The organism is Pseudomonas sp. MF06569 (assembly GCF_059862735.1).
On the sequence record NZ_JCBCUZ010000001.1, the window covers coordinates 450004 to 493194 of the forward strand.

Below are 43191 nucleotides of genomic sequence, written 5' to 3' on the forward strand. Positions count from 1 at the left end.
CCTGAGTTTTGCCCGACTGCTGCCTGAAAGGGCAATGCGCCGGGCGTGAGCTGAGCGCAAGGTACGAATGATATTGATGCGAGACGGATTGCCCTCGTTGCTGATACCGGCGCGTACGGTTTTAAAGGTGTCAGTTCCGGTCAGGTTGCGTTTGACCAGATTGGGGAGTTCAAGGTCTTCGAACATGAATTCGAGGAACTCTTCCTGGGTAATCTGGAATACGAACTCATCCATGCCTTCGCCGGAATTGCCAGCTTTTCCGGGTCCACCGCCGCCGCCCGCTCCGCCTTGAGGCCGTGGAATGTGTTCGCCGCTGGTGAACTCCTTGTTGCCTGGGTGAACTACGGTTTGCTTGCCACCGCGCCCATGGTGAAGCACCGGCTCATCGATATCGCGGCCAGGAATGCTGATTTGCTCGCCATGTTCCATATCCGTTATGGAGCGGCGGCCCACGGCCTCTTCTACGGCCTTTTTGATGTGGTCACGGTAGCGCCGCAGAAAGCGCTGACGGTTTACCGTGCTCTTGTTCTTGCCATTGAGGCGTCGGTCGATCACATAGCTCATTAGGCCCTCCGGGCAGCTTCAAGTTGTGAGCTGCAAGCTGCAAGTCCAGGCAATTGCGCGTGCCTGGTCCTTGCAACTTGAGGCTTGAGGCTTACAGCTGCCTCACTGCGACTTGCGGACCCGCAGGTACCACTCGGAGAGCAGTCGTACTTGTTTGTCGGTATAGCCGCGTTCGACCATTCGAGTGACGAAGTCGTTGTGTTTCTGTTGGTCCTCTTTGCTCGCCTTGGCGTTGAAACTGATAACCGGCAGCAGGTCCTCGGTGTTGGAGAACATTTTCTTCTCGATCACCACGCGCAACTTCTCGTAGCTGAGCCAGGTAGGGTTCTTGCCGTTGTTGTTGGCACGGGCACGCAGAACGAAATTGACGATTTCGTTGCGGAAATCTTTCGGGTTGCTGATGCCGGCCGGTTTTTCGATTTTTTCCAGTTCTTCGTTCAGTGCTACGCGGTTGAGGATCTCACCGGTTTCCGGATCGCGGTATTCCTGGTCCTGAATCCAGAAGTCGGCGTACAGCACGTAGCGATCGAAGATGTTTTGCCCGTATTCGCTGTAGGACTCCAGGTAAGCCGTCTGGATTTCCTTGCCGATAAACTCGATGTAGCGCGGCGCCAGGTATTCCTTGAGGAAGCGCAGGTAGCGCTCACGGGTTTCTGCCTGGAACTGTTCCTGCTCGATCTGCTGTTCAAGTACATAGAGCAGGTGAACGGGGTTTGCTGCAATTTCGTGGGGATCGAAGTTGAATACCTTGGACAGGATCTTGAACGCGAATCGGGTCGAAAGCCCGTTCATGCCTTCGTCGACGCCCGCGTTGTCTCGGTATTCCTGAATGGATTTGGCTTTCGGATCAGTGTCCTTGAGGTTCTCACCGTCATATACCCGCATCTTGGAGTAGATGTTGGAGTTTTCCGGCTCTTTGAGGCGCGAAAGAACAGTGAACTGGGCCAGCATTTTCAGGGTGTCGGGTGCGCAATGGGCTTTGGCCAGTGAGCTGTTGAACAGCAGTTTGTCGTAGATTTTTACTTCGTCACTGACGCGCAGGCAGTACGGCACTTTGACGATGTAGATCCGGTCGATAAACGCTTCGTTGTTCTTGTTGTTGCGGAAGGTGTGCCACTCCGATTCGTTTGAGTGGGCCAACAGGATGCCGGTAAACGGAATGGCCCCCAGACCTTCGGTACTGTTGTAGTTGCCCTCTTGAGTGGCAGTCAGCAGTGGGTGCAGCACCTTGATCGGCGCCTTGAACATCTCCACGAATTCCATCAGGCCCTGGTTGGACCGGCACAGCGCGCCCGAATAGCTGTAGGCATCGGCGTCGTTCTGCGGGAATTCTTCCAGTTTTCGAATATCAACCTTGCCGACCAGGGCTGAAATGTCCTGGTTGTTTTCATCGCCGGGTTCGGTTTTGGCGACACCGATCTGGTTGAGAATCGAGGGATAGAGTTTCACTACGCGGAACTGGCTGATGTCACCACCAAATTCGGCCAGTCGCTTGGTGGCCCACGGCGACATGATGGTGCTCAAGTAGCGTTTCGGGATGCCGAAATCTTCTTCGAGGATCGCGCCATCTTCTGTGGCGTTGAACAGCCCCAAAGGCGATTCGAAGACCGGCGAGCCCTTGATTGCATAGAAGGGCACCTTTTCGATCAGTTGCTTTAGCTTTTCGGCAAGGGATGACTTGCCGCCCCCGACCGGGCCCAGCAGGTAGAGGATTTGTTTCTTCTCTTCCAGGCCCTGCGCAGCATGGCGGAAGTAGGAGACGATCTGGTCAATGCATTCTTCCATCCCATGGAAGTCTTCAAAGGCCGGATAACGACGAATCACCTTGTTGGAGAAGATTCGTGACAGACGAGAGTCGTTTGAGGTGTCCAGCAGTTCCGGTTCACCAATGGCCAGCAGTAGCCTTTCAGCAGCAGAGGCATAAGTGCTTTTGTCTTGCTTGCACAGCTCCAGATACTCCTGGAGCGTGAGCTCTTCCTGGCGTGTGGATTCAAAGCGTTGTTGGAAGTGGCTAAAAATACTCATGACGTCACCTCGCTCGATACGTGGAGTCGGCGATAGATCGGTCAGTTCGAGTGCTGGCATGCAGCAGCATTTCAGCTGCTGTGTACCCCCCAGGACACCATCAAGGTGGCTAAGCCCTTGAAGTTACTACCGATGATCCATTCGCCGGTGTACCGGCTCTCCCCAGATTTGGATGGCCTGAGGTAAAGGATAGTTGGTAATCCGGGAGGTCAAGGCGAGATGCATGAATTGTTGCGCCTGACCGTTGGTCAGGAAGGGCGCCAGCCCTCTGATCACGGGGGCTGGCGCTGAAAAAAATATTATTCGGCAGTGCTTTGGGCGGTTTCGTTCGGATAAGTTGCACGCCACAGTTCGAAGCCGCCATCAAGGCTGTAGACCTCGCTAAAACCCTGGCTCACCAAATACGCCGCGGCGCTTTGGCTGGAGTTGCCGTGGTAACAAGCAACGATCAGAGGGGCGTCGAGGTCGGCGTTGGCGATGAAGTCATGCAGTGAGTGGTTGTCCAGGTGCTTCGCGCCGCTGATATGACTGGCGGCAAAGGCCTGTGGATCACGCACATCAACTACGACGGCGCCTTGTTCGCGCAAGGCCTGGGCCTGCTCTGGCGGGATACGTTTGAATTCGGTCATGGGGAGATTCCTGTGGCCTGACAGCGGGCGCGGTTAGCTGGCGCCCAAGGGTTGGGAAGGTGGGGCGGTTTGCAGGGCGATGGAGGGCGCCGCAAGGGCCGGGTCGTCGCAATCGCAGATCAGGCGCTGACCGGTATCGACGTTGAGCAGAGTCATGGCGCCTCCCCAGACACAGCCAGTATCGAGAGCGAAGATGCCAGGCTCCTTGCAGTTGCCTTCCAGCGCTGCCCAATGCCCAAAGATGATCTTGAGCCCTTGGGTTTTGCGTTCTTTATAACTGAACCAAGGCGCATAGCCTGGCGGTGCGCTACCGATGCCTTCTTTGCTTTTGAGGTCGAGCTTGCCTTCTCGGGTACAAAAACGCATCCGGGTGAAATAGTTGGTGATAACCCGTAAACGGGTGACGCCCGTCAGCTCGTTGTCCCACTTGGCAGGGTCGTTGCCGTACATGCCGTCCAGGTAAGGCCCGATGAGGTTGTCATCACGCAACGCATGTTCAACTTCACTGGCACACTTGAGGGCTTTCTTCAGTGTCCACTGCGGCGGTATTCCTGCATGCACCAGTGCAATATTGCGCTCGGCATCGTGATGCAGAAGAGGTTGCTGGCGTAACCAGCTCAGCAGTTCATCACAATCGGGAGCCTGGAGGATTTCACGCAGGGTATCGCCTTTTTTCAGGCGCTCGGCGTTATGGCCCACGGCCAGCAGGTGCAGGTCATGGTTGCCCAGCACGCACACCAGTGATTCTCGCATGCGGTACAAAAAGCGCAGGGTTTCCAGCGATTCCGGGCCACGGTTGACTAGGTCGCCCACCAGCCAGAGCTTGTCTTTGTCAGGGGCGAAGGCTACGCGTTCGAGCAGGCGTTTAAGAGGCTTCAAGCAGCCTTGCAGATCGCCAACGGCATATACCGCCATCAGTGCAGGGCCCCGGGGACCGCAAGGCGGAAGGGCGCAATGACGGCTTTGAACTCATGACCGTCGTCGGCATGCATCAGGTAGCTGCCTTGCATGGTGCCGACTTTGGTCGTGATGACCGAACCGCTGCTGTAGGAATGCTCGCTACCGGGGGCGATTGTAGGCTGCAAGCCCACAACGCCAGCGCCACGAACTTCTTCTACATGGCCATCGCCGTCGGTGATTACCCAATGCCGGGACAGCAGTTTTGCGGGTATTGAGCCGTTGTTGCGCACCGTGATGGTATAGGCAAAGGCAAAACGCTGATGTTCAGGCTGCGATTGTTCTGGCAGGTAACGCGTGACGACACTGACGTCGACCAGGTAGCGGGGATCGTGCATGCGAGAGGCCTTACGTGAAAGCGAAGACACAGTTCGGGATAAAACTGATGCCTGAGTCTAGGCCAAACAACGTGTACTAGGCCAGACGTTGCGTCCGGCCCAGTACCCGTTTTTCTCGGCAATCAGTCGGCAGAGGGCGCTACGACAGGCTGTTCGCTGAGCTTGTCGGCCAGACGCACAAAGGCGGCAAGGTCGAGTTGCTCCGGACGTTTGCTGCCATCAACGCCAGCGGCTTCGATTTCATCGTTGCTGAGCAAGGCTTTGAGGGTGTTGCGCAGGGTTTTACGACGCTGGTTGAACGCTTCACGAACCACGCGTTCAAGCAGTCGATGGTCCTTGGCTGGATGTGGCAGCACTTCGTGCGGCACCAGTCGGACAATTGCCGAATCAACTTTTGGCGGCGGATTGAATGCACCCGGGCCTACGTTGAACAGGTGTTCGACGCGGCAGTGGTACTGGACCATGATCGAAAGACGACCCCAGTCGCCACCACCAGGACCGGCGGCCATGCGTTCAACCACTTCTTTTTGCAGCATGAAGTGCATGTCGCGGATCAGGTCGGCATTTTTCAGCAGGTGAAAAATCAGCGGTGTGGAGATGTTGTACGGCAGGTTGCCGACCACTCGCAGAGTACGGGGTGCAGCGTTGAGGCTTTTGAAGTCGAACTTCAGCGCGTCACCCTGGTGCAGGGTGAAGTTGCTCATCCCTGCGAACTGCCGATTGAGGATCGGGATCAGGTCTTTGTCGAGTTCCACGACGTCAAGTTGACCACCGCTGTTGAGAATGCCTTCGGTCAGGGCGCCCTGGCCCGGGCCGATTTCCAGCAGGCGATCGTCAGCCTTGGCGTGGATGGCGCGCAGGATACGGTCAATAACGCCTGCATCGTGCAGGAAGTTCTGGCCAAAGCGCTTGCGCGCCTTGTGTTGGTATTGCTCGTTCATATACGGGTCTCGGCCATCTGGTAGGCGGTTTCCAGGGCGACTTGCAGGCTGCCGGTGTCGATTTTGCCGCTACCTGCCAGATCCAGGGCGGTACCGTGGTCGACAGAGGTGCGGATAATCGGTAAGCCCAGGGTGATGTTGACTGCGGCACCAAACCCTTTGTACTTGAGTACGGGCAGGCCTTGGTCGTGGTACATCGCCAGCACTGCGTCGCAGTGTTCCAGATATTTGGGGGTAAACAGAGTGTCGGCAGGCAGCGGGCCACGCAGGTCCATGCCCTCGCTGCGCAGGCGCTCCAGGGTTGGTTCGATGATGTCGATTTCTTCATGGCCCAAGTGCCCGCCTTCACCGGCATGGGGGTTTAGCCCGCAGACCAGGATACGCGGTTGGGCAATGCCGAATTTTTGTTGCAGGTCGGCGTGCAGGATACGGGTAACCCGCATCAGTCGCTCGGGGGTGATTGCATCGCTGACCTGACGAAGTGGCAGGTGAGTCGTGACCAGAGCTACGCGCAGTCCGCGAGTGGCAAGCATCATTACCACTTGCTCGGTATGAGTCAGGTCAGCGAGGAATTCGGTGTGGCCAGAAAACGGAATGCCCGCTTCGTTGATCACGCCTTTGTGCACGGGGGCGGTGATCATTCCTGCAAAGTCGCCACTCAGGCAGCCTTGGGCGGCGCGGGTCAGGGTTTGCAGTACAAAGGCTGCGTTGGCCTTGTCCAGCGTGCCAGCGGTGACGGTGGCATTCAGGGGGGTATCCCACACGTACAAACTGCCTGCAGGCGCAGGTTGTTCGGGCCAGTTGCCAGGCCCTACAGGCAGCAGGCTGACAGCCACACCGAGCTGCGCGGCCCGCTCAAGGAGCAGGTCGCGGCTGGTGATGGCAATCAGGGGGTGTGGCTGTTGCTGCGAGGCGAGCAGCAGGCACAGGTCTGGACCTATGCCTGCCGGTTCACCGGGTGTCAGGGCAAAGCGCTGTGCTTTCACTGCGCGGCCTGATCTGCGCTGTCAGTTCCGGTTGCGCCTGGCAGCTTGATTTCAACGTAGGCTTCGTCGCGGATCTGACGCAGCCAGGATTGCAGCTCTTCGTCGTACTTGCGGTTACGCAAAGCGTTCATTGCCTGTTGCTCGCGTGCCTGGGTGGTGCTGTCAGTGGCGCGACGGCCAAGGACTTCCAGTACATGCCAGCCGTATTGGCTTTTGAAGGGTTTGGACAGCACGCCTTGTGGTGTGTCGGCCATTGCTTCGCGGAACTCGGGTACCAGCGAGTTGGGATCAACCCAGTTCAGATCGCCGCCGTTAAGAGCGGAACCCGGGTCTTCGGAGTAGTTTTTAGCCAATTCTGCAAAGTCTTCGCCGGCGCTGATGCGCTCGTAAAGTTTCTCAGCCAGCGCCTTGGTGGCCGCTTCGCTGCGAATTTCGCTTGGCTTGATCAGGATGTGGCGAACATGCACTTCGTCCACAACCACTGTTTCGCCGCCGCGTTTTGCATTCAGCTTGAGAATGATGAAGCCGCCAGGCGTACGCACTGGCGGTGTAACGTCACCCACAGGCATCTCGCTGAGCATGCGGTCAAAAGGAGGTGGCAGTTGAGCTGCTTTACGCCAGCCCATGTCGCCGCCTTCCAGTGCCGTGTCGCTGCCGGAGCGAGCGATAGCCATTTGCCCGAAGTCCGCGCCTTGCTTGAGCTTGTTGTAGACATCTTCGGCTTGCTTGGCGGCGTTCTGGATGGCATCTGAACTCGCGCTTTCAGGCGTTGGAATCAGGATGTTGGCCAGGTTGTACTCTTCGGACATCTGCATTTTGCCCAGATCCGAAGCCAGGAAGTTTTTCACTTCCTGATCCGTTACCTGGATGCGCTCAGCCACACGACGTTGACGCACACGGCTGATGATCATCTCGCGACGTACCTGCTCGCGGGCATCTTCATAAGACAGGCCGTCGCGGGCCAGAGCCTGACGGAACTGTTCGATGGTCATGTTATTGCGCTGGGCAATGGTGCCGATGGCCTGGTTCAGTTCCTCATCCGTGATACGGATGCCTGAACGCTCGCCGATCTGCAGTTGCAGGTTTTCGACGATCAGGCGTTCAAGCACCTGCTGGTCCAGAACGCTGGCAGGGGGAACACCCTGCCCACGCTTGGCGATGGTTTGCTGAACTTCGTGGACGCGCTGATCCAGTTGGCTCTGCATGATCACGTCGTTATCGACAATGGCCACCACTTTATCCAGGGGTTGTACCGCAGCGCTGGCTGCAGTACCCAGGAACAACGCGCCCAGCATTAGCGGGCGCAGACACTCAGAAAGCTTGATCTTCACGTTCACGATAACCTTGGATGCCTTTGTCGAGGAAGCTCTCTACTTTGGTGCCAACTACGCCACCGAGACCTTTCAGCACAACTTGGAGGAAGAGACCATGGTCGCCCTTCTCGTTTTGAGGGGCTTCTTGGGTGTACTCGTCGTTGGATACCCAATAACGGCTGATCAGACGAAGCTTCCAGCAGCAGTTGTCGTACTCGAAACCACCGAAGGCTTCCAGGGTACGGTTGCGGTTGTAGTCGTACTGCCAGCGGCTGATGGCGTTCCATTGCGGCACGATCGGCCAGATAACCGAGAAATCGTGCTGCTGGATCTTGTAGTAATCCTTGATGTAACCGGGATCACCCTTGGTGCCGAAATCGCCGCCGCCCACAGTCCACTTACCGGTGTACTGGTCGTAGCGAACCTGGTCGTTGCGATAGCGATAGCCGATGTTGACCACCTTGTTCGGGTTGTCTTCAGGCTGGTAGTGCATCATCGCACTGCCTGAACGCGGGCTGTGGCTTTCCGGATCCCAGTTGTAGTCGGCCGTAGCGCGCCAGTCGCGGTTGAAGCGATAGGCGTACTCCAGTGCATACGGTGACACATTGGAGGTTGCATCGGCACGGTCTGCATCGATGCCTGGCAACTGAACCTTGCGGTCCTTGAAGTAGTAGGCCTGGCCCACGCTGATGCGTTGACGTTCAAAGCCGTTGTCTTCGATCAGGCGGCTGGTCAGACCCAGCGACAGCTTGTTCTCGTCACCGACGCGGTCTGTACCGGTGAAGCGGTTGTCACGCCACAGCGAGGAATAGCTGAAGGTACTTTCGCTGGTGTCGAAAATCGGGATGTTGTCCTGATTGCGCTCAGGGACATACAGATAGAACGCACGCGGCTCCAGGGTCTGGCGGTAGTTGGTGCCGAACCAGTTGGTGTTGCGGTCGAAGTATAGGCCGCTGTCGACGCTTGTAATTGGCACGCTGCGGTTCTGAGAACCTTTGTAAACGCCGCCGTTGTAAGTTGTTCCATTTATCGCAGCTAAGGCTTGCGCATTAACAATGTCGCTCTTGCCGGTGCCATCCAGATCCAGATCGTACTGGGTGTACATGTACTTGAGGGACGGCGTGAGGTAGCCGTAGCTCCAGTTCAGCGGCAGGCTGACACTCGGGGCCAGGTTCATGCGCGTACCGTTGGCACGGGCCAGGCCTTGCACGTTGGTATCCAGACGTTTAGCTGTAGTGCCGTCTTCGTTGGTAAAGCTGCCGTTTTCGAGGCTGCGATCGAATCGAACCAGCTCGGTGTTGTAGGCGATGTTCAGGCCGCCCGGTTGCTGTGGCAGTGCACCATTGAGGGTCAGCTGCGGCAGCATGTTGTAAGGCGTGATCTGAGTAACAGTAGCCAGTTGATAGGCCTGTGCGTTCAGCCTGGCGGTATAGCTGTCGCCACGGTAGCTGACGGCACCTTGCTGGTTCAGGTAGTCACGGCTTTCAACGCCGATCTGATCACTTTCCAGGTCCTGGAAGTAATACGGGTCGCTGATCTTGGTGTAGTCGACTTCGGTCAGTACGCGGGAATCGAGGCCACCCTTGTGCTGCCAGTTGAGCATGTAGCGCTTGTCGGTGTAGTCGGTCTGGCGCTTGCGGTCGTCGTTATCGTCGTTGAGGTACGCGGCACCGAACTGGCCTTCGCTGGACTCGGTCAGGTAACGGAACTCGCCTTCCATCAACAAGCCGCGCTTGGTCATGTAGCGCGGGTACAACGTGGCATCGTAGTTGGGTGCCAGGTTGAAGTAGTACGGGGTCACGAGCATGAAGCCGGTGTCGGAGCTGCTGCTGAAGGACGGCGGCAGGAAACCGGACTGACGGCGATCGTCGATCGGGAAGTAGATGTACGGGGTGTAGAACACCGGAATGTCCTTGACCCGCAGCGTCACGTTGGTCGCCGTACCGAAACCGGTAGCCGGGTTCAACGTGATGTTGTTGCCCTTGAGTTGCCAGGCGTTGCTGCTGGGTTCGCACGTGGTGTACGTACCATCCTTGAGGCGGATGATCGAGTCTTCGGCACGCTTGGCGTACAGCGCACTGCCGCGAATGCGCGACTTGTGCAGCACGTATTCGGCGTTGTCGACCTTGGCCGCACCCGTGTCCAGTTGAACATCGGCGTGGTCGCCGACGATCAGGGCCCCGTTGTCGCGCAGGCGAACCTTGCCAGTGAGCTCGCCACGGCTTTCAGCCTGATACAGGCTGGCTTCGTCGGCTTCGATCTGCATGCTGCCCTGACGCATTACGACGTCACCGGCCAGGGTCGCGACCTGCTCTTCCTGCTGATAGCGGGAGGCCTTGGCGCCGATAAAGGTCGGGGAATCGCTTTTGCTGGTCGTGTCGTTCATGCCCGGACGGATGGGCTCTACGTACGAACCGGCGCAGTACGGACCGGTTTCGGCCAGTTGCGCTGCGGTCAGTTTGTCACGTGGCACCCAGTCGAGATGGCTGTAGTCGTCACTGCGCGCTTTTAGCGCACGGCCTTTGGCCTCAGTCACCAGCGGGGCCTGTTTGACCTGCTCGCTGGTTTCACCGCTGGCACCTACAGACCCGTCGGCATGGGCCGGACGCGGTGGCAGTTGCGCCACGCTGTTTTTTGGTGCGCAATCCCAGCCACCCGAAGCCGACACGGAACAGTCATACTGCTCCTCGGCAAACGCGAACGGCGTGGCTAGAGGTTGCATGGCCAGCAAACTGCCGGTTACCAGCAACGGAAATTTTTTACGAAACGCGGGGGATTTCAATGCCATCTTATTAGTCCGGGCTTCCTGCGTGCCATCAGCCCGCGGTGGGGGACCGCACGCCTATCGATGGTCTGGAAAAGATTCTGGATAATAAAGCATGACCCGCTTGACGGCTAGCACCGTCGGAGACCCTTGTAATGCCTGACCAAGATGTACGCTTGCAACACCTGAAAGTTTGGCTGGATGAGCAGTTGGCAACCTTGTTCGCGAATGAGGGGTGGGGTGCTGTGCCCCCGGCCACGCTGACTGCTGCCAGTAGCGATGCGAGTTTCAGACGCTATTTTCGCTGGGAAGGCGAGGGTCGCAGTTTTGTCGTCATGGATGCGCCGCCGCCCCAGGAAAACTGCAAACCTTTCGTCGATATTGCCGATTTGTTGCGTACTTGCCAGATAAACGTACCGAAAGTTTATGCCCAGGACCTCGATCGCGGCTTTCTTTTGCTCAACGATCTGGGCAATAAAACCTTTCTTGACGTGATTAACAGCACCAATGCCGATGAGCTGTTCAAGGATGCGATCGAAGCCTTGCTGGCGTTTCAGCAACTGCCGATGGTCGAGCCGTTGCCTAGCTATGACGTGGCCTTGTTGCGCCGCGAGCTTGAGCTGTTCCCCGAGTGGTACGTACGGGCTCACCTGGGTGTTGACTTCAATGAACAGCAGCTGGCTGCCTGGCAACGGGTCAGCACACTGCTGATCGACAGTGCGCTGGCACAGCCCAAGGTGCTGGTGCACCGCGACTTTATGCCACGCAACCTGATGCTCAGTATTCCCAATCCCGGTGTGCTGGACTTTCAGGACGCCGTGTATGGCCCGGTGACGTATGACATCACCTGCCTGTTCAAGGACGCCTTTCTGAGTTGGCCCGAAGAGCGCGTGCGTGCCTGGCTGCAGGATTACTGGAAGCTGGCATTGCCCCTGGGCATCCCGGTGCAATCGAACTTTGAAGAGTTCCTGCGCGCCAGCGACCTGATGGGTGTGCAGCGGCACTTGAAAGTGATCGGCATTTTTGCCCGCATTTGTCACCGTGATGGCAAACCGCGCTACCTGGCCGATGTGCCGCGCTTCTTCTCTTATATAGAAGGCGTGTTGGCGCGGCGTCCTGAGTTGGCCGAGTTGGGTGAGCTGTTCGCCAGCCTTGGACTCGTCAGCGAGGCCGATGCATGAAAGCGATGATTCTGGCTGCCGGCAAGGGCGAGCGCTTGCGGCCACTGACCCTGCACACACCAAAGCCATTGATTTGCGCTGGCGGTGTGCCACTTATCGAGTACCACTTGCGGGCACTGGCGGCGGCGGGGTTTACCGAGATCGTGATCAATCACGCTTGGCTGGGCCAGCAAATTGAAGATCACCTGGGGGACGGTTCGCGCTTTGGCGTCTGCATCCGTTACTCCCCTGAGGGCGAGCCACTTGAAACCGGTGGCGGGATTTTCAAGGCGTTGCCATTGTTGGGTGCTGAGCCTTTTGCGGTGGTGAACGGTGATATCTGGACCGATTACGACTTTGGCGCCTTGCGTCAACCGCTGACGGGGCTGGCCCACCTGGTATTGGTGGATAACCCGGCGCATCACCCCACCGGTGATTTCTGCCTGAACGGCAAGCAGGTTGAAGATGGTGTGCCAGGTAGCGATACGTTGACCTACAGCGGTATTGCCGTGCTCCACCCGGAGTTGTTCAGGGAATGCACGGCTGGTGCTTTCAAGCTGGCACCTCTGTTGCGCAAGGCGATGGTTGAAGGGCAAGTAACGGGTGAGCGTTTGCTCGGGCACTGGGTCGATGTGGGCACACATGAACGTCTGGCCGAGGTCGAGTCGCTGATTGAGAGCTCCCGCTAAAATGCTGTGGCCAGGGACTCTCGTTGGAGCCGGAGCGGGTTTTTTTATAGCCAGCATTCCGGGGGCCATGCTCGGGGCTTTATTGGGGCAAGCGCTGGACCGGCGCTTGCAGCTGCACAGTTGGGCGCATTTGCTTGAGCGCCTGGGTGCCCGGCCGGTGTTGCGCAACGATGAGCTGTTATTTGTGCTGCTCGGTCGACTGGCGAAAAGTGGAGGGCGAGTCGTGGACAGGCACATCGAGCAGGCGCGGCTTGAAATGCGTCAGCTCGACATGGAGCCCGCAGCCCAGAAGCGTGCCATTGCGGCGTTCAATCGCGGCAAGTCAGGTAATGATTCGTTGCGCGGCTACCTGCGGCGTCTTAAAGCTCAGCCCCATGCGGCAGAAGGTGTGTTGCGCGCCTGCTGGCGGATGATACTGGCTGATGGCCGCGTTGCCCCCCAGGAGCGTGAGTTGATCACGCGCTGGGGGAGCTGGCTGGGCTGGACACGGCAACAGGTTCTGGCATTGGGGGGCGAATATGACGCCCCTAAAAAGCCGGTGGCGACTCGCGGCGGGACTTATCAGCAATCGCTGACCTTGCTTGGGGTTACGGCTACCAGTGATCCTGCGCAGATCAAACGTGCCTATCGACGATTGCTCAGCCGTCACCATCCGGACAAGGTTGCTGGCACAGGTGCCAGTACGCTGCAGGTAAGAGAGGCCACGGAAAAAACCCGTGAGCTGCATCAGGCCTACGCCTTTATCCGTGAACAGCACGGTTTTTAACGGCGCTTACTTGTCCACAGGCTGGGGGCTGAGCCAGCCGCGAACACGACGAAACAGTTGCTCCTGTTCGCCATCCCGATTCCCCGGGATGGCGAACAATCCTACCTGCTTGAAATTCGAACCGTTGGCTCGCTTGCTTGCCTGCAATCGTTGCAAGGCGGCTTCGCGGGCAAGTGGCTGGTCCTTGTAGAAAATATCCAGCAGCGCCACGTCAAGGGCGGGTGTCAGTTGGCTCAACTCTGACTTTGCCTGGGCGGGTTTGTGCGCAGAAATCATGACCAGTTTCTGAATCTGGGCCGGGTGCTTTGCGCTGATATAGCGCGATGCCCAGTAGGCGCCTGAGCCGTGGCCGAGCAAAACAATACTGCGCATGTTTTGTTTCTGGGCAAAGGAGATGGCCGCGTCGATGCGGGCAAAGATGCGCTCGGCATCCGTTTCACTCAAAGCATCAACGGTTTCAATGCTCTCGGGCTCCGGGCTTTCGGTGCCTGCACTGGCCGCCTGCTCGATGGGTTTGGCTGTGGTGCTGGCTGCTTTGCTGCTACTGTCTGTCGCTAATGTCGTAGGAGTTTTTTCTGGTTCGACTTCCCGCGCCTGACTGGCTTCGCTTTGCATGTCCGGCAAGCTCAGGCTCAGGCTGGCCCAGTTGGCGTCCGGCAGCTTGTTGCGCAGAGGGCCGACAACCAGCGGCCAGTCGGCGGTTTCACCGGCCCCGGGAATGATGATCACCGCACCTTGAGGGGCGGTGCTGTTGGCGGGTTTCCAGAGGGCAAGAAAGCTGTCGCCCGGGGCTTGAAGCTGTTGCTGTTCGTGTTGCGGAACCTGTCGCTCAAGGGCCGCTGCGTCTTCCTGGCTGCGCTCGGGCAGCGGTTCACGCACGGCAGGTTTGGGCTGGGCCTCGGCCTCGGCTTCTGTTGCAAACACTGGCGAGGCGAGTGGCAACAGCAGCGACATGTACAAGGCCGGTAGTACCAGACGATAAGAAAACATCAGTGATTCCAGGCCAGAAGTAGTCCCGGCAGCGTAATGGGTTGATCAGTATTTGTCAGGGTGTGAGCGTTTAGATGAGACGTTTTTGCTATCTGTGGGTTATCGGCTGGTTATGGCTGCCCTTAATGGGCAATGCGGCGCCTGTGCCTGCGGCCCAATTGTCGGCGGATCAGCGCGAGTGGCTGGCCCAGCACAAGGAACTTCGGGTAGGGCTTGTCTTGCAGGCGCCCTATGCCAAGTTTGATCAACGGTTACAGCAGCTTTCGGGCGCCAACGTCGAGCTGATGAAGTGGCTGGCCCAGGCGCTGGATGTTGAGCTGATATGGCGTAACTATCAGGACCTGGCGCAACTGGAGCAAGCTGCCCGCGCCGGAGAAATCGATCTTGTGCCCGGCTTGACCCAGACCCCGGCCGGTTTGCGTTTGTGGCAGTTTTCCGATCCTTACATGCGTGTGCCGCAGTTGTTGGTGGGCACACGTAATGGCACCGGTTCGGTGGACCTGGAGCGGGTCGACAGCCAGACCCGGGTCGCGGTGCGCATGCCCAGCGCCACGGCCGATTTTTTGCGCAGCAGTTACCCCGGCCTCAACCTGCAAGGTGTGCCTCTGGAGCGTCAGGCTCTGCAACTGCTGCTCAGTCAGCAAGCGACTTATGCCGTTATCGATGAAGCCCAGCTCAGTCGTTTGTCGGTCGAGCCGGAGTTCGCGGAGCTGGCCGTGGTGGGTGATGTCGGCTTGCCCCAGCTGTTGCGGGTTGCGACGCGCCGCGACTGGCCCCAGTTGGCCGGTATCGTTGAGCGCGGGCTGCATGCGATCCCGGCACGGGACATGGAGCAACTGCACAGCCGCTGGCTGCAGCCCAAGTATCCGCACCTTGGGCCATCGCCCGGCTTTTGGCAGAACCTGAGTTTACTGATGGGTGCGTTGTTGCTGGCCAGCATGGCGATTGTGGTGTGGCAGCGTCGCCAGCAAACGGCCCTGGAGCGCGCGTTACTCAGCGCCCGCGAAGATCTTGTCGTGCGCACAGCCAGCGCCCAGGCGCTGCGCTTGAGCCAGTTCTCAATCGACCAAAGCCCGGTCGGTATCTTGTGGGTCAATTGGGACAGCCACGTGCGCTATGCCAATCGAGCGGCTGAAGACATGCTCGGCTATCAGCCGGGTGCCGTGCTGGATCGACCGTTAAGCGATTTTGAACCGGGTCTGAACATGGACCGTTGGCTGAATATGTGGCGGCGTGCGCGCAATCACAAAGAGGGTGTTCACCGCAGTGAAACCCTCTGCGTGCGAGCCGATGGCAGTGAGTTTCCCGCCGATGTGACCTTAAGTTTTCTGCGCTTTCAGACGTCGGAGTACTTGGTCGTGTACCTCAATGACATCACTGAGCGGCACCGGGTGCAGGCCGCCTTGCAAGAAAGTGATGCGCGCTTGCAGGGCATTGCTGCCAACGTACCGGGGCTGGTCTTTCGTCTGGAGCGTTCGTTGCTGACGGGTGAACTGGATTTCCCCTATATCAGTGAGGGCAGCGAAAGCCTTGCCGGTTTTTCTCCGGCAACACTGCGCCTGCGCGAGGTAGGCCTGCGCAGCCTGGTGCATCCTGATGACAGGGCTGACTACCATCGAGTGCAGGACATGGCGCTCGACAGCGACAGTGACTGGTCATGGCAGGGTCGGATATTGACCCGTCAGGGGCAGCAGCGTTGGGCCGAAATCAAGGCGATAACCCGTCGCCTGGATGATGGCACCGTAGTATGGGATGGCATTGTCTGGGATATCAGCGAAAGCAAGCGCATTGAACTTGAGCTGGACAGTTCCCGCGGTCAGTTGCGTGAATTGTCGGCGCACCTCGAAAGTGTGCGCGAAGAAGAGAAAGCGCGCATCGCCCGTGAGGTTCATGATGAGCTGGGGCAGATGTTGACGGTGCTCAAACTGGAAACCTCGATGTGCGAGCTGGCTTACGCGCAGCTTGATCCGGGGTTGAATGAGCGGCTCAACAGCATGAAAAAGCTGATTGCCCAGCTCTTTCAGTTGGTGCGCGATGTGGCCACGTCACTGCGCCCACCGATTCTGGATGCAGGTATCAGTTCGGCCATCGAGTGGCAGGCCAGGCGCTTCGAGGCGCGCACGCACATCCCGTGTCTGGTGCAGGTGCCGGAGCACTTGCCGCCGCTTGGAGCGGCCAAGGAAGTGGGCTTGTTTCGTATCTTGCAAGAAGCGCTGACCAATGTGATGCGCCATGCTCACGCGCACACGGTTGAGCTGACCTTGAGTGTGGAAGGCAAGGAGCTGTGCCTGAACATCAGCGATGATGGGCAAGGCTTTGTGCCTGATACTGGCAGGCCGACGTCCTTCGGCGTCGTGGGGATGCGTGAGCGGGTCTTGATGCTGGGCGGAACCTTGTCTCTGCACAGTGTTCCGGGGGAGGGGACGACCCTGATTGTACGCGTGCCTTTGGTTGATAAAAGTTGATGAGGAATTGCCCGTGATTCGTGTACTGGTAGCGGAAGACCACACCATTGTGCGTGAAGGGATCAAGCAATTGATCGGCCTGGCCAAAGACCTGCTGGTGGTGGGTGAGGCCAGCAATGGGGAACAGTTGCTGGAAACCTTGCGTCATGTGCCGTGCGAAGTCGTGCTGCTGGACATCTCCATGCCCGGGGTCAATGGCCTTGAGGCGATACCGCGTATTCGGGCCTTGAACAATCCACCGGCAATCCTGGTGTTGTCGATGCACGATGAAGCGCAAATGGCGGCGCGGGCGCTGAAGTTTGGGGCGGCGGGTTATGCCACCAAAGACAGCGACCCGGCGCTATTGCTGATGGCGATCCGCAAAGTGGCGGCAGGGGGGCGCTATATCGACCCGGACCTGGCTGACCGCATGGTGTTTGAAGTGGGCCTGACCGATTCGCGCCCTTTGCATGCCTTGCTGTCCGAGCGTGAATTTTCGGTGTTCAAGCGCCTGGCCCAGGGCGTTAACGTCAATGACATTGCCCAGCAGCTGGCGCTGAGCAGCAAGACCATCAGCACCCACAAGGCGCGCCTGATGCAAAAGCTCAACGTCACGTCGTTGGCCGAGCTGGTGAAATACGCGATGGAGCACAAGCTGGTCTGACGGCCAACATTCTCTTGTGGGAGCGGGCTTGCTCGCGATGGCTTCACCGCGATTTGCCTGACAGACCGTAGCGCCTGAATCGCGAGCAAGCCCGCTCCCACAACTATCGAGCATGTCTGTTTACGACCCTGATTGGCCGGCCCTGTGCCACGTTGCCGGGTTTGCCGCGCCTAACCGTTCCGTTTACGACATCTCTGTAGGGCAATCCCTACCCAAAGCCTTCCAGCCTCCTGATGTGAATCTCTCTCGCCCCCCGATTTCTGTGGGGTAGCCGCTTCTTTAGTCTTGGGCTACGGCAGTCCAAAACAAAAGGTGTGGTTATGAGTGAGGTCGGTGCAAGCGCTGGGGCGGATGAGATTCTGGTCAGCTTTCGTGGCGTGCAAAAGAGCTACGACGGTGAAAACCTGATCGTCAAAGATCTCAATCTGGAGATTCGCAAAGGCGAGTTCCTGACCTTGCTCGGGCCTTCCGGTTCGGGCAAAACCACCAGCCTGATGATGCTGGCCGGTTTCGAAACGCCAACCGCCGGTGAGATTTTGCTGGCCGGGCGTTCGATCAATAACGTGCCGCCGCACAAGCGCGACATCGGCATGGTGTTTCAAAACTATGCGCTGTTCCCGCACATGACTGTGGCCGAAAACCTCGGCTTTCCCCTGTCGGTGCGCGGGCTGAACCGAACCGATATCAGTGAGCGGGTCAAGCGGGTGCTGAGCATGGTTCAGCTCGACGCCTTCGCCCAGCGTTACCCGGCCCAGCTGTCTGGCGGCCAGCAACAGCGTGTGGCGCTGGCCCGTGCGCTGGTGTTCGAGCCACAGCTGGTGCTGATGGACGAACCTTTGGGGGCTCTGGACAAGCAACTGCGCGAACACATGCAGATGGAAATCAAACACCTGCACCAACGCCTGGGCGTGACCGTGGTCTACGTGACCCATGATCAGGGTGAAGCGCTGACCATGTCCGACCGCGTTGCCGTGTTTCACCAAGGTGAAATCCAGCAAATCGCCCCGCCGCGCATGCTCTATGAAGAGCCAAAAAACACTTTTGTTGCCAACTTTATCGGCGAGAACAACCGCCTCAATGGCCGCCTGCTCAGCCAGGACGGCGATCGCTGCGTAGTCGAGCTGAGCCGGGGCGAGAAAGTCCAGGCACTGGCGGTGAATGTCGGTCGTACAGGTGATCCGGTCACCCTGTCGATTCGCCCTGAACGTATCAGCCTCAATGGTTCCAGCGAGTCGTGCACCAATCGGTTCTCGGGTCGGGTTGAGGAGTTTATCTACCTGGGCGACCACGTCCGGGTGCGCCTGGAGGTCTGCGGCATGAACGATTTCTTTGTGAAACAGCCGATTGCCGAGCTGGACCCCACCCTGGCCGTCGGCGACGTCGTGCCGCTGGGCTGGCAGGTCGAACATGTACGTGCGCTGGACCCTCTCTTAGAGGCGAATTGATCGCCCCGGCTTCACCAACCCTGCACAGTGGAGAATAACAATGCATACATCCTTCAAGTTCACGGCCTTAAGTCTGGGCCTGATGTTTGCGGCCAATGCACTGGCCGCAACCGATCTGACCGTGGTGTCGTTTGGCGGCGCAAACAAGGCCGCCCAGGTCAAAGCGTTTTACGCCCCTTGGGAAGCCAAGGGCGACGGCAAGATCATTGCCGGGGAATACAACGGTGAAATGGCCAAGATCAAGGCCATGGTCGACACCAAAAGCATCTCCTGGGATCTGGTAGAAGTGGAATCTCCGGAGCTGTCCCGCGGTTGCGACGAGGACATGTTCGAACCCCTGGACCCGGCGCTGTTCGGCAATCCTGATCAATACGTCAAAGGCGCGATTCAGTCCTGTGGGGCAGGCTTCTTTGTGTGGTCCACCGTTCTGGCGTACAACGCCGACAAACTGAAAACCGCGCCAACCAGCTGGGCGGATTTCTGGGACACCAAGACCTTCCCGGGTAAACGCGGGCTGCGCAAAGGCGCCAAATACACCCTGGAATTCGCGTTGATGGCTGATGGCGTCGCGCCCAAGGATGTGTACACCGTGCTGGCGAGCAAGGACGGTCAGAACCGTGCCTTTAAAAAGCTCGATGAGCTCAAGCCGAGCATTCAGTGGTGGGAAGCGGGCGCACAGCCGCCTCAATACCTGGCCTCTGGTGATGTGGTGATGAGCTCGGCCTACAACGGTCGAATCGCTGCCGTGCAAAAAGAAAGCAATCTGAAAATCGTGTGGAACGGCGGCATCTACGATTTTGATGCATGGGCCATCCCTAAAGGCCTGGGCAAAGCCAAGGCGGACGCGGCGAAGAAGTTCATGGCGTTCACCCTGCTGCCACAACAGCAAAGCGTCTATTCGCAAAACATCGCTTATGGCCCGGCCAACAAGGAGGCGATGCCATTGCTGCCTAAAGAGGTTCAGGCCGACATGCCTACAGCCCCGCAAAACATCGCCAACCAGGTGCAGATCGATGTCAGCTTCTGGGCTGACAACGGCGAGCAACTGGAACAGCGCTTCAACGCCTGGGCTGCCAAGTAAGCAGCGCTGACATGCGGTGCGATCCATTGGGTCGCACCGCCATCGTTTAAAGTTTTTCGGAGTTCGCCATGGCCGTCGCCGTTCCCCTGAACGAGGTCTCCAGCCCCACCTTGAAGAAGCGCCTGGCGCATGCCGAGCGGATCAACCGCTGGAAGGCGCAGGCGCTGATTGCCCCCTTGGTGATCTTTTTGCTGCTGGTGTTTCTGGTACCGATTGCGGCATTGCTCTACAAAAGTGTCGGTAACCCGGAGGTGGTCGAAGGTTTGCCGCGCACGGTGGTTGCCGTGGAGAGCTGGGATGGCAAGGGCTTGCCCGCCGAGCCTGTGTACAAGGCCCTGAGTGAAGACTTGGCCGAAGCCCGCAAGAATCAAGTCTTGGGCGATTTGTCCAAGCGTCTGAATATGGAATTGGCCGGCTATCGTAGCCTGTTGATGAAAACCGCCAAGGCGCTGCCATTCAAGGCGGCCCCTGAGTCTTACAAAGATGCGATGGAAGTGATTGATGAACGTTGGGGCGACCCGGCGTACTGGCAGGCGATCAAGCGCAACAGCTCCAGTGTGACTGCGTTTTATCTGCTGGCGGCGGTCGATCACCGCATCGATGATCTGGGTGAAATCGCCCAGGCCACTCCCGATCAGTCGATCTACCTGGACATCTTCGCCCGTACCTTCTGGATGGGCTTTGTGATCACCTGTATTTGCCTGGTGCTGGCCTACCCGTTGGCGTATTTGCTGGCCAACCTGCCAACACGGCAAAGCAACCTGTTGATGATTTTGGTGCTGTTGCCGTTCTGGACCTCGGTGCTGGTGCGGGTCGCGTCCTGGATTGTGTTGCTGCAGTCAGGCGGTCTGATCAACAGCGCGTTGCTCAGCATGGGCCTGATCGACAAGCCGCTGGAGCTGGTGTTTAACCGCACCGGGGTTTACATCGCGATGGTGCACATTCTGTTGCCGTTCATGATCCTGCCAATCTACAGCGTGATGAAAGGCATATCGCCTACCTATATGCGTGCAGCCATCTCGCTGGGTTGCCATCCGTTTGCGAGCTTCTGGCGGGTGTACTTCCCACAGACCTACGCCGGTATAGGAGCAGGTTGCTTGCTGGTGTTCATCATTGCTATTGGCTACTACATCACCCCGGCCTTGCTCGGCAGCCCGAACGACCAGATGGTCAGTTACTTCGTGGCGTTCTACACCAACACCAGCATCAACTGGGGCATGGCGACAGCATTGGGCGGCTTGTTATTGCTGGCTACCGTCGTGCTGTACCTGATGTACAACTGGCTGGTAGGCGCCAGCCGCCTGCGTTTGAGTTAAGGAGAGCGCCATGCTGAGCCCCTACATGTCACCCGTTGAGCGGGTCTGGTTCTACAGCTTGCGCATTCTTTGCGGGCTGATTCTGTTGTTCCTGATTTTACCGGTGCTGGTGATTATTCCGTTGTCGTTCAACTCGGGCAGTTTCCTGGTGTATCCGTTGCAGGGTTTTTCGCTGCACTGGTATCAGGATTTCTTCGCCTCAGCGGAGTGGATGCGTGCCCTGAAAAACAGCGTGATCGTGGCCCCGTTGGCGACTGTACTGGCGATGGTATTCGGCACGCTGGCGGCGATCGGCCTGACTCGAAGTGACTTTCCGGGCAAGGCACTGGTGATGGCCCTGGTGATTTCGCCGATGGTGGTGCCGGTGGTGATCATTGGTGTGGCCAGTTACCTGTTTTTTGCGCCGCTGGGACTGGGTAACAGCTACATCTCGCTGATCGTGGTGCATGCGGTCTTGGGTGTGCCGTTTGTGATCATTACCGTGTCGGCGACATTGCAGGGCTTCAACCACAATCTGGTTCGGGCGGCTGCCAGCCTGGGAGCCTCACCGTTGACGGCCTTTCGCCGAGTGACATTGCCACTCATTGCCCCGGGGGTGATTTCGGGGGCGTTGTTTGCCTTTGCGACATCGTTTGATGAAGTAGTGGTCACCCTGTTTCTGGCTGGCCCTGAACAGGCGACCTTGCCACGGCAGATGTTCAGCGGCATCCGCGAAAACCTCAGCCCTACCATTGCAGCGGCTGCGACCTTGCTGATTGCGTTTTCGGTGGTGTTGTTGCTTACGCTTGAATGGCTGCGCGGGCGTAGCGAGAAGCTACGCACGGCACAGGCCTAGAACCAGCAAGCATCCCACAAGGGGTAATCACCGATCCGCGTGGTCAATTGGGCGCGGATCGGGTTTTTGATGATGTAGCGGGCTATGTTTTTTATGTCCTCTTCCTGGCGCAATGCTCGATCGTGATAGCCTTTTTGCCAAATGCGTTCGTTGGTATTGGCTCGTTTATTGATACTAACGCTGCTGCGCGACTTCACCCGGCACATCAACTCCCCAAGTGTTTTATCTTTTAGCTCGACCAACCAGTGGAAATGGTCAGGCATCACGACCCATGCCTTGGAGATCGCAATCCCTTCGTCATGCGCCTGTCTAAACTGTTCCACAACAAGTCTACCTACATGGAAGTCTTTGAAAATGGGCTGTCTTTGCTGAGTGATGGTGGTTAGAAGGTAAAGGCGCCCGCATTCTGAGTGGCGGCCGATACGCAGGCGGTAAGCGTTCTTTGTTGTAGGCAATCCATTGCCCTCCATTGCTGTGTTTTCCTAAACCTAGATCACTCCCAGACATGGCATTTACGCAATTATTGACCAAATATTATGGCACCCGTAGCAGCTGCCGAAGGCTGCGTCCGAGTGCGAAGCGCTCGTAAATCGGTCACCCAGTAATGCCTGGAAGAAAGGGGTTCCAGATTTTACGGCCTTCGGCCGGACGTCGCCTTCGGCAACTGCTACGGGAGGTTGCGTGGTATTGCCGGGCCAATCATCGCTGCTACGGTGTGCGGCACATAGCCAGCGGTATACAATGCGCGCCACCGTGTTTAGCCCACTAAAAGGTGCGTCATGCAGCCCTTCGCTATTGCCCCATCGATTCTTTCCGCCGATTTCGCCCGCCTTGGCGAAGAAGTGGACAACGTACTCGCCGCGGGTGCTGATATCGTTCACTTCGATGTCATGGACAATCATTACGTACCCAACCTGACCATCGGCCCGATGGTCTGCTCCGCCCTGCGCAAGTACGGCGTCACTGCCCCTATCGATGCGCATCTGATGGTCAGCCCGGTTGACCGGATCATCGGCGACTTTATCGAAGCCGGCGCCACTTACATCACGTTCCACCCCGAAGCGACCCAGCACATCGACCGCTCCCTGCAACTGATCCGCGAAGGCGGCTGCAAGGCAGGTCTGGTATTCAACCCGGCAACGCCGCTGGATGTACTCAAGTACGTGATGGACAAGGTCGACATGATCTTGCTGATGAGCGTCAACCCAGGCTTTGGCGGGCAAAAATTCATCCCCGGCACCCTGAACAAGCTGCGTGAAGCCCGCGCGCTGATCGATGCATCCGGCCGCGAGATTCGCCTGGAAATCGACGGCGGCGTGAACGTTGGCAATATCCGTGAAATCGCTGAAGCCGGTGCCGACACCTTTGTCGCCGGTTCCGCCATTTTCAACACGCCAAACTACGAAGAAGTCATTCAGAAAATGCGTGCCGAGCTTGCGTTGGCCCGCCCATGAGCCGCTTTGAGCAGCTACTTCAGGGCCAGCTGCCAAAATTGGTGATGTTCGATCTGGATGGCACCCTGATTGACTCGGTACCGGATTTGGCAGAGGCCGTGGAGACCATGCTGCTCAAGCTGGGTCGACCACCCGCCGGGATTGAAAACGTGCGGTTGTGGATCGGTAATGGTGCGCCGATGCTGGTGCGCCGTGCCCTGGCCGGCAATATGGACGGCAGCGGTGTTGATGACGCGCAGGCCGAGCAGGCACTGGAAATTTTCATGGAGGCCTACGACGGCGGCCATGAACACACCAAGGTCTATCCCGGTGTACGCGAAAGCCTCAAGTGGCTGCAAAAGCAGGGCGTTGAAATGGCCCTGATCACCAACAAGCCCGAGCGCTTTGTCGCGCCCTTGCTCGATGAGCTGAAGCTGGGGCGGTTTTTTCGCTGGATTATCGGTGGCGACACCCTGCCACAGAAAAAACCTGACCCGGCCGCGCTGTTGTTCGTGATGAAAATGGCTGGCGCCACCCCGGCCCAGTCGATGTTTGTCGGCGACTCACGCAATGACGTACTGGCGGCCAAGGCTGCCGGCGTTCGTTGCGTCGCGTTGAGCTACGGCTACAACCACGGTCGTCCGATTGAAGAAGAGTCACCGGATATGGTGATTGGCAACCTGCAAGAACTGATAGCCGGTTGCTTAGATTCTGCGCCTGAGATAACGTTGGGCAATTCTGTTTCCCCCTCTCGAAGAGATTCTATCGTGGTGGTCACTCGCAAACTCTGGATGAAAGTTATCAAGGCCCTGGCCCGTTGGCGTTGGCGCGCCTGACTTGAATCTGGCCGCATAGTCGGCACGTTTGCATACCTGACCGTTTTACCCTCAGACCACGAGGCACCTCATGATCCGCGAAGAATTCCTGCGTTTGGCCGCTGCCGGCTACAACCGTATCCCCCTTGCACGCGAAACCCTGGCTGATTTCGACACGCCGCTGTCGATCTACCTGAAGCTGGCCGATAAGCCCAACTCCTATTTGCTGGAGTCGGTGCAGGGCGGCGAAAAGTGGGGGCGTTATTCGATCATTGGCTTGCCATGCCGCACAGTGCTGCGGGTGCATGATCACCAGATCAGCGTGACCCATGACGGTGTCGAGATTGAAGCCTGCGAAGCGCAAGATCCGCTGACGTTCGTTGAAGAATTCAAGGCCCGTTACAACGTGCCGACCATTGCCGGTTTGCCGCGCTTCAACGGTGGCCTGGTGGGCTATTTCGGTTATGACTGCGTGCGTTATGTTGAGAAGCGTCTGGGCAAATGCCCGAACCCTGATCCACTGGGTGTGCCGGATATCCTGCTGATGGTGTCTGACGCCGTGGTGGTGTTCGATAACCTGGCCGGCAAGATGCACGCGATCGTGCTGGTCGATCCGGCGCAGCCTGACGCTTATGAAGAAGGTCAGGCCCGGCTCGAGGCCCTGCTTGAACAGCTGCGTCAGCCGATTACCCCGCGTCGTGGCCTGGACTTCACGGCACAGCAAGCGGCTGATCCGGTGTTCCGTTCCAGCTTCACCCAGAACGACTACGAGAAAGCCGTCGACACGATCAAGGACTACATCCTCGCAGGCGATTGCATGCAAGTGGTGCCGTCGCAGCGCATGTCCATCGACTTCAAGGCTGCGCCGATCGATTTGTATCGCGCGCTGCGTTGTTTCAACCCGACGCCTTACATGTACTTCTTCAACTTTGGCGACTTCCACGTCGTGGGCAGCTCGCCAGAAGTGCTGGTGCGGGTTGAAGACAACCTGATTACCGTGCGCCCGATTGCCGGAACCCGCCCCCGTGGTGCCACCGAAGAGGCCGATCTGGCGCTCGAAGAGGACCTGCTCAGTGATGACAAGGAAATCGCCGAGCACTTGATGCTGATCGACCTGGGGCGTAACGACACGGGCCGTGTCTCTGAAATCGGCTCGGTCAAGCTCACCGAAAAAATGGTGATCGAGCGTTACTCCAACGTGATGCACATTGTGTCCAACGTGACAGGCCAGCTGAAAAGCGGGCTGACGGCGATGGATGCACTGCGTGCAATTCTGCCGGCGGGCACGTTGTCCGGCGCGCCTAAAATCCGTGCGATGGAAATCATCGACGAGCTGGAACCGGTCAAGCGTGGTGTGTATGGCGGCGCGGTCGGTTATTTCGCCTGGAACGGCAATATGGACACGGCAATCGCCATCCGCACAGCTGTGATCAAGAACGGTGAACTGCACGTGCAGGCTGGCGGCGGCATTGTCGCTGACTCGGTCCCGGCCCTTGAGTGGGAAGAGACGCTGAACAAGCGTCGCGCCATGTTCCGGGCCGTGGCACTGGCCGAGCAGACTCCACGGGATTGATTGCCAACCCTACGTCGTAGCAGCTGCCGAAGGCTGCGTCCGATTGCGAAGCGATCGTAAATCCTGATAGCCCGGTTCATCTGAAAGGCCGAGTTGGCAGGCTTTACGACGGCTACGCCGCCGGACGCAGCCTGTGGCAGCTGCTACGAAGAGCTTCTGTTTATCAGAAGTTCAGGCTGACCCCGAGGTTGGCTCCCTGTTGAGCCACCCCATCACCCTTCCTCACGTTATAAGCCGCCTGCAGCATAAGGTCGGCGGTCAGCCTGTGGCTGATCCCCAGGCTGATACGGTCAAGGTTGCTTTGCGGTGTGTAGCCTTCGAGTGTGAAGCTATTGTTGGGCAGGCTGTTCAGCGCGATGCTCAGGCGCTGGGTCGCATTCTGGAACTCGTGCTCATGGACGGCTTCGCCAAACACCCGAGTCTGCGGGGTGAACTGGTAGCTGGCGAGTACGCCCGCGCCAAGTCGATTTGAAACGAGTGTCTGCTCTTCGTAGTTCAATGCGGTCGAACGCCGGCCTTTTTCTTCATAACGATTAACCTCTACTCGCGAGTAGTCGGCGCTGATAAAAGGCGACAGGTGCCACGAAGCCGAGGCCTGTGCGATGTCATAACCCAGGCGTGTGCTCAATGCCCGCAGGTGGCCGTCGGCTTGCCCTTTCTCCACCCCCTCACTCACGCCTAGCGCGAACTTTCGGTTGAGGCTGTCGTAATCGAGCCTGCCCAAGGTCAGGGCGGCGTCACCCCACCAATGATTGTGTTGGTACTGAGCAAAGACGCTGCCCAGGTAGCTATTGAGTTTGTAGTCCGATTCGTTGGTGCCCGTTTCGAGGCGTTGTCGGTAAAATCCGGATGCCACGCCCAGTCGCCAGTGTTCATCCAGCCGGTAGCTGGTGCCGATATTGACGTTATAGCCCCGGCCATCCGCACTGACTGAGGTGTGCTGCTCGTCAATATTCAAACGTTGCCCGCCACCCGCAACGAACGCTCGCCATTGCCCTGTGGCTTGCCATTGAAGGTTGTCGCTGCCCCACTGGGTGCGCAGTTGGTCCTGGTGGGCATTCAGTGTGCCTTGGGCTATCACGGGTAACAGCGTCACCTCCCACGGGGCGGCCAGCAATGAGTAGGCATAGTCGGCGATTAAGCGTTGTCCCGCTTCGGTGGGGTGGACCGAGTCGTTGAACAACAGCCTGGCTGGGTCGGGGGTCGGGCTGTTGATGCCGTATTGCGGGTTCTCTGTGCACTCGTCACCGCTGAAGCAGGTGGCCACGAGGTTGTGCCCAGTGGCCAGGCCAAAACGGGCGGGATCGGAGACCGCTTCCCGGAACAGGAGCGGGACGTTGAGGGGGATGACTTCGGCGTCTATCTGGCTGAGTTGATGGGCCAGTTCGGTGTTGAACACCGCGCTGAGGTAGCTGCTGCCAGCTTGTGCCGGTGTGTCGTAAATGGCCGGGGTCAGGCCCAGGTCAGGCAACAGCCAGACCATGATGTAACGCGCCCCGGCCTGTTGCAGGGCGAAGGCGCTGTCTGCCAGATTCTGCGCGGCTTTAGCTGCCTCGGCGGGGTTTCTTACTCTCTCATCGAGGAAGTCGTTGCCGCCGCCCGAGATGAAATACAACGCTTTGGGGTCGGCTTTGAAACCGTTTTCCACAAGGTAGCCGCGTCGGCTGCGCAATGTCGAGCCTGCTCCGAACCAGTCTCTGGGTACGGTTACTTTTGACACTTTGGTAACGGATTTGAATATCTGGTCAGTCCGATAGCCGCCAACTGCCCAGTTGTTTCCATCTGTGTCGCCGGTCATCGACGTCGACGGCGCAAGATCGCCGGAAGCGATGCCCAGCTTTGCTCCAAACAGCATCGGTGCAACAGGCGCATAGGCTTCACCCTTGAACTCCTTGTAAGTAGGCCCGGTACGGTTGGTGAAGCGGGTGCTGTCGCCGACCGCGCCACTCAAGTCGATGTACTGCCCCGAGTCACTCAAACTGTCGCCGAACACGATCATCGTGGAGTAGGGGGTTGGGGCGGCGAGTACGCGTTCGCTAACGAAGGACAGGATGCATCCCGCCAGGGGGATGAGTAGTGAAAGTCTGCGCATGAGGAAGTCTATTTTTATTGTTGGGAGCGCGGACACTATCAAAACAATTTGTATTAAGTGTTTCATGTAAAATAAAGACACAAAGTATTGTCCGTATGTTTTTCCCCGTATTTGCTGCCCCGTGTTGCGCCTTCTGCGAGGCTACGTTACTGTGCCCTGACGTAGAAATGAGACCCTTCCTGTGTTGATCATCAGCAAACTCTTTATGCGAGTTCTCAAGGCCCACGGCCGTTGGCGTTGGCGCGCCTAATATTTCTCTGCCGGCCCCGCCGGACCTGCCCCCTGCGTTTTCATGAATGGCTGCCCCCCGGTTGGTGTGTTCAATCCAGCAATCGAAACTGCGGGTAATGAATTCTGAAAACAGTTTTGAATGTCAGTGAATTCAGAGGTTTAGCAACATGCTGCTGATGATCGATAATTACGACTCTTTTACTTACAACGTTGTGCAATACCTCGGCGAGCTGGGTGCCGAGGTCAAGGTGGTGCGCAACGATGAATTGACCGTGGCCCAGATCGAAGCGCTCAAGCCCGAGCGCATTGTGGTCTCGCCCGGCCCTTGCACGCCGAACGAGGCGGGTATTTCCCTCGAAGCCATCAAGCACTTTGCCGGCAAGCTGCCGATCCTGGGCGTGTGCCTGGGCCATCAGTCCATCGGCCAGGCATTTGGCGGCGATGTGGTCCGCGCCCGGCAAGTGATGCATGGCAAGACCAGCCCGGTGTATCACCTCGATACAGGGGTATTTCAGGGCCTGAACAATCCGCTGACCGTGACCCGTTACCACTCGCTGGTGGTCAAGCGTGAAACCCTGCCGGACTGTCTGGAACTGACCGCCTGGACTCAGCTCGAAGATGGCTCGGTGGACGAGATCATGGGCCTGCGCCACAAGACGCTGAATATCGAAGGGGTGCAATTTCACCCTGAGTCGATCCTGACCGAGCAAGGTCATGAGCTGTTTGCGAATTTTCTAAAACAAACCGGCGGCACGCGCTAAGGACTTTATATGGATATCAAGACAGCCCTGAGCCGTATCGTCGGCCACCTCGACCTGACCACCGATGAGATGCGCGACGTAATGCGCGACATCATGACCGGTCAATGCACCGAAGCGCAGATTGGCGCATTCATGATGGGCATGCGCATGAAAAGCGAAAGCATCGACGAAATCGTCGGTGCCGTGACGGTCATGCGCGAACTGGCAGACAAGGTTGAGCTCAAGACGCTGGACGGCGTGGTCGATATCGTTGGCACCGGCGGCGATGGCGCGAACATTTTCAACGTGTCCACCGCTTCGGCGCTGGTGATTTCCGCGGCGGGTTGCACGGTGGCCAAGCATGGCAACCGCGCGGTGTCCGGTAAAAGCGGCAGTGCTGACCTGCTGGAAGCGGCCGGTGTGTATTTGAACCTGACCCCGGTTCAAGTCGCCCGATGCATCGACAGCGTGGGCATCGGCTTTATGTTTGCTCAGTGCCATCATGGCGCCATGAAGCATGCGGCGATTCCGCGTCGCGACCTTGGCTTGCGAACCCTGTTCAATATGCTTGGCCCGCTTACGAATCCGGCTGGTGTGTTGCATCAAGTGGTCGGTGTGTTCAACCAGGCGCTATGCCGTCCCTTGGCTGAAGTGCTGCAGCGTCTGGGCAGCAAGCATGTGCTGGTGGTGCACTCGCAAGACGGGCTCGATGAGTTCAGCCTGGCAGCGCCGACCTTTGTGGCAGAGCTGAAAAACGGTGAGATCACCGAGTATTGGGTTCAGCCTGAAGATTTTGGTATCAAGAGCCAAAGCCTGTTCGGCCTGGTAGTAGACAGCCCCGAGCAATCGTTGGAGTTGATCCGCGATGCGTTGGGTCGTCGCAAAACCGAAGCGGGCCAGAAAGCCGCCGAAATGATTGTGCTCAATGCTGGCGCAGCGCTATACGCCGCGGACCTTGCCTACACTCTCAAAGAGGGTGTGGAGTTGGCCCATGATGCGCTGCACACCGGATTGGCCCGCGAGAAGCTCGAAGAGCTGGGCGCGTTTACCGCGATTTTCAAGCAGGAGAATGAAGCATGAGTGTGCCAACCGTTCTGGAAAATATTCTGGCGCGTAAAGTTCAAGAGGTTGCCGAGCGCAGCGCGCGCGTGAGCTTGGCCGAGCTTGAACGTATGGCCGCTCAGGCGGATCCTGTTCGCGGTTTTGCCAATGCGTTGCTGGCGCAGGCCAAGAAAAAACAGCCGGCAGTGATTGCCGAAATCAAAAAGGCTTCACCGAGCAAAGGCGTGATTCGCGAGCACTTCGTGCCTGCCGACATTGCCAAGAGCTATCAGTCGGGCGGTGCGACGTGTTTATCCGTGCTGACCGATATCGATTACTTCCAGGGTGCCGACGCGTACCTGCAGCAGGCCCGTGCGGCCTGTACCTTGCCGGTGATCCGCAAGGATTTCATGATCGACCCTTATCAAATCGTCGAAGCCCGTGCCTTGGGGGCCGATTGCGTGCTGTTGATCGTGTCCGCCCTGGACGACGTGAAGATGGCAGAGCTGGCAGCCGTCGCCAAAAGCGTCGGGCTTGATGTGTTGGTTGAAGTGCATGATGGCGACGAGCTTGAGCGCGCACTTAAAACCCTTGATACGCCGTTGGTGGGCATCAACAACCGCAACCTGCACACTTTTGAAGTCAGCCTGGAAACCACGCTGGATCTGTTGCCTCGTGTACCGCGTGATCGTCTGGTGATTACCGAGAGCGGCATTCTCAACCGTGCGGATGTCGAGCTGATGGAGATCAGCGAGGTGTATTCGTTCCTCGTTGGTGAAGCCTTTATGCGCGCCGAGAACCCGGGCAATGAACTGCAGCGTCTGTTTTTCCCGGAGCGCGTTGTGCCAGTGACGGGTTCGACTCTGGATTGACTCATTCCCTTGTGGGAACGGGCTTGCTCGCGATAGCAGCCCCGCGATTTTCCTGGCAGGCTGCGGCGCCTCAAGCCCGCTCCCACAGCGATCGAACCTGTATCTGCAGCGGCTCAGTGTCTGACAAGGAATCCCATGGCACCCATCCAGCACCTCACCGTCGAAGCCGGCCTCAAGGCCGAGCAGGATTTACTGGCCTCGGTCTGTGCCGCAGAGCTGGAGGCAGGGGGGCTGTTCTGGCAGCCCACGGATCGGGCGCTGGTCATGCCGCGGCGACTGAGTCGCTTGCCGGGTTTTGAGCAGGCCAGTATTGAGTTGGCTGCCAGCGGCTGGCCGATTCTGTTGCGTGAGACGGGCGGCGAGCCTGTCCCGCAGTCCGCCTCGACGGTCAATATTGCACTGGTTTATGCGCCTTTACGCAGTGAAGGCGATCATGGGCGTATCGAAACGGCCTATCGCCGTTTGTGCGAGCCGATTTGCGATTTGCTGATGCAGTTGGGTGGCACCGCTTCTTTGGGCGAAGTTGAGGGTGCGTTCTGTGATGGACGTTTCAACGTCAATCTCAATGCCCGGAAACTGGTGGGAACCGCTCAGCGCTGGCGTCAGAGTCAAGGCGGGCAGCGGCCTGTCGGTTTGGTTCATGGTGCATTGCTGGTAGAGAACGAGCGTGAGTCGATGGTGGCGGCGGTCAATCGCTTCAATCAGTTGTGTGATCTTGAGCAACGCTGTCTTGCCGACAGTCACATCGCTTTGCACGAAGCGTTTGCGGCCCCCGACTTCTTTGAGCGCTTGAGTGCCAGTTATCAACAGATCCTGGCGCCCTTGCTCAAGTCTTAACGTGTACCGAACACCACCATGGTTTTGCCTTTGACGTTTACCAGGTTCTGTTCTTCCAGACCTTTTAGTACGCGTCCTACCATCTCTCGAGAACAACCGACGATTCTGCCGATTTCCTGACGGGTGATCTTGATTTGCATGCCGTCCGGGTGGGTCATGGCATCGGGTTGTTTGCACAGCTCAAGCAGGCAGCGCGCAACCCTTCCTGTGACATCAAAGAATGCCAAGTCACCGACCTTGCGCGTAGTGTTGCGCAGGCGTTGTGCTATTTGGCCACTTAGCGCGTAAAGAATCTCTGGCTCTTGCTGAGTGTATTCTCTGAACTTTGGATAGCTGATCTCTGCAACTTCGCACTCGGTCTTGGCTCGAACCCATGCGCTGCGTGACTGCTCTTGTCCCGCTTGTTCAAACAGGCCCAATTCGCCAATAAAGTCTCCGCTGTTGAGATAGGCAATGATCATTTCACGACCTTCCTCGTCTTCAATCAAAACCGTTACCGAGCCTTTGATAATGAAGAACAGGGTGTGTGAAGACTCACCTGCACAAATGATATTACTCTTGGCTGGATATCGTTTGCGTTGGCAAAAAGTCAAAAACTTGTCGAGGTTTTTGATCTTGGGTATGGGAGTAAGAGCAACCATGGTTGTATCCCGAGAAGCGTACACAGTAAGGATTAAATCTATTTTTATATAGAGCGCTTTCTGGCAGGCGCCAGCGATTTGGCGCCAGCTTACCAGACAGGTTCTGTACGGATTGCAGAATTTTCGGAGTGCCAGGCCAGAGAAACGCTTCAGTGTGGTGAGTTATCAGTTTCTGACCCTGTGCTAAGCTGGCGCCCCTTTTAAATCAGTGGAGTCTGGGTGATGAAGGCACGCATTCAATGGGCTGGCGAAGCCATGTTTCTGGGCGAGTCAGGCAGCGGCCACGTCGTTGTGATGGATGGCCCGCCTGAAAGCGGTGGTCGCAATCTGGGCGTACGCCCGATGGAGATGCTGTTGTTAGGTCTCGGGGGTTGCAGCAACTTTGACGTTGTCAGCATTCTCAAGAAGTCGCGTCAGGCGGTTGAGAGCTGTGAAGCGTTTCTGGAGGCAGAACGCGCCACTGAAGATCCAAAGGTTTTCACCAAAATCCATCTGCACTTTGTGGTCAAGGGCCGTGGCTTGAAAGAAGCCCAGGTCAAGCGTGCCATCGAGTTGTCGGCCGAGAAGTATTGCTCGGCATCCATCATGCTTGGCGCAGCGGGTGTTGCCATCAGCCACGATTACGAAATTATCGAGCTGGGCTGAGTCAATAAGGGTCTTGATTTAGCTAATGCCAGTCAGTAAATCGGGAAGCTGGCTCTTGTGGGAGCGGTCTTGCCCTCGATGGGAGCCGCGCGGTTTGACTCTCAGGCCGCGTCGCCTGCATCGCGAGCAAGCCCGCTCCCACAGTGACCCTTAACTGACACGCATTAGCCTATGTGCAAAGTCCCGCTAAAGCGGCGGTCTTTGCCGAAGGTGCGAAGCTGCGATCAGATACGGTACGTACTTTTTGTCATCACCTTGGCCATCAGGCTCATGCCGAATTTGACCGGGGCAGGGAAGCGGAACCCGCCAGCATCGAGCGCAGATTCTGCGTGCTGCTCTTCGTCGATACGCATTTGCTCAAGAATCGCCCGGGACTTTTCATCCTCGACCGGCAGTTGCTCAAGATGCTCGTTCAGGTGCTTGCAAACCTGATCTTCGGTGGCCGCCACAAACCCCAGGCTGACTTTGTCGCTGATCAGTCCTGCTGCTGCGCCGATCCCGAAGGACATGCCGTAAAACAGCGGGTTCAGCACGCTGGGATGGCTACCCAGTTGGCGAATGCGTTGCTCACACCAGGCCAGGTGATCGATTTCTTCTTCAGCGGCGTGTTCCATCGCTTCGCGCACGTGCGGGAGCTTGGCTGTCAGTGCCTGACCTTGATACAAGGCTTGAGCACAGACTTCACCGGTGTGGTTGATACGCATCAGACCGGCAACATGGCGTGTAGCTTGCGGGTCTAGCGGGTTTTCAGGTTTGACGATGGCCGGTGATGGCCGATGAGGCTGGCCGCTGAATGGCAGCAGAGTGCGCAGGGCGGTATCGGCTTGTAACAGAAGACGGTCAATCGGCGAGTAGTGACGTTGGTTAGTCATGCTTACCTCCGGAAAAAATCACGGCGGTCAGTTTACCCCAATCGCGGGGGTGGAGTTTGCGTTGGATCATGGATGGATGTGGGAACCGTGCGGCTCCCACGTCAGAATCGTTTAGCAATCAGCCCGGCGGCCAATTCATCTGGCGTTGACCCAGAACGTGCATATGAATGTGGTAAACCGTTTGGCCACCCTTTTCATTGCAGTTCATCACTACGCGGAAACCGTCTTCGCAGCCCAGTTCTTTGGCAAGGCGCTGTGCCGTGAAGAGGATATGGCCTGCCAGCAGCTTGTCTTCTTCGGCTAGGTCGTTAAGCGTGCGTATCGGCTTTTTCGGGATAACCAGAAAGTGGACCGGTGCTTGTGGTGCGATGTCGTGAAAAGCGAGCACTTGATCATCTTCATAGATGATCTTTGCGGGTATTTCACGGTTGATGATCTTGGTAAACAAAGTATCCAAAGCTGTGTCTCCGTGAGTGAAGTCCGGTCTGAGTGTACTCAGGGCTGTGAGTTACGCCCAGTCGTCGTTAACGAGGGCAGTAGGATTTGTTGACCGAGGCGGCTATTTTTCGGGTCATCCAGCGAGAGAGAACACGCGGGAAGCGAGAGAGCCAGCGGTTGCGACGTCCTGGAATGATGATCGCCTTGTTTTTATCGAGCGCACGCACGGTGTAAAGCGCAACTTCTTCGGGGCTCATGGCTCCGGTGCTTTGCTTGATGGCGTCGGTATTCATTTTGGCTGCATCGAAAAAACGGGTTCGGGTAATGCCGGGGCAGAGTACCGAGACTTTAATCCCGGTTTTTTTCACTTCTTCGCGCAGGCCTTCAGAAAAATGCAGGACATACGCTTTGCTGGCGAAGTAGGTGCTCAGCCAAGGCCCGGGCTTGAACGCAGCAATTGAGGACACATTGAGAATCTGCCCGCCGCCTTGCACGGCCATCATGTTGCCAATGGCATGGCACAACCGGGTGAGTGCCAGCACGTTAAGTTCAATCAGGTCTTGTTCGGCGCTCCAGTCGTGGGCCAGGAAAGGACCGCAGGTGCCGATACCCGCGCAATTGACCAACAGGTCAATCTGACGGTCGCCTTCTTCAAGCTCCAGCAAAAAGCCTGACAGGCGCAGGGGCTCACCCAGGTCGCAGGCGCGGAACAACACCTCGACGCCGAAACGCTGGGTCAACTCAAGTGCAATGGTTTCCAGCGCATCCCGCTGGCGGGCCACCAGAATCAAACTGCGCCCGCGTCGGGCAAGAGCCTCAGCCAGCGCCAGGCCAATGCCGCTGGAGGCGCCGGTGATTAAAGCGTAACGGGTCATGCTGTTCTCCATTGCAACGGTACAGTCCGGTGACAATGATGTCCCTGGCGTTAACGCGTTCATTAAGGCGGGCAGTCTACATGCTGTTGCTGTTGACTGCGTTGATCAACGCAGTCAGCAGGCCCAAAGCAAAGAGGGCAATCATTACGCAGATGCCCAGTCCAATCAAAAAGATGGTAATCGCAGCCAGAACATTGACTGCACGGCTGTTCGGCGGTGGCGGTGGCCCGTATTTATTGGGACCGGGTGTGCCGGGCATCAAGAGCATCATCAGGGACAGGATCAGATTGGCCACGGGCACCAAATGCAGTAACAGCATCCACGCGGACCAGTTGAGGTCATGCAGGCGCTGGGCGCTGATTCTCAGGCTGATGATGAAGTAGGCAAGTGTGAGCGTTGCGCCACAGGTAATGCCCAGGGTGGGGGAAACCTTGACTGCGAGCAAAACCAGAAGTGATGTCACCATGGCGATGACGGTGATTATCATGCTCCAGGCCAGCAGTCGTAAACGCCCGATCCTCCCGCTGAACCCCACAGGGTCAAGCGGCGAGTACTGTTCTTGAGGTGTTTTGTTCAGGCTAAGCTCGGGCACGGTGGCTTCCTTGTCCGGGTGGAGTTAACAAAAACCCGCCGATAATGGCGGGCTTGGCAATATCAGGGATGCGGCCAATGCTGTGCGAGTTTTGAGGTGCGGCTTAGCGCCTTGCGATATTCCTCATCAAGGCGTGCGATCAACTGGTCGATTGTGGGCAGGTCGTGGATTTCTCCTGCGCCCTGGCCGGCGGACCAGACTGTTTTCCACGCCTTGGCCTCATCGGTCAGCGGCTTGAGTTTGTTACTTGCCCCCGTGTCGTTTTTGCCTTGGAGTGCAGCCAGGTCGAAACCTGCATTTTCAAGGCTTTGGCGCATAAAACTGGCGGGCACACCCGATACAGCGGGGGTGTGAATGATATCGGCGGCGCGGGATGCCAGCAGCATCTCTTTGTAAGCGTCAGGCGCATGGCTTTCTTGGGTGGCGATAAAGCGTGTACCGAGGTAGGCAAGATCAGCGCCCAGAACCTGAGTCGCGAGGATTTCGTGGCCGTGATTCAGGCACCCTGCCAAGAGTAAGGTTTTGTCGAAAAACTGCCGTATTTCGGCGACCAATGCAAAAGGGCTCCAGGTACCTGCATGTCCACCAGCGCCGGCTGCGACTGCAATCAAACCGTCTACCCCGGCCTCTACTGCTTTCTCGGCATGACGTCGGGTGGTGACATCGTGAAATACCAGGCCACCATAGCTGTGCACGGCATCAACGACTTCTTTGACTGCCCCCAGGCTCGTGATGACGATAGGCACTTTATGTTCGATGCAAATCGCCAGATCCGCCTGCAGCCGTGGGTTGCTGTTATGCACAATCAGGTTCACGGCGTAGGGGGCAGGGTTATCCAGTCCGGCGAGTCCTGATTCTATTTCCTCAAGCCATGCCTTGAAACCGCTGCTCTCGCGCTGGTTGAGTGCAGGGAAACTGCCTACAACACCATTGCGACAGCAGGCCAGGACAAGTTGAGGGTTGGAAATCAGAAACATGGGGGCGGCGACTACCGGCAGGCGCAAGCGTTGTTCAAGCAGAGCGGGCAGTGACATGGATAACCTCGGATCGTTAAGAAGTGAGTTTAAAACGGTTTGACCACGGCCAGAATTACGATCGCCAGCAGAAACACGACCGGCACTTCGTTGAACCAGCGATAGAACACGTGGCTACGTTTGTTTTCGCCGCGGGCAAAGCGTTTTACCTGCGCCCCACACATGTGGTGATAACCGATCAACAGGAACACCAGTGTCAGCTTGACGTGCATCCAGCCCTGGCTGAAATAGCCGCTCGGGTTGAGGCTGATCAACCAGCCGCCAAAAATCAGGGTCGCAATCATTGCCGGGCCCATGATGCCGCGATACAGCTTGCGCTCCATGACGCTGAATCGCTCTTTGCTAACGGAATCTTCGCTTTGTGCGTGGTAAACAAACAGGCGAGGCAGGTAAAAGAGGCCAGCAAACCAGCAGACGATGCTGATGAGGTGGAAGGCTTTGAGCCATAGATAAAGCATTTTTAGTTATTCCCAGGTTCACGTTAGATCAAATAGTAGTAGTAGAGCGTCCGGGAGTCACCTTGGCGGTTGTCGCAGGGGCTGGGTATCCCTATTATCGAAGGCTTTCCAGTGGTTTCGTTGAGGGCAGGTTATGGTCAAGGTCGGTATTGTCGGCGGCACGGGTTACACCGGGGTCGAATTGCTGCGTTTGCTGGCACAGCACCCGCAGGCTGAAGTGGTTGTCATCACTTCTCGATCCGAGGCTGGCCTGCCAGTTGCCGATATGTATCCCAACCTGCGCGGTCATTACGACGGTTTGGCCTTCAGCGTGCCGGACACGCAAACCCTGGGAGCGTGTGATGTGGTGTTTTTTGCAACGCCCCACGGCGTAGCCCATGCGCTGGCTGGCGAACTGCTGGCTGCAGGCACCAAGGTTATCGACCTCTCGGCAGACTTCCGCTTGCAGGATGCGGATGAGTGGGCCAAGTGGTACGGCCAGCCGCACGGTGCGCCAGAGCTGCTGGATGAGGCTGTCTATGGCCTGCCGGAAGTGAACCGTGAACAGATCAAGAAGGCGCGGCTTATCGCGGTGCCGGGTTGCTATCCGACTTCTGCCCAGTTGGGTTTTCTGCCTTTGCTGGAAGCCGGCCTGGCCGAAACTTCGCAGTTGATCGCTGACTGCAAGTCCGGTGTGAGCGGCGCTGGCCGGGGTGCCAGTGTAGGAGCCCTATATGCCGAAACGTCTGAAAGCATGAAGGCGTATGCCGTGAAAGGCCATCGGCACTTGCCGGAGATCCGTCAGGGTCTGCGCCGCGCGGCAGGTAAAGAGGTGGGCCTGACCTTTGTTCCGCATCTGACGCCGATGATCCGCGGTATCCACTCCACGTTGTATGCAACCGTTGTTGATCGTTCTGTCGACTTGCAGGCTTTGTACGAAAAGCGTTACGCCAACGAGCCTTTCGTCGATGTCATGCCTGCCGGCAGCCATCCAGAAACCCGTAGCGTGCGCGGTGCCAACGTGTGCCGGATTGCGGTACATCGTCCACAGGATGGTGACCTTGTCGTGGTGTTGTCGGTGATCGACAATCTGGTCAAGGGCGCCTCTGGCCAGGCGGTGCAGAACATGAACATCATGTTCGGCCTGGATGAGCGTCTGGGCTTGTCCCACGCCGGGATGTTGCCTTAAAGCATCTGCAGGTACCCAGCTACAAGCTGCAAGTGAAGAGCTCTTCACTTGCAGCTGCTACTTATGAATAGTTGACCGCTTTTCTAGGAGAAGCGGATAATGCGCGTCATCACGCATTATGGCGGCATAACGCCGGGAGATAGTCAGCATGAGCGTCGAATCCTTCACCCCCATGGCTTTGCAATTCACCGAAGGTGCTGCGCACAAGGTGAAGAGCCTGGTCGATGAAGAGGGTAATGATCGTTTGAAGTTGCGCGTTTTTGTTACGGGCGGCGGTTGTTCCGGTTTTCAGTACGGTTTCACCTTCGATGAAGAAGTGGCCGATGACGACACCTTGGTGGAGCGCGAAGGCGTGAGCCTGGTGGTCGATCCAATGAGCTTCCAGTACCTGGCGGGTGCCGAGGTGGATTATCAGGAAGGTCTGGAAGGGTCGCGTTTTGTGATCAAGAACCCCAATGCCACCACCACGTGTGGTTGCGGATCATCGTTCTCGATCTAAGCGTGTCGTACAGGCTTCAAACTCAACGCCGCGTAGATTCGCGGCGTTTTGCTGTCTGTACTTTGAGGTAGGCGGTCAGGCGGGGTAGATGGCGCCCAATATGCGCAAGCCGCGTGCGCCAGTGACGCTGGGGCGGTTGGTTGGGATGCTTTCCAGGCAGCAGTGCGCGAGCCATGCAAAGGCCATTGCTTCGACCCAGTCAGGGTCTACACCTTTGGCCTGTGTGCTGTTCACTTGGGCGGGAGCCAGCAAGTCTGCCAGTCGGGCCATCAATGCGGCATTGTGGGCTCCGCCACCGCATACCAGTAGCTCGTCCGTGTGTTGCTGGGCTGCCTTCAGGGATTGCACGATGGTCTGTGCTGTAAGCTCCAGCAGGGTTGCCTGGACGTCTTCGGCAGGGAAAGTGGGCAGGTTGAACAGATGCTGCTTCAACCATGCGAGGTTGAATACCTCACGACCGGTACTCTTTGGGCCCTTGGTCCGGAAGAAAGGGTCGCTGAGCAGGGCGTTGAGCAGCAGCGGCTCAACCTTGCCGCTTGCAGCCCAGTCACCGTTGCGGTCATAGAGCTCACCGCGCTGCTCTTGTATCCAGGCATCCAGCAGGACATTACCCGGGCCGCAGTCGAATCCTGCAACGGGAGCGGTAGAAGTTATCAGGCTAAGGTTGCTGAATCCGCCTACGTTAAGGACTGCCCTGTTACCGACTTGATCCGTAAACAATGCTTCGTGGAAGGCAGGAACCAAAGGTGCTCCCTGACCTCCGGCAGCCACGTCGCGACGGCGAAAGTCACCTACGACGCAGATGTTGGTCAATTCGGCTAAGAGTGCCGGATTACCAATCTGTACGGTAAAACCGCGGGCGGGTTCGTGTCGTATGGTCTGGCCATGACTGCCGATTGCGTGGATATCTGCCGGGGACAGATGCTGTTGCTCAAGGAGTGCGTTGACGCCCTGTGCGGCCAGTTCGACCCAGTGATTCTCGGCAATTGCGCAGCGGGCCACTTCATCCGGGCCGCTGGCGCACAAGCCAAGTAGCTCGCTGCGCAAGGTATTCGGCATGGGAGTGTAATGGGTGGCCAGAAGCCTGATGTCGGCCCCCAGCTCTATAAGGGCGATGTCCATACCGTCCAGGCTGGTTCCGGACATCACACCTATATAGAGGGCCATGGCTTAGCGCTTGCTCGAGGCCAGGAGGGTGGCCTTTTCCTGATTCATGCGAGCCATCAATGGCTGGCTTTGTTGCAGGAAGCGAGTGCGTTCAGCTTTGGCAATCGGGTCGGCCATCGGTAGTTTCTGTCCTAGTGGATCAACGTGTACGCCATTGACCTGGAACTCGTAGTGCAGATGCGGGCCGGTCGAAAGGCCAGTTGTCCCGATGTAGCCAATCACTTGGCCCTGCTTGACCGAACCGCCGGTTTTGACGCCTTTGGCGAAGCCCTGCATGTGCCCGTAAAGCGTGCGGTAAGTATTACCGTGCTGAATGATCACGGTGTTGCCGTAGCCGCCACGACGACCGGCTAGCAGTACTTTGCCATCGCCGGTTGCTTTGATTGGGGTCCCGCGTGGTGCTGCGTAATCAACGCCTTTGTGGGCACGGATCTTGTTCAGGATCGGATGCTTGCGACCTGACGAGAAACGCGAGCTGATGCGGGCAAAATCTACCGGGGTGCGGATGAATGCTTTGCGCATGCTGTTGCCGTCGGCGGTGTAGTAATTGCTGTTGCCTTGCTTGTTGGTATAACGAACGGCGGTAAAGGTTTTACCGCGGTTGGTAAAGCGCGCAGAGAGAATGTTGCCAGTGCCGACGGTTTTACCGTTGATCACTTTCTGCTCATAGATCACTTCAAACTGATCGCCTGGGCGGATGTCTTGAGCGAAGTCGATGTCGTAACCAAACACCTTGGCCATATCCATCGTTGTGCTGTGCGGCAAGCCTGCGCGCTGGCCCGATACGGAAAGCGAGCTGCTGATCACGCCGTGGGCGTACGCCGTGCGCATGGCAGGCAGGGTCGTGACACGGCGAAAGGTATAACCCTTGGCGCTTTTGTTGAGGGTTATGGTCTCAAGATCGCTGACCTGACTATGCAGTTTGTTCAGTTGCAGGCCGTCAGGGCTCATTTCAAATTCGAGCTTCTGGCCGTGTTTGAGCTGGCTAAATTGCTTGGCTTGCTTGTCGCTGGCCAGTACTTCATGCACGGAGGTAGCTGGCAGGCCGACCTTCTGGAACAAGGTTGATAGCGTGTCACCCTTACTCACGATCACTTCGCGGTGGGTGGGGGCGGGTGGCGCTGCTGGTTCGACTTTGGCAGTCGCAACCGGTGCGTTGTCCTGCTGTTCAATCTGGGCAAATGGCGATGGATTCGCTTCATTTGTGGCTTGAACGAGCTCGGCAGCGTCTTGATCTTGTGTCAGTTGTTCAGCAGGTGTTTCCAGCTCCAGATTAAGCGTTGTTCTTTTGGCTTCTACTTCGCTGGAGGGAAATACCAGCAAGGCCAAGCTTAAGAGAGCGGCGATACCACTTGCGGCAAGCAGGTGGGTCTTCGGATAAAGCGGCGGCGCTTTAGGCGGTTGACTGGTCATAGATGATTTTGACTTTGAGATAAAGGATGAATTGGAAAAGATGACTGGCACAATGAATATGAAATAACTGTATAAAATATAACCAAATCGCCCTTGAAGCAAGTCCGCGAGCCATTCGCGCGCGGATAGACCGCCGTATGCCTGCCGGAACTTGTAATTAGTCCCTGATCTTGTATCGTTGGTTCCCTTTGAATTTGAGCCTTACGGGTCTGATATGAAGTCGGTTGAAGAGCAGCTAGCGCTAATAAAGCGGGGTGCCGAAGAGGTACTGGTCGAGTCTGAATTGGTCGAGAAACTCAAGCGCGGTCAGCCGTTGCGTATCAAGGCCGGATTCGACCCGACCGCACCTGATCTGCACTTGGGTCATACCGTACTCATTAACAAGCTGCGCCAGTTCCAGGAACTGGGCCATCAGGTGATCTTCCTTATAGGTGATTTCACCGGGATGATCGGTGATCCGAGCGGCAAGAGTGCTACGCGTCCACCGCTGACGCGCGAGCAGGTACTTGAAAACGCCGAGACGTATAAAACTCAGGTTTTCAAGATTCTAGATCCGGCTAAAACCGAGGTGGCATTCAACTCCACCTGGATGGATCAGATGGGGCCTGCCGACTTCATTCGCCTGACTTCCCAGTACACCGTTGCTCGCATGCTTGAGCGCGATGACTTCGACAAGCGCTACACCACCAATCAGCCTATCGCGATCCATGAGTTCCTTTACCCGTTAGTGCAAGGGTATGACTCGGTTGCATTGAAGGCGGACATTGAGCTGGGCGGTACAGATCAAAAATTCAATTTGCTGATGGGGCGTGAGCTGCAGCGCGGCTACGGTCAGGAAGCGCAGTGCATTGTGACAATGCCTTTGCTTGAAGGTCTGGACGGCGTCAAGAAGATGTCCAAGTCCTTGGGTAACTATGTTGGTATCCAGGAAGCGCCGGGTGTGATGTACAGCAAGCTGGTGTCCATACCTGATGCGTTGATGTGGCGCTACTTCGAACTGCTGAGCTTTCGCTCGATGGATGAAATCGATGCGTTCAAGGCTGACGTGGAGGCGGGGGCTAACCCGCGTGATATCAAGATCAAGCTCGCCGAAGAGATCGTGGCTCGATTCCATGGTGAAGAGGCTGCGGCCAATGCGCATCGTGGCGCCGGCAATCGGATGAAGGATGGCGAGTTGCCAGATGATCTGCCCGAGGTGGAATTGACTGCTACTGAGGATATGCCGATTGCGGCTGTTCTTAATAAAGCTGGGTTGGTTAAGAACTCAGCGGTGGCCAGAGACCTGCTGGGTTCGGGTGGTGTGCGTATAGATGGTGAGGTGGTTGATCGCTCCTATATATATGCACTGGGTTCTACCCACGTTTGTCAGGCTGGGAAGAAGGCTTTTGCGCGAATTACGCTAAAAGCTGAATAAGTAGAAAATTAGTGCTGGACGGCGCATTTTATTAGCCTATAATGCGCCCACTTCCGGCGCAGTCGAAACGGAAAACTTCTTGAGTTTCAATGAGTTGGATTGGTTTTCGGCAGTGTCAGCTTCAAGTCATCGAAGCAGGAAATGAGGTGTTGACAGCAGCGTGTAACGCTGTAGAATTCGCCTCCCGCTAACGAGAGATCGAAAGCGCAAGTGGTTGATGTTACAGAGGAAACTTTGAAAACATCTTAAAATAACCGCTTGACAGCAACAGAGGCTGCTGTAGAATGCGCGCCTCGGTTCAGCGAAAGCTAAACCAACCGCTCTTTAACAACTGAATCAAGCAATTCGTGTGGGTGCTTGTGGAGTCAGACTGATAGTCAACAAGATTATCAGCATCACAAGTTACTCCGCGAGAAATCAAAGATGTAACCAAC

The 43191-nt window shown here is 57.3% G+C and carries 41 protein-coding genes (1 of these 41 only partly in view); 20 read left to right on the forward strand and 21 right to left on the reverse strand.

What is annotated here, in order from left to right; translation table 11 throughout:
• The 9 genes from AC19YQ_RS02140 to AC19YQ_RS02180 form a co-directional block, all read right to left on the reverse strand.
• Positions 1-564, reverse strand: partial view of a YeaH/YhbH family protein gene (locus AC19YQ_RS02140; protein WP_133075305.1) — the start only. Its footprint begins 711 nt before the window's first position; only the first 564 of its 1275 coding nucleotides appear in the window; its start codon is at positions 562-564; its stop codon lies off the left edge, out of view.
• A gap of 102 nt (positions 565-666) precedes the next feature.
• Positions 667-2589, reverse strand: coding sequence for a PrkA family serine protein kinase (locus AC19YQ_RS02145; RefSeq protein ID WP_019823081.1), 1923 nt, complete (start codon positions 2587-2589; stop codon positions 667-669).
• 299 nt (positions 2590-2888) lie between these two features.
• Positions 2889-3218, reverse strand: coding sequence for a thiosulfate sulfurtransferase GlpE (glpE, locus tag AC19YQ_RS02150; RefSeq protein WP_019823082.1), 330 nt, complete (start codon positions 3216-3218; stop codon positions 2889-2891).
• A gap of 33 nt (positions 3219-3251) precedes the next feature.
• On the reverse strand, positions 3252-4133 hold the full coding sequence (locus AC19YQ_RS02155; RefSeq protein ID WP_339477994.1) for a symmetrical bis(5'-nucleosyl)-tetraphosphatase: 882 nt from the start codon (positions 4131-4133) through the stop codon (positions 3252-3254).
• Positions 4133-4513, reverse strand: a complete 381-nt coding sequence (gene apaG / locus AC19YQ_RS02160) for a Co2+/Mg2+ efflux facilitator ApaG/CorD (protein ID WP_133075307.1) — start codon at positions 4511-4513, stop codon at positions 4133-4135. Before apaG ends, AC19YQ_RS02155 begins: the two co-directional genes overlap by 1 nt.
• A gap of 122 nt (positions 4514-4635) precedes the next feature.
• On the reverse strand, positions 4636-5454 hold the full coding sequence (gene rsmA / locus AC19YQ_RS02165; RefSeq protein ID WP_219262876.1) for a 16S rRNA (adenine(1518)-N(6)/adenine(1519)-N(6))-dimethyltransferase RsmA: 819 nt from the start codon (positions 5452-5454) through the stop codon (positions 4636-4638).
• Positions 5451-6440 carry a 4-hydroxythreonine-4-phosphate dehydrogenase PdxA gene (gene pdxA / locus AC19YQ_RS02170; RefSeq protein WP_500594483.1) on the reverse strand — a complete coding sequence of 330 codons (990 nt, stop codon included), beginning with the start codon at positions 6438-6440 and terminating at the stop codon, positions 5451-5453. The genes rsmA and pdxA overlap by 4 nt, the downstream gene beginning before the upstream one ends.
• A complete protein-coding gene (gene surA / locus AC19YQ_RS02175) occupies positions 6437-7771 on the reverse strand; it encodes a peptidylprolyl isomerase SurA (RefSeq protein WP_133075310.1) in 1335 nt (444 codons plus the stop codon). Before surA ends, pdxA begins: the two co-directional genes overlap by 4 nt.
• Entirely contained in the window at positions 7752-10541 is a 2790-nt protein-coding gene (locus tag AC19YQ_RS02180) for an LPS-assembly protein LptD (RefSeq protein ID WP_500594484.1), read from the reverse strand. Before AC19YQ_RS02180 ends, surA begins: the two co-directional genes overlap by 20 nt.
• A gap of 131 nt (positions 10542-10672) precedes the next feature.
• Between AC19YQ_RS02180 and AC19YQ_RS02185 the strand changes: the two genes are divergently transcribed.
• Genes AC19YQ_RS02185 through AC19YQ_RS02195 form a run of 3 tightly spaced genes read left to right on the forward strand, consistent with a single transcriptional unit; the run spans position 10673 to position 13132 of the window.
• A complete protein-coding gene (locus tag AC19YQ_RS02185; RefSeq protein ID WP_133075312.1) occupies positions 10673-11698 on the forward strand; it encodes an aminoglycoside phosphotransferase family protein in 1026 nt (341 codons plus the stop codon).
• Positions 11695-12366 carry an N-acetylmuramate alpha-1-phosphate uridylyltransferase MurU gene (gene murU / locus AC19YQ_RS02190; protein ID WP_500594485.1) on the forward strand — a complete coding sequence of 224 codons (672 nt, stop codon included), beginning with the start codon at positions 11695-11697 and terminating at the stop codon, positions 12364-12366. The genes AC19YQ_RS02185 and murU overlap by 4 nt, the downstream gene beginning before the upstream one ends.
• 1 nt (position 12367) lies before the next feature.
• Positions 12368-13132 carry a TerB family tellurite resistance protein gene (locus tag AC19YQ_RS02195; protein WP_500594496.1) on the forward strand — a complete coding sequence of 255 codons (765 nt, stop codon included), beginning with the start codon at positions 12368-12370 and terminating at the stop codon, positions 13130-13132.
• A gap of 6 nt (positions 13133-13138) precedes the next feature.
• On the opposite strand, the gene AC19YQ_RS02200 is transcribed toward AC19YQ_RS02195, so the two are convergent.
• Positions 13139-14122: an alpha/beta hydrolase family protein gene (locus AC19YQ_RS02200; RefSeq protein ID WP_500594486.1), complete on the reverse strand. Its 984-nt coding sequence runs from the start codon at positions 14120-14122 to the stop codon at positions 13139-13141.
• Between the two features lie 74 nt (positions 14123-14196).
• Between AC19YQ_RS02200 and AC19YQ_RS02205 the strand changes: the two genes are divergently transcribed.
• From AC19YQ_RS02205 to AC19YQ_RS02230, 6 genes are all read left to right on the forward strand, one after another.
• The gene (locus AC19YQ_RS02205) at positions 14197-16587 is read left to right on the forward strand and encodes a PAS domain-containing sensor histidine kinase (protein WP_500594487.1); all 2391 of its coding nucleotides are present in this window, start codon (positions 14197-14199) and stop codon (positions 16585-16587) included.
• Between the two features lie 13 nt (positions 16588-16600).
• Positions 16601-17230, forward strand: coding sequence for a response regulator (locus AC19YQ_RS02210; protein ID WP_339478009.1), 630 nt, complete (start codon positions 16601-16603; stop codon positions 17228-17230).
• 320 nt (positions 17231-17550) lie between these two features.
• Positions 17551-18675, forward strand: a complete 1125-nt coding sequence (locus AC19YQ_RS02215) for an ABC transporter ATP-binding protein (protein ID WP_339478012.1) — start codon at positions 17551-17553, stop codon at positions 18673-18675.
• A gap of 40 nt (positions 18676-18715) precedes the next feature.
• A complete protein-coding gene (locus AC19YQ_RS02220) occupies positions 18716-19756 on the forward strand; it encodes an ABC transporter substrate-binding protein (protein ID WP_133075317.1) in 1041 nt (346 codons plus the stop codon).
• A gap of 68 nt (positions 19757-19824) precedes the next feature.
• Complete coding sequence (locus AC19YQ_RS02225) at positions 19825-21072, forward strand: ABC transporter permease (protein ID WP_133075318.1); 1248 nt, start codon at positions 19825-19827, stop codon at positions 21070-21072.
• A 10-nt stretch (positions 21073-21082) separates the two neighbouring features.
• Positions 21083-21907, forward strand: a complete 825-nt coding sequence (locus AC19YQ_RS02230; RefSeq protein WP_133075319.1) for an ABC transporter permease — start codon at positions 21083-21085, stop codon at positions 21905-21907.
• On the opposite strand, the gene AC19YQ_RS02235 is transcribed toward AC19YQ_RS02230, so the two are convergent.
• Complete coding sequence (locus AC19YQ_RS02235) at positions 21904-22362, reverse strand: REP-associated tyrosine transposase (RefSeq protein WP_500594497.1); 459 nt, start codon at positions 22360-22362, stop codon at positions 21904-21906. The two genes, AC19YQ_RS02230 and AC19YQ_RS02235, sit on opposite strands and share 4 nt — an antisense overlap.
• A gap of 324 nt (positions 22363-22686) precedes the next feature.
• On the opposite strand from AC19YQ_RS02235, the gene rpe reads away from it, so the two are divergent.
• From rpe to trpE, 3 genes are all read left to right on the forward strand, one after another.
• Positions 22687-23361 (forward strand): ribulose-phosphate 3-epimerase, encoded by a 675-nt coding sequence (gene rpe, locus AC19YQ_RS02240; protein WP_133075321.1) that lies wholly within the window; start codon positions 22687-22689, stop codon positions 23359-23361.
• The gene (locus tag AC19YQ_RS02245) at positions 23358-24176 is read left to right on the forward strand and encodes a phosphoglycolate phosphatase (protein WP_133075322.1); all 819 of its coding nucleotides are present in this window, start codon (positions 23358-23360) and stop codon (positions 24174-24176) included. The genes rpe and AC19YQ_RS02245 overlap by 4 nt, the downstream gene beginning before the upstream one ends.
• A gap of 70 nt (positions 24177-24246) precedes the next feature.
• Positions 24247-25728 (forward strand): anthranilate synthase component I, encoded by a 1482-nt coding sequence (trpE, locus tag AC19YQ_RS02250; protein ID WP_133075323.1) that lies wholly within the window; start codon positions 24247-24249, stop codon positions 25726-25728.
• A gap of 163 nt (positions 25729-25891) precedes the next feature.
• On the opposite strand, the gene estP is transcribed toward trpE, so the two are convergent.
• Positions 25892-27820 (reverse strand): esterase EstP, encoded by a 1929-nt coding sequence (estP, locus tag AC19YQ_RS02255; RefSeq protein WP_500594488.1) that lies wholly within the window; start codon positions 27818-27820, stop codon positions 25892-25894.
• A gap of 398 nt (positions 27821-28218) precedes the next feature.
• Between estP and AC19YQ_RS02260 the strand changes: the two genes are divergently transcribed.
• From AC19YQ_RS02260 to AC19YQ_RS02275, 4 genes are all read left to right on the forward strand, one after another.
• Positions 28219-28812 (forward strand): aminodeoxychorismate/anthranilate synthase component II, encoded by a 594-nt coding sequence (locus AC19YQ_RS02260; RefSeq protein WP_133075325.1) that lies wholly within the window; start codon positions 28219-28221, stop codon positions 28810-28812.
• Between the two features lie 9 nt (positions 28813-28821).
• Positions 28822-29871 (forward strand): anthranilate phosphoribosyltransferase, encoded by a 1050-nt coding sequence (trpD, locus tag AC19YQ_RS02265; protein ID WP_133075326.1) that lies wholly within the window; start codon positions 28822-28824, stop codon positions 29869-29871.
• On the forward strand, positions 29868-30704 hold the full coding sequence (gene trpC, locus AC19YQ_RS02270; RefSeq protein WP_339478022.1) for an indole-3-glycerol phosphate synthase TrpC: 837 nt from the start codon (positions 29868-29870) through the stop codon (positions 30702-30704). Before trpD ends, trpC begins: the two co-directional genes overlap by 4 nt.
• A 135-nt stretch (positions 30705-30839) precedes the next feature.
• The gene (locus AC19YQ_RS02275; RefSeq protein ID WP_500594489.1) at positions 30840-31541 is read left to right on the forward strand and encodes a lipoyl protein ligase domain-containing protein; all 702 of its coding nucleotides are present in this window, start codon (positions 30840-30842) and stop codon (positions 31539-31541) included.
• On the opposite strand, the gene crp is transcribed toward AC19YQ_RS02275, so the two are convergent.
• Positions 31538-32182, reverse strand: coding sequence for a cAMP-activated global transcriptional regulator CRP (gene crp, locus AC19YQ_RS02280; RefSeq protein WP_019823132.1), 645 nt, complete (start codon positions 32180-32182; stop codon positions 31538-31540). The genes AC19YQ_RS02275 and crp overlap by 4 nt on opposite strands.
• A 222-nt stretch (positions 32183-32404) precedes the next feature.
• Between crp and AC19YQ_RS02285 the strand changes: the two genes are divergently transcribed.
• The gene (locus AC19YQ_RS02285) at positions 32405-32827 is read left to right on the forward strand and encodes an OsmC family protein (protein ID WP_003444470.1); all 423 of its coding nucleotides are present in this window, start codon (positions 32405-32407) and stop codon (positions 32825-32827) included.
• A 224-nt stretch (positions 32828-33051) separates the two neighbouring features.
• Here the strand turns inward: AC19YQ_RS02285 and coq7 are convergent, their stop codons facing one another.
• From coq7 to hemJ, 6 genes are all read right to left on the reverse strand, one after another.
• Positions 33052-33699 (reverse strand): 2-polyprenyl-3-methyl-6-methoxy-1,4-benzoquinone monooxygenase, encoded by a 648-nt coding sequence (gene coq7, locus AC19YQ_RS02290; RefSeq protein ID WP_219262886.1) that lies wholly within the window; start codon positions 33697-33699, stop codon positions 33052-33054.
• A gap of 118 nt (positions 33700-33817) precedes the next feature.
• The gene (locus tag AC19YQ_RS02295) at positions 33818-34156 is read right to left on the reverse strand and encodes a histidine triad nucleotide-binding protein (RefSeq protein WP_133075330.1); all 339 of its coding nucleotides are present in this window, start codon (positions 34154-34156) and stop codon (positions 33818-33820) included.
• Positions 34157-34223: 67 nt separating this feature from the next.
• Positions 34224-35012 (reverse strand): SDR family NAD(P)-dependent oxidoreductase, encoded by a 789-nt coding sequence (locus AC19YQ_RS02300; protein ID WP_219262887.1) that lies wholly within the window; start codon positions 35010-35012, stop codon positions 34224-34226.
• Between the two features lie 76 nt (positions 35013-35088).
• A complete protein-coding gene (locus AC19YQ_RS02305) occupies positions 35089-35604 on the reverse strand; it encodes a DUF805 domain-containing protein (protein ID WP_500594490.1) in 516 nt (171 codons plus the stop codon).
• Between the two features lie 62 nt (positions 35605-35666).
• Positions 35667-36638 (reverse strand): NAD(P)H-dependent flavin oxidoreductase, encoded by a 972-nt coding sequence (locus tag AC19YQ_RS02310; RefSeq protein ID WP_500594491.1) that lies wholly within the window; start codon positions 36636-36638, stop codon positions 35667-35669.
• Positions 36639-36667: 29 nt separating this feature from the next.
• A complete protein-coding gene (hemJ, locus tag AC19YQ_RS02315) occupies positions 36668-37096 on the reverse strand; it encodes a protoporphyrinogen oxidase HemJ (RefSeq protein WP_339478034.1) in 429 nt (142 codons plus the stop codon).
• A gap of 133 nt (positions 37097-37229) precedes the next feature.
• On the opposite strand from hemJ, the gene argC reads away from it, so the two are divergent.
• Together argC and erpA are read left to right on the forward strand one after the other, a co-directional pair.
• The gene (gene argC / locus AC19YQ_RS02320) at positions 37230-38264 is read left to right on the forward strand and encodes an N-acetyl-gamma-glutamyl-phosphate reductase (RefSeq protein ID WP_133075335.1); all 1035 of its coding nucleotides are present in this window, start codon (positions 37230-37232) and stop codon (positions 38262-38264) included.
• A 148-nt stretch (positions 38265-38412) separates the two neighbouring features.
• Positions 38413-38763, forward strand: coding sequence for an iron-sulfur cluster insertion protein ErpA (gene erpA, locus AC19YQ_RS02325; RefSeq protein WP_016782396.1), 351 nt, complete (start codon positions 38413-38415; stop codon positions 38761-38763).
• A 75-nt stretch (positions 38764-38838) separates the two neighbouring features.
• On the opposite strand, the gene AC19YQ_RS02330 is transcribed toward erpA, so the two are convergent.
• Together AC19YQ_RS02330 and AC19YQ_RS02335 are read right to left on the reverse strand one after the other, a co-directional pair.
• Positions 38839-39930, reverse strand: coding sequence for an anhydro-N-acetylmuramic acid kinase (locus AC19YQ_RS02330; RefSeq protein ID WP_500594492.1), 1092 nt, complete (start codon positions 39928-39930; stop codon positions 38839-38841).
• 3 nt (positions 39931-39933) lie between these two features.
• Positions 39934-41343 carry a peptidoglycan DD-metalloendopeptidase family protein gene (locus AC19YQ_RS02335; protein ID WP_500594493.1) on the reverse strand — a complete coding sequence of 470 codons (1410 nt, stop codon included), beginning with the start codon at positions 41341-41343 and terminating at the stop codon, positions 39934-39936.
• Between the two features lie 214 nt (positions 41344-41557).
• On the opposite strand from AC19YQ_RS02335, the gene tyrS reads away from it, so the two are divergent.
• Positions 41558-42757, forward strand: a complete 1200-nt coding sequence (gene tyrS, locus AC19YQ_RS02340) for a tyrosine--tRNA ligase (protein WP_133075338.1) — start codon at positions 41558-41560, stop codon at positions 42755-42757.
• Positions 42758-43191 lie beyond the last annotated feature (434 nt).

What these genes read in the sequence shown, in the direction of transcription:
- rpe (WP_133075321.1), top strand. Translation starts at nt 22,687, where the DNA reads ATGCAGCCCTTCGCTATTGCCCCATCGATTCTTTCCGCCGATTTCGCC.
- AC19YQ_RS02225 (WP_133075318.1), top strand. Translation starts at nt 19,825, where the DNA reads ATGGCCGTCGCCGTTCCCCTGAACGAGGTCTCCAGCCCCACCTTGAAG.
- glpE (WP_019823082.1), bottom strand. Translation starts at nt 3,218, where the DNA reads ATGACCGAATTCAAACGTATCCCGCCAGAGCAGGCCCAGGCCTTGCGC.
- AC19YQ_RS02145 (WP_019823081.1), bottom strand. Translation starts at nt 2,589, where the DNA reads ATGAGTATTTTTAGCCACTTCCAACAACGCTTTGAATCCACACGCCAG.
- tyrS (WP_133075338.1), top strand. Translation starts at nt 41,558, where the DNA reads ATGAAGTCGGTTGAAGAGCAGCTAGCGCTAATAAAGCGGGGTGCCGAA.
- AC19YQ_RS02330 (WP_500594492.1), bottom strand. Translation starts at nt 39,930, where the DNA reads ATGGCCCTCTATATAGGTGTGATGTCCGGAACCAGCCTGGACGGTATG.
- AC19YQ_RS02200 (WP_500594486.1), bottom strand. Translation starts at nt 14,122, where the DNA reads ATGTTTTCTTATCGTCTGGTACTACCGGCCTTGTACATGTCGCTGCTG.
- AC19YQ_RS02180 (WP_500594484.1), bottom strand. Translation starts at nt 10,541, where the DNA reads ATGGCATTGAAATCCCCCGCGTTTCGTAAAAAATTTCCGTTGCTGGTA.
- AC19YQ_RS02205 (WP_500594487.1), top strand. Translation starts at nt 14,197, where the DNA reads ATGAGACGTTTTTGCTATCTGTGGGTTATCGGCTGGTTATGGCTGCCC.
- AC19YQ_RS02220 (WP_133075317.1), top strand. Translation starts at nt 18,716, where the DNA reads ATGCATACATCCTTCAAGTTCACGGCCTTAAGTCTGGGCCTGATGTTT.
- coq7 (WP_219262886.1), bottom strand. Translation starts at nt 33,699, where the DNA reads ATGACTAACCAACGTCACTACTCGCCGATTGACCGTCTTCTGTTACAA.
- trpE (WP_133075323.1), top strand. Translation starts at nt 24,247, where the DNA reads ATGATCCGCGAAGAATTCCTGCGTTTGGCCGCTGCCGGCTACAACCGT.
- AC19YQ_RS02310 (WP_500594491.1), bottom strand. Translation starts at nt 36,638, where the DNA reads ATGTCACTGCCCGCTCTGCTTGAACAACGCTTGCGCCTGCCGGTAGTC.
- erpA (WP_016782396.1), top strand. Translation starts at nt 38,413, where the DNA reads ATGAGCGTCGAATCCTTCACCCCCATGGCTTTGCAATTCACCGAAGGT.
- AC19YQ_RS02230 (WP_133075319.1), top strand. Translation starts at nt 21,083, where the DNA reads ATGCTGAGCCCCTACATGTCACCCGTTGAGCGGGTCTGGTTCTACAGC.
- argC (WP_133075335.1), top strand. Translation starts at nt 37,230, where the DNA reads ATGGTCAAGGTCGGTATTGTCGGCGGCACGGGTTACACCGGGGTCGAA.
- rsmA (WP_219262876.1), bottom strand. Translation starts at nt 5,454, where the DNA reads ATGAACGAGCAATACCAACACAAGGCGCGCAAGCGCTTTGGCCAGAAC.
- AC19YQ_RS02245 (WP_133075322.1), top strand. Translation starts at nt 23,358, where the DNA reads ATGAGCCGCTTTGAGCAGCTACTTCAGGGCCAGCTGCCAAAATTGGTG.
- AC19YQ_RS02300 (WP_219262887.1), bottom strand. Translation starts at nt 35,012, where the DNA reads ATGACCCGTTACGCTTTAATCACCGGCGCCTCCAGCGGCATTGGCCTG.
- murU (WP_500594485.1), top strand. Translation starts at nt 11,695, where the DNA reads ATGAAAGCGATGATTCTGGCTGCCGGCAAGGGCGAGCGCTTGCGGCCA.
- hemJ (WP_339478034.1), bottom strand. Translation starts at nt 37,096, where the DNA reads ATGCTTTATCTATGGCTCAAAGCCTTCCACCTCATCAGCATCGTCTGC.
- AC19YQ_RS02285 (WP_003444470.1), top strand. Translation starts at nt 32,405, where the DNA reads ATGAAGGCACGCATTCAATGGGCTGGCGAAGCCATGTTTCTGGGCGAG.
- AC19YQ_RS02195 (WP_500594496.1), top strand. Translation starts at nt 12,368, where the DNA reads ATGCTGTGGCCAGGGACTCTCGTTGGAGCCGGAGCGGGTTTTTTTATA.
- crp (WP_019823132.1), bottom strand. Translation starts at nt 32,182, where the DNA reads ATGGTTGCTCTTACTCCCATACCCAAGATCAAAAACCTCGACAAGTTT.
- AC19YQ_RS02260 (WP_133075325.1), top strand. Translation starts at nt 28,219, where the DNA reads ATGCTGCTGATGATCGATAATTACGACTCTTTTACTTACAACGTTGTG.
- apaG (WP_133075307.1), bottom strand. Translation starts at nt 4,513, where the DNA reads ATGCACGATCCCCGCTACCTGGTCGACGTCAGTGTCGTCACGCGTTAC.
- AC19YQ_RS02215 (WP_339478012.1), top strand. Translation starts at nt 17,551, where the DNA reads ATGAGTGAGGTCGGTGCAAGCGCTGGGGCGGATGAGATTCTGGTCAGC.
- AC19YQ_RS02275 (WP_500594489.1), top strand. Translation starts at nt 30,840, where the DNA reads ATGGCACCCATCCAGCACCTCACCGTCGAAGCCGGCCTCAAGGCCGAG.
- AC19YQ_RS02155 (WP_339477994.1), bottom strand. Translation starts at nt 4,133, where the DNA reads ATGGCGGTATATGCCGTTGGCGATCTGCAAGGCTGCTTGAAGCCTCTT.
- AC19YQ_RS02185 (WP_133075312.1), top strand. Translation starts at nt 10,673, where the DNA reads ATGCCTGACCAAGATGTACGCTTGCAACACCTGAAAGTTTGGCTGGAT.
- trpC (WP_339478022.1), top strand. Translation starts at nt 29,868, where the DNA reads ATGAGTGTGCCAACCGTTCTGGAAAATATTCTGGCGCGTAAAGTTCAA.
- estP (WP_500594488.1), bottom strand. Translation starts at nt 27,820, where the DNA reads ATGCGCAGACTTTCACTACTCATCCCCCTGGCGGGATGCATCCTGTCC.
- AC19YQ_RS02335 (WP_500594493.1), bottom strand. Translation starts at nt 41,343, where the DNA reads ATGACCAGTCAACCGCCTAAAGCGCCGCCGCTTTATCCGAAGACCCAC.
- trpD (WP_133075326.1), top strand. Translation starts at nt 28,822, where the DNA reads ATGGATATCAAGACAGCCCTGAGCCGTATCGTCGGCCACCTCGACCTG.